The organism is Mycobacterium sp. 1465703.0 (genome assembly GCF_001672975.1).
In the GTDB taxonomy this organism is placed as follows: Bacteria; Actinomycetota; Actinomycetes; order Mycobacteriales; family Mycobacteriaceae; genus Mycobacterium.
The window spans coordinates 1-55,772 of the sequence record NZ_LZKU01000027.1 but is presented as its reverse complement, the minus strand read 5'-3'; the positions used below and the strand labels follow the sequence as shown (position 1 = coordinate 55,772).

General features: G+C 64.3%; 60 protein-coding genes and 2 pseudogenes. 28 read left to right on the top strand and 34 right to left on the bottom strand.

Features of this window, described 5'->3' with window-relative positions; genetic code table 11:
* Positions 1-4 precede the first annotated feature (4 nt).
* Entirely contained in the window at positions 5-1,690 is a 1,686-nt protein-coding gene (locus tag A5625_RS02590) for an alpha-keto acid decarboxylase family protein (RefSeq protein WP_066988805.1), read from the top strand.
* A gap of 4 nt (positions 1,691-1,694) precedes the next feature.
* On the opposite strand, the gene A5625_RS28000 is transcribed toward A5625_RS02590, so the two are convergent.
* From A5625_RS28000 to A5625_RS02570, 5 genes are all read right to left on the bottom strand, one after another.
* Positions 1,695-1,880 carry a bacterioferritin-associated ferredoxin gene (locus tag A5625_RS28000; protein WP_082984234.1) on the bottom strand — a complete coding sequence of 62 codons (186 nt, stop codon included), beginning with the start codon at positions 1,878-1,880 and terminating at the stop codon, positions 1,695-1,697.
* Between the two features lie 10 nt (positions 1,881-1,890).
* Positions 1,891-2,517 carry a fatty-acid--CoA ligase gene (locus A5625_RS02585; protein WP_066988804.1) on the bottom strand — a complete coding sequence of 209 codons (627 nt, stop codon included), beginning with the start codon at positions 2,515-2,517 and terminating at the stop codon, positions 1,891-1,893.
* Complete coding sequence (locus A5625_RS02580) at positions 2,514-3,980, bottom strand: FadD3 family acyl-CoA ligase (RefSeq protein ID WP_082984236.1); 1,467 nt, start codon at positions 3,978-3,980, stop codon at positions 2,514-2,516. Before A5625_RS02580 ends, A5625_RS02585 begins: the two co-directional genes overlap by 4 nt.
* A 15-nt stretch (positions 3,981-3,995) precedes the next feature.
* Positions 3,996-5,186 carry an amidohydrolase family protein gene (locus A5625_RS02575; protein ID WP_066988803.1) on the bottom strand — a complete coding sequence of 397 codons (1,191 nt, stop codon included), beginning with the start codon at positions 5,184-5,186 and terminating at the stop codon, positions 3,996-3,998.
* A gap of 87 nt (positions 5,187-5,273) precedes the next feature.
* Positions 5,274-5,693, bottom strand: a complete 420-nt coding sequence (locus A5625_RS02570) for a lipoprotein LpqH (RefSeq protein ID WP_066988802.1) — start codon at positions 5,691-5,693, stop codon at positions 5,274-5,276.
* 110 nt (positions 5,694-5,803) lie between these two features.
* On the opposite strand from A5625_RS02570, the gene A5625_RS02565 reads away from it, so the two are divergent.
* Both A5625_RS02565 and A5625_RS27995 read left to right on the top strand, forming a co-directional pair.
* A complete protein-coding gene (locus A5625_RS02565) occupies positions 5,804-6,559 on the top strand; it encodes an enoyl-CoA hydratase/isomerase family protein (protein WP_066988801.1) in 756 nt (251 codons plus the stop codon).
* A 68-nt stretch (positions 6,560-6,627) separates the two neighbouring features.
* On the top strand, positions 6,628-6,993 hold the full coding sequence (locus A5625_RS27995) for a hypothetical protein (protein ID WP_082984235.1): 366 nt from the start codon (positions 6,628-6,630) through the stop codon (positions 6,991-6,993).
* On the opposite strand, the gene A5625_RS02560 is transcribed toward A5625_RS27995, so the two are convergent.
* Positions 6,909-7,628, bottom strand: a complete 720-nt coding sequence (locus A5625_RS02560; RefSeq protein WP_066988800.1) for a TetR/AcrR family transcriptional regulator — start codon at positions 7,626-7,628, stop codon at positions 6,909-6,911. The genes A5625_RS27995 and A5625_RS02560 overlap by 85 nt on opposite strands.
* A gap of 194 nt (positions 7,629-7,822) precedes the next feature.
* On the opposite strand from A5625_RS02560, the gene A5625_RS02555 reads away from it, so the two are divergent.
* Positions 7,823-9,118 (top strand): cytochrome P450, encoded by a 1,296-nt coding sequence (locus tag A5625_RS02555; RefSeq protein WP_066988799.1) that lies wholly within the window; start codon positions 7,823-7,825, stop codon positions 9,116-9,118.
* A gap of 20 nt (positions 9,119-9,138) precedes the next feature.
* On the opposite strand, the gene A5625_RS02550 is transcribed toward A5625_RS02555, so the two are convergent.
* The 4 genes from A5625_RS02550 to A5625_RS02535 are packed head-to-tail and all read right to left on the bottom strand — an operon-like array spanning position 9,139 to position 11,598.
* Entirely contained in the window at positions 9,139-9,426 is a 288-nt protein-coding gene (locus A5625_RS02550; protein ID WP_066988829.1) for a cytochrome C oxidase subunit IV family protein, read from the bottom strand.
* Entirely contained in the window at positions 9,426-10,004 is a 579-nt protein-coding gene (locus A5625_RS02545; protein ID WP_066988798.1) for a cytochrome c oxidase subunit 3 family protein, read from the bottom strand. The genes A5625_RS02550 and A5625_RS02545 overlap by 1 nt, the downstream gene beginning before the upstream one ends.
* Complete coding sequence (locus tag A5625_RS02540) at positions 10,001-10,816, bottom strand: hypothetical protein (RefSeq protein ID WP_066988797.1); 816 nt, start codon at positions 10,814-10,816, stop codon at positions 10,001-10,003. The genes A5625_RS02545 and A5625_RS02540 overlap by 4 nt, the downstream gene beginning before the upstream one ends.
* Positions 10,813-11,598, bottom strand: a complete 786-nt coding sequence (locus tag A5625_RS02535) for a hypothetical protein (protein ID WP_066988796.1) — start codon at positions 11,596-11,598, stop codon at positions 10,813-10,815. Before A5625_RS02535 ends, A5625_RS02540 begins: the two co-directional genes overlap by 4 nt.
* Before the next feature lie 99 nt (positions 11,599-11,697).
* Between A5625_RS02535 and A5625_RS02530 the strand changes: the two genes are divergently transcribed.
* Entirely contained in the window at positions 11,698-12,300 is a 603-nt protein-coding gene (locus tag A5625_RS02530; protein WP_066988795.1) for a TetR/AcrR family transcriptional regulator, read from the top strand.
* A gap of 3 nt (positions 12,301-12,303) precedes the next feature.
* On the opposite strand, the gene A5625_RS02525 is transcribed toward A5625_RS02530, so the two are convergent.
* Positions 12,304-12,693 carry a hypothetical protein gene (locus tag A5625_RS02525; protein ID WP_066988828.1) on the bottom strand — a complete coding sequence of 130 codons (390 nt, stop codon included), beginning with the start codon at positions 12,691-12,693 and terminating at the stop codon, positions 12,304-12,306.
* 212 nt (positions 12,694-12,905) lie between these two features.
* On the opposite strand from A5625_RS02525, the gene A5625_RS02520 reads away from it, so the two are divergent.
* From A5625_RS02520 to A5625_RS02510, 3 genes are all read left to right on the top strand, one after another.
* Positions 12,906-13,694 carry a hypothetical protein gene (locus A5625_RS02520; RefSeq protein ID WP_066988794.1) on the top strand — a complete coding sequence of 263 codons (789 nt, stop codon included), beginning with the start codon at positions 12,906-12,908 and terminating at the stop codon, positions 13,692-13,694.
* The gene (locus A5625_RS02515; protein ID WP_066988793.1) at positions 13,691-14,332 is read left to right on the top strand and encodes a hypothetical protein; all 642 of its coding nucleotides are present in this window, start codon (positions 13,691-13,693) and stop codon (positions 14,330-14,332) included. Before A5625_RS02520 ends, A5625_RS02515 begins: the two co-directional genes overlap by 4 nt.
* Before the next feature lie 132 nt (positions 14,333-14,464).
* Positions 14,465-14,986 carry a hypothetical protein gene (locus A5625_RS02510; protein ID WP_066988792.1) on the top strand — a complete coding sequence of 174 codons (522 nt, stop codon included), beginning with the start codon at positions 14,465-14,467 and terminating at the stop codon, positions 14,984-14,986.
* 56 nt (positions 14,987-15,042) lie between these two features.
* Here A5625_RS02510 and A5625_RS02505 read toward each other — a convergent pair whose 3' ends face one another.
* The 11 genes from A5625_RS02505 to A5625_RS02460 all read right to left on the bottom strand — a co-directional run bounded on the left by A5625_RS02505 (position 15,043) and on the right by A5625_RS02460 (position 27,796).
* Positions 15,043-16,872, bottom strand: coding sequence for an MCE family protein (locus tag A5625_RS02505; RefSeq protein WP_066988791.1), 1,830 nt, complete (start codon positions 16,870-16,872; stop codon positions 15,043-15,045).
* Positions 16,873-18,252: an MCE family protein gene (locus A5625_RS02500; protein ID WP_066988790.1), complete on the bottom strand. Its 1,380-nt coding sequence runs from the start codon at positions 18,250-18,252 to the stop codon at positions 16,873-16,875. It lies immediately after the preceding gene.
* Positions 18,249-19,667, bottom strand: coding sequence for an MCE family protein (locus A5625_RS02495; protein ID WP_066988789.1), 1,419 nt, complete (start codon positions 19,665-19,667; stop codon positions 18,249-18,251). Before A5625_RS02495 ends, A5625_RS02500 begins: the two co-directional genes overlap by 4 nt.
* The gene (locus A5625_RS02490; protein ID WP_066988827.1) at positions 19,664-20,782 is read right to left on the bottom strand and encodes an MCE family protein; all 1,119 of its coding nucleotides are present in this window, start codon (positions 20,780-20,782) and stop codon (positions 19,664-19,666) included. Before A5625_RS02490 ends, A5625_RS02495 begins: the two co-directional genes overlap by 4 nt.
* Positions 20,782-21,804, bottom strand: a complete 1,023-nt coding sequence (locus A5625_RS02485; RefSeq protein ID WP_066988788.1) for an MCE family protein — start codon at positions 21,802-21,804, stop codon at positions 20,782-20,784. Before A5625_RS02485 ends, A5625_RS02490 begins: the two co-directional genes overlap by 1 nt.
* Entirely contained in the window at positions 21,801-23,063 is a 1,263-nt protein-coding gene (locus A5625_RS02480; protein WP_066988787.1) for an MCE family protein, read from the bottom strand. The genes A5625_RS02485 and A5625_RS02480 overlap by 4 nt, the downstream gene beginning before the upstream one ends.
* A gap of 19 nt (positions 23,064-23,082) precedes the next feature.
* Complete coding sequence (locus tag A5625_RS02475) at positions 23,083-23,928, bottom strand: ABC transporter permease (RefSeq protein ID WP_066988786.1); 846 nt, start codon at positions 23,926-23,928, stop codon at positions 23,083-23,085.
* 7 nt (positions 23,929-23,935) lie between these two features.
* Positions 23,936-24,754, bottom strand: a complete 819-nt coding sequence (locus A5625_RS02470; protein WP_066988785.1) for an ABC transporter permease — start codon at positions 24,752-24,754, stop codon at positions 23,936-23,938.
* Positions 24,744-24,926 carry a hypothetical protein gene (locus A5625_RS28915; RefSeq protein WP_156747870.1) on the bottom strand — a complete coding sequence of 61 codons (183 nt, stop codon included), beginning with the start codon at positions 24,924-24,926 and terminating at the stop codon, positions 24,744-24,746. The genes A5625_RS02470 and A5625_RS28915 overlap by 11 nt, the downstream gene beginning before the upstream one ends.
* Before the next feature lie 222 nt (positions 24,927-25,148).
* The gene (locus A5625_RS02465; RefSeq protein ID WP_066988784.1) at positions 25,149-26,354 is read right to left on the bottom strand and encodes a CaiB/BaiF CoA-transferase family protein; all 1,206 of its coding nucleotides are present in this window, start codon (positions 26,352-26,354) and stop codon (positions 25,149-25,151) included.
* Positions 26,351-27,796, bottom strand: coding sequence for an aldehyde dehydrogenase family protein (locus A5625_RS02460; RefSeq protein ID WP_197515941.1), 1,446 nt, complete (start codon positions 27,794-27,796; stop codon positions 26,351-26,353). The genes A5625_RS02465 and A5625_RS02460 overlap by 4 nt, the downstream gene beginning before the upstream one ends.
* Positions 27,797-28,165: 369 nt before the next feature.
* On the opposite strand from A5625_RS02460, the gene A5625_RS02455 reads away from it, so the two are divergent.
* The 6 genes from A5625_RS02455 (at position 28,166) to A5625_RS02430 (ending at position 32,553) form a co-directional block, all read left to right on the top strand.
* The gene (locus tag A5625_RS02455; protein WP_066988782.1) at positions 28,166-28,867 is read left to right on the top strand and encodes an SDR family NAD(P)-dependent oxidoreductase; all 702 of its coding nucleotides are present in this window, start codon (positions 28,166-28,168) and stop codon (positions 28,865-28,867) included.
* 48 nt (positions 28,868-28,915) lie between these two features.
* Positions 28,916-29,116, top strand: coding sequence for a ferredoxin (locus A5625_RS02450; protein ID WP_066988781.1), 201 nt, complete (start codon positions 28,916-28,918; stop codon positions 29,114-29,116).
* Positions 29,117-29,161: 45 nt separating this feature from the next.
* Positions 29,162-30,526: a cytochrome P450 gene (locus tag A5625_RS02445; protein ID WP_066988780.1), complete on the top strand. Its 1,365-nt coding sequence runs from the start codon at positions 29,162-29,164 to the stop codon at positions 30,524-30,526.
* A gap of 73 nt (positions 30,527-30,599) precedes the next feature.
* Positions 30,600-31,043 (top strand): hypothetical protein, encoded by a 444-nt coding sequence (locus A5625_RS02440; RefSeq protein WP_197515940.1) that lies wholly within the window; start codon positions 30,600-30,602, stop codon positions 31,041-31,043.
* A 56-nt stretch (positions 31,044-31,099) separates the two neighbouring features.
* Entirely contained in the window at positions 31,100-31,984 is an 885-nt protein-coding gene (locus A5625_RS02435) for a hypothetical protein (RefSeq protein WP_066988779.1), read from the top strand.
* A complete protein-coding gene (locus A5625_RS02430) occupies positions 31,981-32,553 on the top strand; it encodes a hypothetical protein (RefSeq protein WP_066988778.1) in 573 nt (190 codons plus the stop codon). The genes A5625_RS02435 and A5625_RS02430 overlap by 4 nt, the downstream gene beginning before the upstream one ends.
* A gap of 342 nt (positions 32,554-32,895) precedes the next feature.
* Here the strand turns inward: A5625_RS02430 and A5625_RS02425 are convergent, their stop codons facing one another.
* From A5625_RS02425 to A5625_RS02415, 3 genes are all read right to left on the bottom strand, one after another.
* Positions 32,896-33,462, bottom strand: a complete 567-nt coding sequence (locus A5625_RS02425; protein WP_066988777.1) for a TetR family transcriptional regulator — start codon at positions 33,460-33,462, stop codon at positions 32,896-32,898.
* A 97-nt stretch (positions 33,463-33,559) separates the two neighbouring features.
* Entirely contained in the window at positions 33,560-34,750 is a 1,191-nt protein-coding gene (locus A5625_RS02420; protein WP_066988776.1) for a cytochrome P450, read from the bottom strand.
* Between the two features lie 4 nt (positions 34,751-34,754).
* Positions 34,755-35,672, bottom strand: coding sequence for a dihydrodipicolinate reductase (locus A5625_RS02415; protein WP_066988825.1), 918 nt, complete (start codon positions 35,670-35,672; stop codon positions 34,755-34,757).
* 309 nt (positions 35,673-35,981) lie between these two features.
* On the opposite strand from A5625_RS02415, the gene A5625_RS02410 reads away from it, so the two are divergent.
* Positions 35,982-36,815 carry an SDR family NAD(P)-dependent oxidoreductase gene (locus tag A5625_RS02410; RefSeq protein ID WP_066988824.1) on the top strand — a complete coding sequence of 278 codons (834 nt, stop codon included), beginning with the start codon at positions 35,982-35,984 and terminating at the stop codon, positions 36,813-36,815.
* A 22-nt stretch (positions 36,816-36,837) separates the two neighbouring features.
* On the opposite strand, the gene A5625_RS02405 is transcribed toward A5625_RS02410, so the two are convergent.
* Complete coding sequence (locus A5625_RS02405; RefSeq protein ID WP_066988775.1) at positions 36,838-37,017, bottom strand: hypothetical protein; 180 nt, start codon at positions 37,015-37,017, stop codon at positions 36,838-36,840.
* A 231-nt stretch (positions 37,018-37,248) separates the two neighbouring features.
* Between A5625_RS02405 and A5625_RS02400 the strand changes: the two genes are divergently transcribed.
* Positions 37,249-38,643 (top strand): alpha/beta hydrolase family protein, encoded by a 1,395-nt coding sequence (locus A5625_RS02400; RefSeq protein WP_066988774.1) that lies wholly within the window; start codon positions 37,249-37,251, stop codon positions 38,641-38,643.
* Positions 38,644-38,648: 5 nt separating this feature from the next.
* On the opposite strand, the gene A5625_RS02395 is transcribed toward A5625_RS02400, so the two are convergent.
* Both A5625_RS02395 and A5625_RS02390 read right to left on the bottom strand, forming a co-directional pair.
* Positions 38,649-39,824, bottom strand: coding sequence for an acyl-CoA dehydrogenase family protein (locus A5625_RS02395; RefSeq protein ID WP_066988773.1), 1,176 nt, complete (start codon positions 39,822-39,824; stop codon positions 38,649-38,651).
* Entirely contained in the window at positions 39,808-40,806 is a 999-nt protein-coding gene (locus tag A5625_RS02390) for an acyl-CoA dehydrogenase family protein (RefSeq protein ID WP_066988823.1), read from the bottom strand. The genes A5625_RS02395 and A5625_RS02390 overlap by 17 nt, the downstream gene beginning before the upstream one ends.
* A gap of 470 nt (positions 40,807-41,276) precedes the next feature.
* Here A5625_RS02390 and A5625_RS02385 point away from each other — a divergent pair, with 470 nt between their 5' ends.
* From A5625_RS02385 to A5625_RS02360, 6 genes are all read left to right on the top strand, one after another.
* Entirely contained in the window at positions 41,277-41,669 is a 393-nt protein-coding gene (locus A5625_RS02385; protein WP_066988772.1) for a carboxymuconolactone decarboxylase family protein, read from the top strand.
* Between the two features lie 52 nt (positions 41,670-41,721).
* A complete protein-coding gene (locus tag A5625_RS02380; protein WP_066988771.1) occupies positions 41,722-42,615 on the top strand; it encodes an NAD(P)-dependent oxidoreductase in 894 nt (297 codons plus the stop codon).
* A 228-nt stretch (positions 42,616-42,843) separates the two neighbouring features.
* Positions 42,844-43,935: an amidohydrolase family protein gene (locus tag A5625_RS02375; RefSeq protein WP_066988770.1), complete on the top strand. Its 1,092-nt coding sequence runs from the start codon at positions 42,844-42,846 to the stop codon at positions 43,933-43,935.
* A gap of 29 nt (positions 43,936-43,964) precedes the next feature.
* The gene (locus A5625_RS02370; RefSeq protein WP_066988822.1) at positions 43,965-45,110 is read left to right on the top strand and encodes an amidohydrolase family protein; all 1,146 of its coding nucleotides are present in this window, start codon (positions 43,965-43,967) and stop codon (positions 45,108-45,110) included.
* Position 45,111: 1 nt separating this feature from the next.
* On the top strand, positions 45,112-45,510 hold the full coding sequence (locus A5625_RS02365; RefSeq protein ID WP_064951195.1) for a Rieske (2Fe-2S) protein: 399 nt from the start codon (positions 45,112-45,114) through the stop codon (positions 45,508-45,510).
* Positions 45,511-45,525: 15 nt separating this feature from the next.
* Positions 45,526-46,392: an alpha/beta fold hydrolase gene (locus tag A5625_RS02360; RefSeq protein ID WP_066988769.1), complete on the top strand. Its 867-nt coding sequence runs from the start codon at positions 45,526-45,528 to the stop codon at positions 46,390-46,392.
* Positions 46,393-46,418: 26 nt separating this feature from the next.
* On the opposite strand, the gene A5625_RS02355 is transcribed toward A5625_RS02360, so the two are convergent.
* Positions 46,419-46,892: a hypothetical protein gene (locus A5625_RS02355; RefSeq protein WP_066988768.1), complete on the bottom strand. Its 474-nt coding sequence runs from the start codon at positions 46,890-46,892 to the stop codon at positions 46,419-46,421.
* A 33-nt stretch (positions 46,893-46,925) separates the two neighbouring features.
* On the opposite strand from A5625_RS02355, the gene A5625_RS02350 reads away from it, so the two are divergent.
* From A5625_RS02350 to A5625_RS02340, 3 genes are read left to right on the top strand one after another with little or no spacing between them, the layout of a single operon-like run.
* On the top strand, positions 46,926-48,239 hold the full coding sequence (locus tag A5625_RS02350) for an NADH-ubiquinone oxidoreductase-F iron-sulfur binding region domain-containing protein (protein WP_066988767.1): 1,314 nt from the start codon (positions 46,926-46,928) through the stop codon (positions 48,237-48,239).
* Positions 48,236-48,532 (top strand): ferredoxin, encoded by a 297-nt coding sequence (locus tag A5625_RS02345; protein ID WP_066988766.1) that lies wholly within the window; start codon positions 48,236-48,238, stop codon positions 48,530-48,532. Before A5625_RS02350 ends, A5625_RS02345 begins: the two co-directional genes overlap by 4 nt.
* Positions 48,533-48,551: 19 nt before the next feature.
* Complete coding sequence (locus A5625_RS02340) at positions 48,552-49,727, top strand: acyl-CoA dehydrogenase family protein (protein WP_066988765.1); 1,176 nt, start codon at positions 48,552-48,554, stop codon at positions 49,725-49,727.
* Here A5625_RS02340 and A5625_RS02335 read toward each other — a convergent pair whose 3' ends face one another.
* From A5625_RS02335 to A5625_RS02325, 3 genes are read right to left on the bottom strand one after another with little or no spacing between them, the layout of a single operon-like run.
* On the bottom strand, positions 49,728-50,684 hold the full coding sequence (locus tag A5625_RS02335; RefSeq protein WP_066988764.1) for an LLM class F420-dependent oxidoreductase: 957 nt from the start codon (positions 50,682-50,684) through the stop codon (positions 49,728-49,730).
* Positions 50,685-50,696: 12 nt separating this feature from the next.
* On the bottom strand, positions 50,697-51,440 hold the full coding sequence (locus A5625_RS02330) for a hypothetical protein (protein WP_066988763.1): 744 nt from the start codon (positions 51,438-51,440) through the stop codon (positions 50,697-50,699).
* Positions 51,437-52,375 (bottom strand): NAD(P)-dependent oxidoreductase, encoded by a 939-nt coding sequence (locus A5625_RS02325; protein ID WP_066988762.1) that lies wholly within the window; start codon positions 52,373-52,375, stop codon positions 51,437-51,439. Before A5625_RS02325 ends, A5625_RS02330 begins: the two co-directional genes overlap by 4 nt.
* A gap of 183 nt (positions 52,376-52,558) precedes the next feature.
* On the opposite strand from A5625_RS02325, the gene A5625_RS02320 reads away from it, so the two are divergent.
* The 3 genes and pseudogenes from A5625_RS02320 to A5625_RS02310 all read left to right on the top strand — a co-directional run.
* Positions 52,559-52,882, top strand: a complete 324-nt coding sequence (locus tag A5625_RS02320) for a hypothetical protein (protein ID WP_066988761.1) — start codon at positions 52,559-52,561, stop codon at positions 52,880-52,882.
* Positions 52,883-53,018: 136 nt separating this feature from the next.
* A complete protein-coding gene (locus tag A5625_RS02315; RefSeq protein ID WP_066988760.1) occupies positions 53,019-54,686 on the top strand; it encodes an OB-fold domain-containing protein in 1,668 nt (555 codons plus the stop codon).
* 44 nt (positions 54,687-54,730) lie between these two features.
* Positions 54,731-55,429, top strand: a pseudogene (locus A5625_RS02310) (alpha/beta hydrolase); the annotation flags it as partial.
* Here A5625_RS02310 and A5625_RS30645 read toward each other — a convergent pair.
* Together A5625_RS30645 and A5625_RS02305 are read right to left on the bottom strand one after the other, a co-directional pair.
* Positions 55,341-55,550: an NAD(P)-binding domain-containing protein gene (locus A5625_RS30645; protein ID WP_369829971.1), complete on the bottom strand. Its 210-nt coding sequence runs from the start codon at positions 55,548-55,550 to the stop codon at positions 55,341-55,343. The pseudogene A5625_RS02310 and the gene A5625_RS30645 overlap by 89 nt on opposite strands.
* Positions 55,550-55,772, bottom strand: a pseudogene (locus A5625_RS02305) (alpha/beta hydrolase); the annotation flags it as partial. The pseudogene A5625_RS02305 and the gene A5625_RS30645, both read right to left, overlap by 1 nt.

The window sequence follows — 55,772 nt, the reverse complement described above, 5'->3', positions numbered from 1 at the left end:
GCCTGTGACTGCTGCTGCGACCGATTCCGCATACACCGTCGGTGATTATCTATTGGACCGTCTCGCCGAACTCGGCGTCTCGGAGATCTTCGGCGTTCCCGGCGATTACAACTTGGAATTCCTCGACCACATCATCGCCCACCCCCGCATTCGCTGGGTCGGCAATGCCAACGAGCTCAATGCCGGTTACGCCGCCGACGGCTATGGGCGGCTGCGCGGAATGTCGGCATTGGTAACGACATTCGGGGTCGGTGAGCTCTCCGCCGCCAATGCCGTCGCGGGCAGTTACGCCGAGCAGGTACCCGTGGTACACATCGTCGGCGGCCCGTCCAAGGATGCTCAGGCCACCAGGCGGGCGCTGCACCATTCGCTCGGTGACGGCGACTTCGAGCACTTCTTCCGGGTCAGCCGCGAGATCACTTGCGCCCAAGCCAATCTCATGCCCGCGACGGCCCGCCGCGAGATTGACCGGGTGTTGTCAGAGGTCCGTGAGCAGAAGCGGCCCGGCTACATTTTGCTGTCCACCGACGTGGCCCGCTTCCCCACCGAGCCGCCGGAGGCACCGTTGCCCCGCTACAGCGGTGGCACCAGTCCCCGCGCGCTGGCGATGTTCGTCGAGGCCGCGACCGACCTCATCGGCGACCACCAACTGACCGTGCTCGCCGACTTGCTGGTGCACCGGCTGCAGGCGATCAAGGAACTCGAAGCGTTGCTGGCCGCCGACGTGGTGCCGCACGCCACGTTGATGTGGGGCAAGAGTCTGCTGGACGAGACTTCGCCCAACTTCCTGGGCATCTATGCCGGGTCTGCCAGCGCGCCGGCGGTGCGCACCGCGATCGAAGAAGCGCCCGTTCTGGTCACCGCCGGAGTGGTGTTCACCGACATGGTCAGCGGCTTCTTCAGTCAACGGGTCGATCCGGCCCGGACCATCGACGTCGGCCAGTATCAGAGCACAGTGGCCGGACAAGTCTTCGCGCCGCTGGAGATGGGTGCCGCGCTGGAGGCACTGGCCACGATCCTGGCGCACCGCGGCATCTCGTCGCCGCCGGTGCTGGTGCCGCCGGCCGAGCCACTGCCACCACCGCCACCGCGAGACCAACCGCTTACCCAGAAGATGTTGTGGGACCGCCTGTGTGTGGCCCTCACACCGGGCAACGTCGTGCTCGCCGACCAGGGCACCTCCTTCTATGGCATGGCCGATCATCGGCTACCGCACGGCGTCACCTTTATCGGTCAACCATTATGGGGCTCAATCGGTTACACGTTGCCCGCCGCACTCGGCGCGGCGGTGGCACATCCGGACCGCAGGACGGTGTTGCTCATCGGGGACGGCGCCGCGCAATTGACCGTCCAGGAGCTCGGCACGTTCTCGCGCGAGGGCCTCTCCCCCGTCATCGTGGTGGTCAACAACGACGGCTACACCGTTGAGCGCGCGATCCACGGGGAGACCGCGCCGTACAACGACATCGTCAGTTGGAAGTGGACGGACGTCCCCGGCGCGCTGGGGGTCACCGACCACCTGGCGTTCCGGGTGCAGACCTACGGGGAACTCGACGACGCCTTGACCGCGGCCGCCGAACACCAGGACCGCATCGTCTTCGTCGAGGTGGTGTTGCCGCGGCTCGAGATTCCCAATCTGCTCGTGGACCTCGTCCAACCGACGTCACCGGACGGCAGTCCGCGGCGCTGACGGTCTAGAGCGCGTTCGGCGTTCGATCCGTCGTCGACGATCGCAGCATGGCTTGCACCGTCCGCCGGCAGCGACCGCAATCGGCGCCCGCCCCGCATGCCTGGGCGACTTCCTTGGTGGTCGACGCTCCGCACGAAACCGCCTCGGCCACGGTGTGACTGGTGACTCCGTTACACAGGCAGACGAACACCGGCGAATCCTCAGTCCGCCTCGATGCGCATCATGTCGAAGAATCGGCCGACGAACACTGGCGGGTAGGCACCGATGCCCGCTCCAGACATCCACTGCGCCGCGGCATCGGGGTGGTCGATCCATTGCCGCGCGCTCTGCTCGTCGGGGAACTCCTGCAGGATCAAAACCTCGTGATCGTCGTCAAAAGCCTGAAACACCCACGTCTTTCGGATTCCGGCGGTGGTGAATCTGCCTATTGCCGCGCTGACTTCGGAGGTCAACAGGGATACGTCGTTGACGGACGCGATGGCGGCCACCACGACGCCGGGTGCAGCCGGCGCCTCGGGTGGCTGCGCGATGAACCTGTCGACGATCTCGCCGGCGAAGACCGCGGGGATGTCGTCCACGCCGGCTTCGTCGAACCAGTCGAAAAAGACCCGGGACCGCAGCAACTCGACTATCGGCTCACGGCTGTGGACTCCGATCATCACCAGGACCCGGCCGTGGTCGTGCGTCGAGGTGTACACCAACACGTGGTGCGCGCCGATATCGGCCAGCGCGGCTTTGTTGCGTTGCAGCAGCGGCCATACCCGGGTGGGATCGGGGACACGATAGTCCGACGCGATCACCATCGAATGAATATCGCCGTTGTTCATCGGAGTTGGTCCTTCATCACTTTCCCCGTCGCGTTGAGTGGGAGTGAATTGAGGAACTCTACCGTGCGCGGCACCTTGAATCCGGCCATCCGATCGCGACACCAGCCGATCAGTTCGTCGGCACTGACGTCGCCTTTGCGGACCACGAACGCTTTGCCCACCTGTCCGAGCCGCTCGTCGGGGACGCCGATGACCGCGGCCTGCGCGACGGCCGGGTGATTGAGTAGAAACCCTTCGATCTCGGCCGGGTAGGCGTTGAATCCCCCGACGATGAACATGTCCTTCTTGCGGCCGACGATGCGCAAGCGCCCGGTCTCGGTGAAGTTCCCCAGATCTCCGGTGTGCAGCCAGCCGTCGTCGTCGATCGCCTGCGCCGTGGCCACCGGGTCGTCCAGGTAACCCTGCATGACGCCGTAGCCGCGGGCGAGCACCTCGCCGTCGTCGGCGATGCGTACCTCGACCCCATCGCAAGGCACGCCCGCGGTGGTGGCGACATCCTCGAAGGAATCGCCCGGCAGCGACAGCGTGACGTTGCCCGCCTCGGTCAGGCCGTAACCGGTCATCAGCGTCTGGAACGGCAGTTCGTCATGGATGCGGCGGACCAGTTCGACGGGGATGTCGGCGGCCCCGGTGACGCCGGCCCGCAACGTCGACAGCTTGGACTTGTCGCCCACCGTCAGCAACGAGTGGTACAACGTCGGCGGCCCGGGAAGCATCGTGATGCTTTCGCGCGCAATCAGTTCCACGACCGTGTCGACGTCGAACACCGCAACCGGCAGCATCGTCGCGCCGCGCAGGAAGGACGTGATGAGTCCTGCCTTCAGGCCGAAGGTGTGGAAATACGGGTTGATCTGCAAGTAGCGGTCACCCTCGCGCAGATCCGCGAGCGTTGCCCACTCCTCATACATGCGCAGCGTTTGGCGATGATTCATCATCGCGCCCTTCGGGCGGCCGGTGGTGCCCGAGGTGAAGATGATGTCCGAGATGTCGCTGCCGCTCACCGGCCGCTCGAATGGCGAACCGCTGGAAAGGAAGTCGGACTTCATATCGATGATAGGCACCCCTGCGGGTGCGGTGTAATCCTGGTCCAGAAAGCCTTTCTGCACCAGGACGGCCTTCACCTTGCTGCGGACGATGATGTCGCCGGCCTCTTCGGTCTTGAACCGCGTGTTGACCGGGACGAGCACGCCGCCCGCGGTCAGCAATCCGAACGCCGCGATGATCCATTCGGCCGAGTTGGGCGCCCAGATCGCCACCCGGTCACCCTTTTCGATGCCGAGGTCGGCGAATGCGCCTGCCGCGCAACGAATTCGCTCGGCAACTTCGGTGAACGTCAAGCGCAGCTGACCGTCGACGACTGCTTCCGCGTCGCCGAAACGGTCCGCTGCACTCAAGACCATCTCGGGGATGGTCTCCCATATCAGATTGGCCGGCTCCTCCTCATCGCGCGCTGCGCTCTGCATCGTCACCGCCTGGCATCATGTCGTGACGAGTCGACCGAGGTTGCCGCCCATGATCTTTGCCTGGTCCTCGACGGACAGGTGCGACAGCGCGTTGACGTAGAACGTCGGCTCCGCCAGCCCTTCGGGGTGCGGCCAGTCAGAGCCGTACAGCACCTGATCCACGCCGACGAGGTTGACCAGATCGTCGATGCCGTCCTCGAAGAACGGGCTGACGTGGATCCGGTTCTTGACCATCTCGACGGGGTCGCTCGGGAAAACCTCCGGGGCCTTGCGGAAGACCTCGGCCAGGCCGTCGAGCAGCGGGGTCATCCACTTCGAACCGGCCTCGACGATCGCGACCTTCAGCTTCGGGTGCCGGTACAGCGCGCCGTGGATCACCCACGACCCCACCGCGTCCTGGATCGGCCGCCACTCGTTGAGGATGCCCATCGCGTTGGTCTGGAACGGCAGCATCTCCTGTTCGGCGCCGTCCCACTCGGAGGTGTATCGGGAGTAGCCGCTGTCGCTGGAATGCATGCCGACCAGCAGGTCGTGGTCGACAACCCGCTCCCAGAACGGGTCGAACTCGGGCGTCGCGAACGACCGCGGGCCGCGGAAGCCGGGGACCGGCGCCGGGCGGATCAGGATGCACCGCGCACCGCGCTTGACCGCCCACTCCAGCTCCTCGATCGCCTTCTCGACGATCGGCAGGGTGATGACCGGGGTGGTGAAAATCCGGTTCTGGTAGTTGAAGCCCCAGACGTCGTCGAGCCACTCGTTTAGCGCGTGGATCAGGACGTGGATGGCGACCGGGTCATCGCGCAGCCGCTCCTCGAGCAGGCTGGCCAGCGTCGGGAACATCAGCGTCCGGTCGAGACCCAGCTCGTTCATCTTCTCCAGGCGGGGGCCGGGCTCGAAGAACGCCGGGATCGCGCGCATCGGCTCGCCGAACAGCTCGCGCTTGCTCTTGCCGTCCGGGTTGCCGAACTTGAAGTACTCCTCCCAGGCGCCCGGCCGGGCGACGACCTCGAAGGTCGGGTTGGGAATGTAGTTGCTGATGTGGCCGCGGATCGCGATCTTGGTGCGCCCGTTGATCTGCACGTACTGGACGTAGTCCTTGTACGCCTTGGGCAGAAACTTGGTCAACGCCTCCGGCGGCTCGTAGAGATGGTTGTCCGCGTCAAAGATCGGAAACGGGACATCCTCCCGATGCGACAGCTGGCCCATGGAATCCTCCTTCTTGATTTGTGAGAATACTATTCTCTACAGTCGCCTAATCGCAACGTGGCCCCGCAGATCCCGGGTTCGACGTGGTCAGCACGACACGAAGATCTTGTAGGTGGCGCTGGCCGGCTCCCCGGGTTTGTCGGTCCGGTACCCGTTGGCGGTGCCGGAGACGGTGAACTTGTCGCCCGTCATGCTCATGTCCGCAGTGCCGTCACCACCCCGCGAGTACATCCCGCTGAAGCCACCCAGGTTCTGGATATGTACGGACACGACTGTCGCCGGTTGCCCACTCTCGTCGACAACCAGTTTGGCTCCGGCGAAATCGCCGCCGATCTCGATCGTCCGAGTCCACTCCAACTGGCTGCACTTCACAATGTGGAACTTCCGGTCGTTACCGTTCACGGTGACCGATGCCGTGCTGGCGATCTGGGTGGGCGGCCGCGACGCGCACGCGCCCATCAACGCAACCGCCAGGACCGCTGCGGTGGCCACGATTGGGGTCCGCATCGAGTCACCTCCATCCTGACTGACGAAAGTTCTTTAGCCTGCAGCGATGATGTTATTCTCGCGAAAAGAGAATGCCAATATCGGGTAGTTGTCGAGGAGCGATTACACACATGGTGGACCTGGAGATTGACGACGGGTTGGCGGTGGTGACCATCGACCGCCCACACGCGCGCAACGCCATCGGTCTGGACACCATGGACCAGCTGGAGAAGGCGCTCGATGCCGCGGCGGACGCGCAGGCGCTGGTGATCAAAGGCGCCGGGGACAAGGCCTTCGTGTCGGGCGGTGACCTCAAGGAATTGAGTGCGCTGCGGACGGAGGAGGACGCCGCGGCCATGGCCCGGCGGATGCGGTCCATCTGCGATCAGCTCGCGGACTTCCCCGCCCCGGTCATCGCCGCCCTCAACGGCCACGCGTTCGGTGGCGGCGCCGAAGTCGCCGTCGCCGCCGACGTCCGGGTGGCCGCCGACGACATCAAGATCGCCTTCAACCAGGTGCAGCTGGAGATCATGCCGGCATGGGGTGGAGCCGAGCGGCTGGCCGCACTGGTCGGAAAGAGCAGGGCGCTGCTGCTGGCCGGCTCGGGAACCGCCCTCACCGCGGTTGACGCCGAGCGCATCGGCCTGGTCGATCAGGTCGTGCCCCGCGGCGTGTTCGACTCGCCTGACCGGGGGTGGCGAGCCGTCGCAAGGTCGCTGGCACGCCGCCCGGCGACCGAGATAAAGCGGGTAATCCGCGGAGTTTCTCCGGAGGAGGCGATAGCATCCTTCGCACGGTTATGGGTTGCCGACCCGCACTGGCAGGCCGCGGAACGGGTCATGAACCGCAACGCCAAGCCGCGCCCGGCAGCCGGAGGAGCGTCATGACCACGATGAAGACAACGATGGGCGTCGGCTCCGTCGTGTCGTTGGCTTGTCTATTGGCCGCAGCCGGTCTGCTGGTGGGAAGCGGACGGGCCCATGCCGATAATTCGGTCATGCATCACGTCAGATACACCGTCAGTGCGCAGAATCCGATTTATACGAGCATCTATTACCTGGACCATCAGCCGGATAAGTTTTCTGACTACAGCCACAACCCCTACTCGTTCACACCGCACGTCGACATCGACCTCGCCCCGGGCAAGCCGTGGGGCTTCGATCTGGACATGTCGGACCCCGACCATTACGCGATGGTTGTCGCGAGCACGGGCACGGAGCCCGGCACGCCGGGACTTCACTGTGATCTGGCAGTAGACGGAGCCGTCGTTGTATCCAAGGACGGTCCCAAAGGCGTGCTCTGCTCGCTGCGGAACTGGTGAACCAGCCAGGTCTCCGGTACGCCCTCGATCGGCTGCGGTTCACCTTCCAGGCGGCGCAGGTAGTTCTCGACCAACTCCACCGTCTCGGCATGGCCGGCGGACATACCGATCGCCTGCTCGAGCACCAGAAACCGTGACAGGCTACTCATCAGCACCGTCCACACCACCGGAGCGATGTGGATTTCCTGGCCTTCATCTTGAATTCTGGAGCCGTAGCGCTCGAGCGCAGTCGCCACCGCTTGGCGCTGTTCTTCGCGAAAACGCTCGGCGTAGTAAGCGATTTCGGCCCGCATGTCCTTGCGGTGATTGGCCAGGGCCATGAATTCCATGGAGATCCGCGTGAAGGCGGGATCGGTGCCGAATCGCCACAGCGCCCACAGCGGCTGTGGCAGCTTCAGCATTTGCGCGTGCGCTTCGAGCGCCTCTTCGGCCCGGCGCCGGAAGACTTCCAGGAACAGCTCTTCCATGGTGCGGAAGTAGTAGTGCACCAGCTGAGGCTTCAGCCCGGCCTTGTTCGCCAGGCGCCGCGAGGTCACCGCGGCATAACCCTCTTCGAGCATCAGCTGTTCGGCGGCATCGAGCAGCAAACCGCGATTCTTCGCGTCCGGCGCCCCGATCCTGCGGGCAGTTGTCATTCGCCTGCTCCGTACTGTGTGCCATCCCGTGCCGACCCACACGGATCGTATCGTGGCGCAGCGTTGCGACCTTGACCCTGACATTACCGCCATGCTAAGCAGGTGCTCAGCATATTTTCGATCTCGCAATTGGGCGGCGGTAGTGCTTGCCGCCGAACACCACCGGTAAACCCAGCCCAGGGGGACGCATTCCGATGAGCAATTTCGACTCGATCGACTTCTTCACCGATCCGACTCTGGTCCCGGATCCGCACCCTTACTTCGACTACCTGCGCAGCCGGAACCCGGTGTTGCGGCTTCCGCACTACGGCGTCGTCGCGGTCACCGGCTACGACGAAGCATGCGAGATCTATAAGGACCCGGACACTTTCTCCAACATCGTTGCCCTTGGCGGGCCGTTCCCGCCGCTCCCGTTCACCCCCGAAGGCGACGACATCAGCCCGCAGATCGACGCGCACCGCAGCTCCTTCCCGATGAACGAGCACATGGTCACCATGGATCCGCCCGACCACACCAAGGCCCGGTCGGTACTCGCCAAGCTGCTCACCCCGAGCCGGCTGAAGCAGAACGAGGAGTTCATGTGGCGCCTCGCTGACCGTCAGCTCGACGAGTTCCTCGACGTCGGTGAGTGCGAGTTCATCGCCGAGTACTCAAAGCCATTCGCCACCTTGGTGATCGCCGACCTGCTCGGCGTGCCGGAAGAGGACCACAAGGAGTTCCGTAAAGTCTTGGGCGCCGACCGGCCCGAGGCGCGGGTGGGGGCACTGGACCACGAGTCGGTGGGCATCAACCCGCTCGAGTGGCTCGACGACAAGTTCTGTAACTACATCGAGGATCGGCGGCGCGAGCCGCGCGGCGACGTGCTGACCCACCTGGCCGAAGCGAAGTACCCGGACGGGTCGACGCCCCCCGTGATCGAGGTGGTCCGTTCGGCGACATTCCTTTTCGCCGCCGGCCAGGAGACGACGGCCAAGCTGCTCAGCGCCGCGCTGCAGGTGCTCGGCGACCGGCCCGACATCCAGCAACAGTTGCGCGATGACCGCAGCCTGATCCCCGGGTTCATCGAGGAATCGCTGCGGATGGACAGCCCCGTCAAGAGCGACTCGCGACTAACCCGTAAGGCGACCACGATCGGCGGTGTCGATATCCCCGCGGGCACTGTGGTGATGATCCTGCCGGGCGCGGCCAACCGCGACCCGCGACGCTTCGAGAACCCGCACGAGTTCGACCTGCGCCGCAAGAACGTTCGCGAACACATGGCGTTCGCGCGGGGTGTGCACTCGTGTCCCGGCGGGCCGCTCGCGCGAGTCGAGGGGCGTGTCTCGATCGAGCGGATCCTGGATCGGATGCCGCACATCGAAATCAACGAAGCCCATCACGGGCCCGCCGCTGAGCGTCGTTACACCTACGAGCCGACGTACATCCTGCGCGGCCTGAGCGAATTGCACTTGAGCTTCACCACCGCGGACGCGATCGCACCGGTGGCTTAAAACGTTTCGCTCGCTGGGCGCTACCGGACCTGCATCCCGACGAAGTAACAGCCGAGCAAGACGGCGGCGATCAACACCACCCACGCGTCGGTGAGTCGGCACAGCAGGACCGGGGCGTCTCGCACCTCCATGAACTCGCGAAAGATGATGCGCACCTTGACCAGTGCGATGACGATGACGCTCGACGTCACCACCGCGCTGGATTTCAGCGCGCCGTCGGCGGAGTGGTCTATCCACAGATAAGCCAGCGTCAGGGCGGCCAAAATCACCCAGACAAACAGCAACCTCTTGTTGAATCTGATGCCGATCACCTCACCACGTAGAGCAACGCAAAGATCAGCACCCACAGGAAATCGACGGTGTGCCAATACGTTGCGCAGGTTTCGACGAGTTCCTGGGAGCGGCGCGCCGGACTCCGGAGTTGGTAGACGATGATGCCGAGGACGACGAAGCCGATCAGCAGGTGGACGAAGTGGATGCCGGTGAGGAAGAAGTAATACATGAAGAAGTCGTTGCGGTCTATGCCGTTTCCGGCTTGGACCAACCGGACCCACTCGAACACCTTGAAAAACAGAAACACTACGGCGAACCCTGCCGTGATGAAGACATCCCTGAGCGCCGCCCGGTACGCGCCGGCGCGGGCCGACTGGACACACCGCGCCACCGACCACGAGCTGAGTAGCAGAACCAAGGTATTCAAGACCCCGACACGAAGGTCCAGGTGGGCCTGCGAGTGTAAGAAGAGCTCGGGATTGCGCCCGCGTGAGAACAGGTAGAAGCCGAAATACCCTGTGAATATAAGGGTCTCGAACAATACGAAGGCCCACATGTCGGGTTGTCCCGGCACGGCCCTGACGCGTCCGCGCTTGTCGGCCAGGTCGGTCACTGCGCAACCACCTTCTTCCGCGGCAGGTTCGGCAGTTCCCCGGTCCCGAAGTCTTCGCGGCGGATCATCTGAAACAGCATGACGATGAACGTGACTTGGTAGATGCCGAATACGACCATGTCCAGCCACCAGGCGATTTCGCCATCCCACGCGAACACGCCACGCCGGAAGATCCAGCAGGGCGCCACGACCACCTCGGTCAGCGCGTTGCACAGGTTGAGATAGCCGAACCACTTGGGGAATACGCGATTCTTGTCCAGCAGGATCGCCACCATCCAGATCAGCGAGCCGATCAAGAACACCCCCATGGTTCCGTCGAACGACAAGAAGGCGAAGTCATAGAGCCATCCGATGATTTGGGGGTCGCGGTCCGGTCGCAGCGTGCCGACGATCAGTGCGATGTTGAGCAGCAGCATGCCGGGGACCGCGGCGAGCGAGTAGATGACGAGATACGAATAGCCGAACGCGCGGCTGACCGACATGCGCCGCATGGAATACGCGATGAGGGCGTTGTTGACCGCGGTCATACCGCTGATGGCGAAGATGACCCCGAAGCCGACGGGTATGCCGAGGTGACGTTCGGCGAACCAGTGGGCCTGCGTCGCGAGGTCCCAGGTGGGCTCCGGCGGCGGCTGTACTTGGGCCACAATGAAGAACATCGGAAAAAACAGGCCGTAGAACACCATGAGGATCCCCCACGCCAGCCACAGCTCTCGCTTGGGGTCGCGCCGCAGGTGCCAGCCGATGCGGTGATGCAGTGGGCCCGCGGGCGGCGTCGCCGGGGACGCATGCGGAGTGATCACCGCACTCATGCGGTGACCAATTCGTCTGGGCGCTCGCGGTTCTCGGCGCGCTCGCGATAAATGGCTTGGCCCAACACAACGCCCATCACGACGATCCAGACGGCGATGGCAATGTTTTTCACCCAGAACGATAGCAAGCCGTCCCAGGCCAGCGGTCCCGTCAACGACACGCCGACGAATGACGCCGGCACCAGCGCGGCCCCCACGGCAAGATTGAAGTAGGCCACCCACCGACTGAATACCGGGCGCGGCTGATCATCGAAAAAGATTGCCAGGGCCAAGATTACGCATTGCCCGATAAAAAACGGGACCAGGATGGTGAAGGTGATCCAGGCGAGATCGTTGAGCAGTTGGGTCAGCTCGGGGCTGCGCTCCGGCCGAAAGGCTGCGAGCAGCCAGCAGACATCGGCGACGAGAAACAGCGTCGGGCCGCCCGCGGCACACCCGAGCATGGCGTAGGAGAAGATCGGCGTCCGGTGCGCCATGCGGCGGATTTGCAGCACGATCAGGGCCAGGATCGGCACCAGGCACACCCCGAACCAGTTGAACAGGATCATGCTGGAACGGATCTGAGCAATATGCACCGGATCGCGGTAGAACGCGGCCACCTGCTCCGCCGGCATGGTGGGCGACATCGGCGGGTTGAATCCGGGAAACAGGAAGAAGGAGGCGATCCACAGGATGAGCGCCGCCGGCAATGTCCAGAGCAGGATCAGCTCGCCATCGGTCCGCCGCGAGACGGTTCGCGCGGATTGGCTACCACCTGCATCGTTTCCGCCCTTGTCGGCCATCGATACTCCCTCCCCGCACGAATCATCGCCGAACTCGGCTAGTGAGCGAAGCTAGCCGATCGGCTAGCTTCGGTCAATAGCGTCGTCTAGTCTCGGTTCGTGGGAACAGCACGGCAGCCGATCGCCGGTGAGCAATTCTGGCTCATCCAGCACAGCCCGGCCCGGACGCGGGTACTGGATGCCGCGCTGGATCTAATCGCCACACACGGTGTCAGCGGTACGTCGCTGCAAATGATCGCCGACGCCGTCGGGATCACGAAAGCCGCTGTCTATCACCAATTCCGGACCAAAGAGCAGATCGTCATCGCCGTGACCGAGCGCGAACTGGGCCGGCTCGAGCCGGCGCTCGAGGAAGCCGAGGCGTACGAAGACGGTCCTCAGGCACGGGATGCGCTGTTGGTACGCGTGGTCGAGATGGCCGTTCGCGATCGCCGGTTGGTCCGCACGCTGCAATTCGATCCCGTCGTGGTCCGGCTGCTGGCCGAACACAAGCCTTTTCAACTTTTCATGGACCGTCTGTACCGGGTGCTGCTGAGCGATGCGGGTCTGGACGGGCGAATCGAGGCGGCCATGTTCTCCGGCGCGCTCAGCACCGCGGTCATGCATCCGCTGGTTGCCGACATCGACGACGACACCTTGCTCGAAAGGGTTACCGATTTGAGCCGACGCCTGCTCGGCCTTCCTCGGCAAACCCGTAAGTGACTGCTAAGTGTCGGCGCGAACCCAGCTTGATATGCCGTCGTGAGCAATACAGATCAGGAACAGACCGTCGGGCGCCTGCGCGACGTAGTTCAGATAATTCTGGCAGTCGGCGTTTTCTTCCTTGACCCCCGCCATCGGCGGTGAGCGGAACCATCGAGGCTGGTATCGCCTCGGCGAGCCGCAGAACATCAGCCGTCCGGGCTCCGAGGCGAAGGAAACGTATCCGTCGGCGACACCAAAGGCGTAGTAGGTGGTGTTGTCACACGGCGCACCGAGCACCTGATGCGGCATGATGCCCGGGGTGCAGGCGGGGTAATCGCAGACAGTCGGCCCCGCAGAGGCCGACGGCGCCACCACCACACCGGCGCCGAGAAACGCAGCAACCAGAGCCACGATTGATCGCACCCGATTACTCTGCCACACCTGAAAAGAAAATTCTCCTGGTTGGAGAAGATCATCCTGGGCCGACCGGTGGTCGACGCCGGCCATCCCGAACGCCACTCCGCCCCTTTCCGGGCGGGCCGGTATTTCCGCATGTGAGGGCCACAAGGGCTGCCGTCCGACGACGGCGTTGGCCTCAGATCGGAGTGATAAGCTGCTTCTCCGTGCACGATCCGGAGGGGCCCGACGCCGCCGATTGTGGTGACCCGAGGGATGTGACCGATCCCGACGGACCACAGTCGAGCGCAGGGGGCGACAGCGGCGACATCGCGGCCGCGTCAGAAGCGGACGCAGAGGACGAAGTTGCCGAGGCTGAAGCGCGCGCCGAGGCGGCTCTGGCACGCCTTTTACGGCTGCGTGGGGCGGCCGGTGAGGACGACGACGCCCAAGGTTTCGAGCGGGGCCCCGCGAAGTGGAGCCGCAAACGGCTCCGGTTGCGCCGTCGTGGGCGACCAAGGTGGCTCCGGCGTCCGCGGCGGAGAACAGTAGTCGCCGGCGTCGGCATCGTGCTCTTCTCGGCTTCCCTGGGAGGCACCGGTTACATGCTGTGGCAGCACCACACCGCGGTGCACAATCGCCAACTCGCCGCGGAGTTCAGTGCGGCCGCCCGACAAGGGATCACAGCTTTCATGTCGATTGACCCCAATCATGCCAAGGAGGATATCCAGCGCACGATCGATGCATCCACGGGCGACCAGAAAGACCAGCTATCTGTGCTGTCGACCCTGATGGTCAAAAAGGCCGAGGAGACCAAGGTCGGCACCAAGGTCACCGTCGAAGCCGTTGCCGTCCAGTCGTTTAGCGACAACTCGGGAGTCGTACTTGTGGCGGCGAAAACCGATCCCATTGGGCCGGATAACGCCAAACCTCCACCGGCGTTGTTTCGCCTCAGCGTCAATATGAACCGCGACGGCGGCCAGCTCAAGATGTCGAAAGTTGATTTCCTGCGATGACTGCCGCACATGGCTCGTCGCTGGACGGCAGCGAAGAGACGATTGACGGTGCCCAGTCTTCACGCGCCGACGACGACGGACTGGCGCCCGCTGGCGAGGGGCCTGCACGCTTGCGCCGGCTGGCTGGGCTTCGGCGCCGGGCCCGCCAGTATGCGGCAAGGTGGCGTTCGATCGTCGCGACAACGTTGGTTATTGCCGCTGTGGGAGTCGCTGCCGGCGTGTACTTCATCCTGTACCGGCCGGATCAGCAGGTCGGCGACGCGGCGGCGCACCGGGCGATCCAGGCGGCGTCAGATGGCGCCGTGGCGGTGTTGTCGTATTCCTACGACCATTTGAACCGCGATTTCGACAACGCGAAATCACATCTCACGGGCGACCTATTGGCTTATTACAGCAAATTCAGCGACGATGTCGTCGCGCCGACGGCGCAGAAGGGACAACTGACGGCGTCCGCCAAGGTGATTCGGGCCGCAGTCTCGGAATTGCATCCCGATTCGGCCGTCGTGCTGGTTTTCGTCGACCAGACCACGAAAAGCGTGCAAAAGAAGGATCCCGAGAACACGCAGAGCAGCGTCCTGGTCACGCTGAGAAAAGTCAACGGCTCCTGGCTGATCGGGAAATTCGACCCGTCCGGATGAGCGCGGTAGATCTTGTCCTAACCGTTAACTGGCGAGCCAAAGCGGTGTAACGTCATCGCTCGAGAACACCGCAACCGACGGCGGAAAAGGTGCCACAGGCACTCTCGGATTACGCGCTTCGAGGAGCACCTGATGCGTTCAGTCAAAACACTCATTACCGCAACGCTGGTGGCTGCCACCGCATTCGGCGGTTTGAGCACTGCATCGCCAGCCCAGGCAATAACCAAGGAAGACGTGGCGCTCAACGGGACTTTCCGCGTCACGTCGATTGGAGATTGGGCCCAGCGAAACGATCAGTACTTCGGCGAACCGACCGTCTACCAAACGTGGACCATCAGTTCCACGTGCGAGACAACCCTGGATTGCCATGGCACGGTGACGAGCGATCAGGGATGGAGCGCGCCCCTCTACATGAAGGATGGGGAGATGTGGAAGGTGAGGCGCGAAGTGCCGAACTGGGAGCGGTGTGAGGACGGTTCGGCGTTTCCTGGGACACAAACCTTCTTTTTCTACCCGGTCAACGACAATGGTGGATTCCAAATCGGGTCGCGAGTCCTCTCGGGTAAGGACAAGACGGTCGGCCCGAGCGGTGCCTGCGGGCAAAACAATTGGCTTGACATCGCGATGCCGTTGCGCCTCGACCAGCTCTCCTGACCGGCGGGCCGCAGCTTCATCGCCCGGCCCTCGGGCCCCTTCCCCGCGCGGCGAATTCAGGTGGGCAGCATGTCCTTCCACGTCCTGGGCGCTTTGGGAGCAACCAGGTCAGACTGCTGGTACAACTTTCCGTCCGGACCGACATAACGACCGGTGCGCGGATCGTACTTTGCCACCACAACCGAGGGCGCGGGCTTAGATACGTTGGCTCCGAACGAGCTTGGTGCGGCCTGGGGGCCTCCGCCCCCGGGTGTGCCGGCCGGTACGGGCTCGGCCGGTGCGGGGTCGGCCGGTGCGGGGTCGGCCGGTGCGGGCCCGGCTGGTGCGGGCCCGGCTGGTGCGGGCCCGGGAGGAAGGAACTGGGCTAAAGGCAGTGCTGGCGGGGCGGCCGGCGGCGGGGGAAGTTCGCCCGCCACAGGGACGTCGAGTGGCGCGATGGGCGGCAGGTCCGCCGACATTCTCGACATGGGTAGCGACGGGCCCGACGACGACACCGGCGGAACGGCTGCTCCCAGCGTGCCCGGTGGCGGATTTTCTCCGCGCGGCCCTGAAGGGGCGCCGCGCGGCACCGCCCCAGGCGGCAGCGGCGTTCCCTCGACCGGGCCAAAGATCCTGTCATTGGTGGTGATCCGGTCATCAGGCGGAACACCTTGGGCTATCAGATTCGGATCCAGCGGATAGGGACCGAGGGTGTGCTGGCGCATGGCCAGCGGCATGTACGGCTTGTCGCTGTTGCAGATTTCGACGGTCGGTGCGCGCTTACCCGGGTGACCCATGCAGGGATAGTTTCGGGCACCGCGAACCGCGATCGGAGAATCCTGCGGGAGTTTGCAATACAACCCGTCCGGCGTGTCGATGTCGGTGAGGTCGTCCGGGGATCGCCATGTGTTGGGCGGCATGAAGCCGACCGTGCAAATAGGTGGATCGTCGACCGTGGCTGCGAAGTCGCCGTAAGCCCTACCGTCGGGATGGTTTTCACCCTGAGCGGCCTGCTCGATAGCGACCCCCGACGGCAGCAACACCAGCAGCTGCTCGATCGAGGGGTGGTAGGTGACGCCGATCTGCCCGATGGTGGTCAGGTTGGCAAGCAACACCGGCAGTGTCGGTTTGATTTGTTCGAGAAGCCGGGATGCTTCGTTCGCAGTATCAGGACCGGTCTGCAGGATGGTGCGGAAGTGAGAATCGTTGTTCACCAGCGTATCCGAGATGCCCGCGAAGCTATGCGCCCACGTTCTGATCGAATCGGTGGTGCGCGCCTGGGTGTCCAGCAGCGGCCCGGTGTCTTCGGTGAGGGCTCGGGTGCGATCGACGACGCCGTTGGCGTCGCGGGACAAAGTCTTTGAGGAGTCGATCAGTGACCCCAGGTCGTAACCGGCGCCGTTGAAGCCCTGGAAGGACTCGTCGAGCAATTGGCCGAGTTTGGTCTTGGGGATGCTTTGAACCAAGGCATTGACCTGCTCGAGCATTGGACCGACCGGCTGCGGAATTGTCGTGTCGCGCACGGTGATGACTGAGCCGTCGTGCAGGTAGGGCGGCGAATCGGTTTTGGGCCGCAGATCCACGTACTGTTCACCCACTGCGGAGACACTGAGCACATGTGCTGTCAGGTCCGCGGGGACCTTGGGTGAAGTGCTAAGCGAGAGCGTCGCTTTCGCGCCAGTCGGCGTCAAACCCACGGAGGTGACCTTGCCGAGCTGAACCCCACGATAGGTCACATTGGAAAACCGATACAGGCCACCGGTGGCCGGGAGCTCCAGCGTCACCGTCATCCGGCCGATGCCCAGCAGCGTCGGCGCCTGGATGTAGAACAGGATCATCGAGATCACACCGATGATTCCGGCAATCGTGAAGACCGCCAGCTGGATACGAACAAAGCGCGTCAGCATCTATCCACCGGCTCCTGTTCCAGGCACCTCTGCGGGCGCCGGCGTTTGACCAAGACCCGCGTCGGGGACCGCGCCCGCACCGGGCGGGGGCCCGGGCGGCGGGGCCGCGTTCGGCGGAGGCCCGGGCAGCGGGGCCACGTTCGGCGGAGGCCCGGGCAGCGGGGCCACGTTCGGCGGAGGCCCGGGCGGCGGGCCGTAAGCCGATGAAGGCCCCGGTACCGCACCCGGCGGTGGTGGTGTCAGCGGCAATGTGTTGGGATCGATCCACGGCGGCCTCAGCGGGTTGTGCAGCGGATCGAGTGTGTAATTCAAGCGATACGGATCCCCGGGTACCGGTGGTACGGGCATATCCAGCTGCCCCCAGTGGGTTCCCAGGAACAAGCCCTTCTTGAGCCGCGGAATCGTTAGGTCGAAATCGAAATGCAGGTTGAAGAAGTCGCCTCGAACCGCTCGGTCGACGAAGTTTTGGGTGAACGGGAACACGAACGCCGCCGCGATGGCCGCGCCGAAGTCCGGTCCGACGTCGGCCAGCGCTTTGATAGTCGGCTCCAGGTTTTTCAGGTTTGTGACCAGGTCGGCTTGGGCGTCGTTGATCAGCCGGGTGGCGGTGTTGCTGAACACGCGAAGGTGGTCCAGGGCAGCCGTCAAACGAGGCCGCTCCTTGATCAACACCTCGAGCGCCGGCGGTATCTTGTGCAGCGCATCGGTGAGGACGTCGCGTTGGTTGGCGAAGGTGGCCGACAGCCGATTCAGCGCCTGGATGGAGGCGACGATGTCATCCCGCTGGTCGTCCAGAGTTCCGACGAACGTGTCCAGGCGGGTAATCAGATCACGCACGGCACCCTCGTGCCCGGACAGGGCAGCCGAGAAATTGTGGATCACCTCCCCGATCTGTCCCAATCCACCGCCGTTGACGACCGCGCCCAGCGACGACAACGTCTGCTCGGTCGACGGGTAGGCCGATGACCGGCTGAGCGGGATGGTGGCGCCGGGCTGCAGCCGTCCGCTTCCCTGCTGGCCCAGCGGAGTATTGAGCTCCACGTGCATCGAGCCCAGCAGGCTGGTCTGACCGACAGTGGCAACCACGTTAGCCGGAACTACCACATCGCGCTTGACCGAGATCTCGACGTCGGCGTGCCAGCCTTGCACCCTCATCGCGCCGACACTGCCGACGACGACGTCGTTGACCATCACCGGCGAATTCGACTCCATCGTACCGACATTCGGGAGCTCGACGTGGTAGATGTTGGCCCCCGGCCCGCGTCCGACCGCACCGGGCAGGGGTAGCGAATTCAGGCCGTGGAATGAGCAACCCGTCGCCGTCACAGCCACACAACAGCCGACGGCGAACACCCGTCTTGCCGCAACCCGGGCGCTCATTGTTGTGGCCCTTCGTCTGGCAGCAGCATGCCCGACACGGTCGGCGCCGGTGGTGGCGGCACCGGTGTCGACGGTGGCGGCGGCAGCGGCATCGCCGCGCCCGGTATCCGCTCCGGCGGCACCGCCCCCGGCGGTCCCACCGGATCGCCCGGCAGGCCGGTGAAGGCCGACACTGCGGGCGGGATCTCGGGTGGTCCTGGTTTCGGTCCCTCGCCGCCGGGCGCTAGGCGCGGTTCGGTGTAGAGAACCTTCGACGGGTCAACAGACTTGGAAATGAACGGGTTGATCGGAATTGGCGAGTTGTTCCAACTGGTCTGCCGCAATCCGGGTCCGAGGAACAGGGAGCACAGCTTGCCCGATTCGACCGCGGTGATGTTCTCGATGGCGCCGATTTGCGTGCAGCCCGGAGTGGACAGCAGAACCTGACCGCCCCACGTGGGATTCGACATGTTCATCAGCCCGAACCCTCCCACGATGGTTCCGGTGTCGGCGTTGTAGTCGTTGAAGAAGTTGCCGAACGCGTTCGGTGAGGTGTGCAGGATGTTTTCCAGGGCCATGTGGTGATCGACCAGGTTCTGCGTGACATCGGCCAACCGGGCGATCTGCTCGCTGGTCTGGTTACGAGTCCCGGCGATGAATCGCCGCACCTCGCCGACCGCCGTCGACAGATCGGTCAGCGCCGCGTCCAGGTCGGATTTGCTGTCGTTGACCACGCTGGTGAGCGTGGCAAGGCGGTCGTTGAACTGTACGAGCTGGACGTTGCTGTCGCGCAGTGCGCCGACGAACGTCTGCAGGTTTTTGATGATGTCGACGATGTTGCCGCTGCCGTTGGCGAGGATCCGGCCCACGCCCGACAATTGACCGAGTGTTTGTCGCAGCTTGTCGCCGTTACCTTCGAGGGCATTGGCGGCGCTGTCGATGAACCGGCCCACCGAGGTGCCCGAAACGCCACTCTTGGGTCCCAAATCCGTTGCCAGCCGCATCAACTGGGTCTTGACCTCATCCCACTCGACCGGCACCGCGGTGCGTTCAACCGGTATGACGGCCCCGTCGTGCATCACCGGCCCGGTGTCGCGATAGGCCGGCGTGAGTTGGACGTAGCGGGAAGCCACCAGATTCGGGGCGACGATAACCGCTTTCGCATTCGCCGGAATGGGCACGCCGCGGTCGACCTTGAGGACCATCTTGGCCTGCGTGCCTTGCGGCTGAATGGATTTGATGTTGCCGACTTTGACACCCGAAACCCGCACCTCGTCATGGGGATAGATCGCGGTGGCGGTGGTGAAATAGGCGGTAATCGTCCGTGGGCCGAAGAACGTGTTACGCACGACCACGGCGGCGCCGGCAACGATCAGCCCGACCAATACAACCCCCGTCACGGCCGCCAGCCGCTTGCGCGGAATCCGGGAGGTCATTGTGATCCTCCGATCCGTCCGCCCAACGTGCAGCCAGGGCACATTGGAATGGAGTTGTACGGCCAGGGGGTAAGTGCCCGAGGTACCGGCGATGGGAACCCGGGACCCTTCGACGTGTCGAAGGTGCGGAATCCCCAGAGGTAATCGACCAATTCCTGGAAGAGTTGGGGGATAAGGAAGTTCGGGGCGAATGCCTGGTAGGCGTACATACCGGAGATTGCCTCACCGACTGTGATCTCGAATTTGGCGAGACCCGGCAGCGCTTTGCCGATGTTGTCGCGGTTCTTCTCCAAGACTCCGAGAACCCGATTCAGCCGCTCCAGGGTCGGTGCCAAAGTGCTTTCGTTGTCGTGTACCAATCCAGTCAGCTGTTTGGCCACCACCGAGGTGTTGGCCAGCAGGTCCACGATCTCTTGCCGCCGTTCCACCAGTACTTGCAGCAGAGAATCGGAGTTGAGGATGAGCTTGTTGACCTGCATGCTGCGTTCGGAAAGTATCCCGGTGACATCGCCGGCACTCTTGAACAGCTCGCCCAAATTCTTATTGCGACTGTTGAGGGTTCGCGATAACCGGGTGAGCGCATCGAAGGCCGGCCCCGTTTGTGGTGCGATCTGGTCAAGCGTCGCCGCCAGCGTGTCCAAGGACTGATTCAGCGCCGTGGTGTTGGTGCCGGCCGTGTCCGACGTCAGGTCACTGACCGCTTCGGTCAACGAATAAGGCGAAGACGTCCGCGACACGGGGATCAGAGCCATCGGATGCATCGTGCCGGTGCCGGCGGACTCCACCGTCAGCATCCGCTCGCCCAGCAACGTGCCGGTGCGGATGTGCGCGGAAGTCTCCGACCCGAGCAGGATGTTGCCCTTCATTGCGAACGTCACCAGAGCATCGCCGTGACTGAGCTTCACATCCGACACCGAGCCGACCTTTATCCCCGACACAATTACCGGGTTGCCTACCGCAATGCCGCCGGCTTCGGTAAACAGCGCCTGGTACCTGACCATCGTCGCCCATTGGGTGAACCGGTCGGGCGACAGGCCCACCAGGATGACCATCACCGCCAGGATGACGCCGATGAGTCCGGCCTTGACGAGCTGAGCTCCGCGATACTTGAGCATCAGGGTTCCGTGCACCTTCCTGCATCTGACCTGAAGATATTGGCGCGCACGGTCTTTCCGTTGAGATCCGTGCCCCGGAGCCCGAACTGGCAGATGTAGTACGGGATGGTGGCGCCGTTCACGCCGAGTCGGACCAGCTTGCGGTAGTTCTGCGGTGCCTTTTGGAGGGCGCCGTCGAGGCGGTCCTTATCGCCATCGAGTATCGGCGCCAGCCGATTCAACTGAGCTATCGTGCCGGACAGCGGTGGGCGGGCCTCGGCAAGCAGATCCGCCAGCGAGGCGGTTCCCTTGTCCAGGGCGTCAATGGCGGATCCAATTGTGTCGCGGTCGCCCGACAGGCCGCTGACAAGCTGCTCGAGGCGATCGATCGCACCGGAGAACTGTTTGCCGTCCTTGGCAACGGTGCCGATCACGATGTTGAGGTTGTCGATCAGTTGCTGCACGGTTTGGTCGTTGTCGGCCAACGCGTTTGAAAACGACGTGGTCTTGGCGAACAGCGACTCGAGAGTCCCGCCTTGCCCCTGGAAGACCTGCAACAGTCCCGAGGTCAGGGCGTTGACGTCGCGCGGATTCAGGCCCTGGGTAACGGGTTTCAGTCCACCGAGCAGCAGATCGAGGTCGAGCGCCGGCGCGGTGCGGCTGACGGGAATCTGACCGCCGGCCGGCAGCCGCTTGGGCGAGCCCGGACCATCGACGAGTTCGAGGTAGCGATCGCCCACCAGGTTGAGGTAGCGGACCGCCGCCCTGCTGCCTTCGGTGAGCACGACGTTGCGGTCGGCGTCGAATTTCACCACGACTTTCTTGTCCGGTTGCAGCGAGACGCTGTTTACCGTGCCCACCCGGATCCCGGCGACCCGTACCGACTGGCCCGGCTTGAGACGCGACACGTCGGTGAACACCGCCGAATAGTTGGTGGTCGCACCCGTCCGGTACTGCCCGAAGATGAAGAACAGGAAGGCGGTCAGCATCGCCATCACGACCGCGAAGATCGTGAACTTGATCAGCGTGGCGCGCGTTCTCATCCGGGTTGTCCGATCTGAGCGGAGTTGCGTGGCGGGCCGGCGATCGGCCCGTACAACAGCTGTTTGAGGAGATCGGAGTTGATCATCAGCTGTGGATTCCCGTATGACACCGGGTCGGCGCCGATATCGGTAATCAATTGCGGTGGGGCCGTATTGAACGGCAGCTTCGGCAGACCCACGCACTGCGGGCCGCCCGTGGCCGCAACCTTGGGCAGGTTCGTCGGGTACCGATAACGTTCGGCGCCCCACGTGAGACTCGCCGAGATGTTGATGCTCGGTTCCGACAACGGCGCCCCGTGGGTTATCTGTACGAGCCCGGCGAAGGCGCAGTTGAGGGCCGGGGCGTACTGATTGGTCAGATCGGTGGTCGGCGCCAGCAGATGCACCACATCCGTCAGCGGTTGGCGGTTCGTCGACAAGACGTCGTTGCCGATGTCGGCCAAGCCGATCGCGCTGATCAGCAAGGCATCCAGGTTGTGCTGCTCATCGACAAGTGTCTTGCTGATCCGCGTCGCGTTGGCGGCAGTCTTCACCAGGTCGGGTGCCGCGTCGGCATAGGCGTTGGAGACCACCGGTAAGACCGCAAGGTCATGCCTGAATGCGGGAAGGCTCGGCTCCAGCCTGGCGAGAAAGGAATCCAGGTCACTGAGCGACTGGCCAAGCTGTGGACCTCGCCCACTGAACGCCTGTGCCAGAGCACCCAGCGACTCGTTGAGCTTCGGCGGATCGATGTGGCTCAGCACCGACACCAATTGCTGGAATACCGTGTTGATTTCGACCATCACGTGCTGGCCCTGCAGCGTCTGGCCGCTGCGCAGCCGTTGGGCCGAGGGCCGGTCGGGTGGCACCAGCTCGACGGACTTCGCGCCGAAGACCGTCGATGACGCGATATTGACGAGCACGTTGCCGGGGATGAAGTGCAATTGAGACGGGTCCATCGCCAAGTGAATGGCCGCTTGGCCGTTGGGCAGCGGCTCGATCGAGGAGACCTTGCCCACCTGCACGCCGCGCATCTTGACCTTGGCGTCCGGGTTCATGACCAGGCCGGCTCGTTGCGAGATCACGGTCACCGGCACGGTTTTGGTGAACGAGCCCTGAAACAGACCGACCGCCACGGCGAAGATCAGACCGATGATGAGGATGGTGGCCAGTCCGAGCAAGGGCGGCAGGTAATTCCGCCCAGCCGGCGGCCGAGCCTGGCCGGTGCGCCTCGGACGGCCCGCGACCGCGCCGCGACCTGCTGGAACATTCTGCGTCATTGCTGTTTCACCTCCTCTGCTAACCGGACAGGTTGAAGTTGCCGTTCGTACCGTAGATAGAAAGCGAGACCAACAGCGTCACGGACACCACGACGATGAGCGACGTGCGCACCGCGTTGCCGGTGGCGTTGCCGACTCCGGCCGGCCCACCTGAAGCGAAATAGCCGTAGTAGGTATGGATCAGCAGGATGGTGAGCGCCATCAGGATGGCCTGCAGGAACGACCACAACAAGTCAATCGGGTTCAGGAACGTGTTGAAATAGTGCTGGTATAGACCTTGCGACTGTCCGAGCAGGAACGTCGTGGTGAACTGACTGGCCAAGAACGACAGGATCACGGCGATGGCGTACAACGGCGTGATCGCCATCATTCCCGCCATGATTCGGGTGCTCACCAAATAGGCAACCGGCCGAATGGCCATGCTCTCCAACGCATCGACTTCTTCGTTGATCCGCATGGCACCCAGCTGAGCGGTCACCCCGGCGCCGAAGGTGGCCGCCAAACCGATACCCGCGACCACCGGCGCCGCGATACGCACGTTGATGAACGCGGACAAAAAGCCCGTCAGCGCCTCGATGCCGATGTTGCCGAGCGAGGTGTATCCCTGAATGGCCAATGTGCCGCCCGCCGCCAGCGTCAGGAAGCCGACGATCACAACGGTGCCGCCGATCATCGCCAAAGTGCCCGCGCCCATGCTGATCTCGGCGATCAAACGAATGACTTCGCGCGTGTAATGGGTAGCCGCGAACGGCACCCCGGCGAGGGCCTTCCCGTAAAACAGCGTGTGGTCGCCGATCCGGCCCATCAGGGCGACCGGCCTCTCGAGTTGGCGGGTTAATCGCGGATATGCAGCCCTCAGCGCCATCGTTGCCCTACTTCGCCGTCATCTTGATGCCGATCGCGGTGACGACCACGTTGACGACGAACAGGGACATGAAGGCATACACCACGGTTTCGTTCACCGCGTTGCCGACGGCCTTGGCGCCCCCGCCCGTGATCGACAGGCCCCGATAGCAGGCGACCAAACCGGCGATGAGGCCGAAAAGCGCTGCCTTGATACAGGAAATGACCACCTCGGGCACGCCGGTCAGCAGGGTGATGCCCGCGGCGAATGCACCCGGGTTGACGTCTTGCACAAACACCGAAAACACGTAGCCGCCAAGGACGCCGATGATGACGACGAGGCTGTTGAGCAGAAAGGCCACCAATCCGGAAGCCAGCATGCGCGGTGTGACCAACCGCTGGATCGGGTTGATGCCCAAGACCTCCATCGCGTCGATCTCTTCGCGAATCGTTCGCGCCCCCAAGTCCGCACACATAGCCGTCGCACCCGCGCCCGCCACGATCAAAACCGTAACCAGCGGCCCGAGCTGGGTGACCGCACCGAACGCGGCACCCGCACCGGATAGATCCGCCGCGCCCAGTTCGCGCAAAAGGATGTTGAGCGTGAAGCTGACGAGCACGGTGAACGGGATCGCTACCAACAACGTTGGAGCCAGCGACACCCGCGCGACAAACCAGGACTGCTCGAGGAACTCCCGCCACTGGAACGGCCGGCGGAACACGAACCTGACCGCATCGGCCGACATTGCGAACAAGGCCCCGACGGCCTGCATGGGCCCGGAGAGGTCGAATTTGAGCCTTAGCGCGGGCAGTCCCGCCGACCAGTGGTCAGCTCCCTTAGTTGCCATCGGCGCCAGCCCCTTCCCAAGCTACGAGACCGACAGTCTTGTTCTGCCGCAACGGCTCCGGTAGATTCAGCAGTATTGACGGCCGTGAAGGCGTGCTGGCGAGGGCGAAATGCTCAGCGAGCAGCAATGTTCCGGCATCGATCACCGATGTGACAGCGGCTAGCTCGCTCACGCCAGACCTCCGTAGTTGTTGCGTGAGTGGGCGCTACAAAACGAGGGCTCCACGTCTTGAAGCGTCCGGCGATTATGACTCATGCCGCGCCCGGGCGGAGCGAAAAATGCATAACCGTTATCGCGCACTCCGCGATTGGCTCAATGACGCAAGGCAACTGCGTCACAAAGGAAGCGACGATCGACTCAGGCATGTCAGGGCTAGCTCCAGTCCCAGTAGTACTCAAGTGACGGCGCCGGCCGTCTTGAGTTCGATGATGCGGTCCCAGTCGAGGCCGAGCTCCATCAGGATCTCGTCGGTCTGCTCAGCAAATCCGGGGGCCGGCCCGGTCTGTGGCGCTGCGACGTCGAACTGTACCGGGTTGGCCACCAGCTCGAGTTCACCCGCCTGCACCATGTACTCGTTAGAGCGGATCTGTGCATCGTCCGCGGCTTGCAGGGTGTCCTGCACCGGTGCCCACGGCCCGGAAAGCGTAGCGAAGCGCTCGCTCCACTCGGCCAGCGTGCGCGTGCCGATGGCCTTGGTCAGGAGCTCTACCGCGTCGGCCGTATTGGCGGCGATGTTCTCAACCGTGTCGAAGCGCGGGTCGTCGGCCAACTCCGGCAGATCGACGTGGCGGCACACATCGGCCCAGAACTTGGTTGGCTGCATCATCACGAACGAGATGTAGCGGCCGTCGGAGGTGGTGTACAGCCCCACCAAGGGGTTATTAGGTGCGCCGTGCACGCCGGGCGGCGGCGACTCCAGTCGCTGGTTCAGATGCTTTGTCAGCGCGACGGTGTGGCCGAGCGACCACAGCCCGCTGCCCAGCAGCGACACGTCGACGACGGACGGCTCGCCGGTGCGTTCGCGTTTAAGCAGCGCCGCCGCGATGCCACCGGCGAGGTTGGTGCCCGAGATGGTGTCGCCATATGCCGGCCCTGGCGGCGCGATCATGCCCGGCATGCCGGCCGGAGTGATGGTGGCGGCCGTCCCGGCCCGGCACCAGAAGGCGGTCATGTCGTAGCCACCCTTGGTCGACTCTTCGCCGCGTGGGCCGAGCGCACTCCCGCGCGCGTAGACGATCTTCGGATTGATTGCCCGGATGTCGTCGACGTCGATGCCGAATTTCTGCCGGTGGTCGGGCAGGAAACTGGTCAGGAAAACGTCAGCGCGCCGGGCCAGCTCGTAGAGCACTTCCTTACCCTCGGGCACCGACATGTCCAGACCGATGCTGCGCTTGCCGCGGTTGGCGTGCTCGATGTTCGGGTTGGGATCGCCCTCGACCCGCAACATCCCGGTCTGCCGCAGCCCACGCTGCGGATCGCCGGTCACCGCGTGCTCGACCTTGACCACGTCGGCGCCCCATTCGGCGAGCACCGCACCCGCCGAGGGGACGAACCCATACATGGCGACTTCCAGGACACGGATGCCTTCGAGCGGCCTCATGCGCCGGCTCCCTTCGCTGAGACGGCGGGCACGGCATAGGTCTTGCGTTCCAGGAACTCTTCGAGTCCGGCGACCCCCATCTCGCGTCCGACGCCCGACTGCTTGAAACCCCCGAAGGGGCTGTCCGCGCCGAAGTAGTTGCCGCCATTGATCGAGAAGGACCCGGTTCGGATCCGGCGCGCCACCGCGAGCGCGCGGTCCTGATCGCGACTGAACACCGCACCTGCCAGTCCGTAAATGGAGTTGTTGGCGATGCGCACGGCATCATCGTCATCGTCGAACGCGATCACCACGAGCACCGGCCCGAAGACCTCATCCTGCGCGATCTCGCTGTCCGGATCGACATTGGTCAGCAGCGTCGGCGCATAGAAGTAGCCAGGATCCAACTTCTTACCCCCGGTGACCAGGGTGGCCCCGGCAGCCACGGCGCGCTGGACCATGCCGTCGACCTTGTCCCGCTGCTGCTCGTTGATCAGCGGGCCCATATAGGTTTTGGGGTCGGCCGGGTCGCCGTAACGCACCTTGGCGAAGTTCTGTGCGATCAGTTCGACGATCTCGTCGTGGTGCGACTTGGGCACCAGCAGCCGGGACGTGAGCGCACAACCCTGGCCCGCATGCGTGACCATGCTGAACGCCGCGAACAGGGCCGCGTTTGCGAAGTCGGCGTCGTCCAGCATGATGGCCGCCGACTTGCCGCCCAACTCCAGAAAGACGCGCTTGACGGTGTCGCTGGAGGCGGCCATGATCTTGCGCCCGACCCCGGTCGATCCGGTGAAGGTGATGACGTCGACGTCCGGGCTGGTGGTCAGCGCGACTCCGGACGCGGGATCCGACGAACTGAGCACGTTCACCACCCCGGCGGGAATGTCGGTGTGGTTGGCGATCAGCTCGCCGAGCGCCAGGGTGACCAGTGGCGTGTCCGGCGCGCCCTTGAGCACGACAGTGCATCCGGCGGCCAGCGCGGGGGCGAGCTTGGCCAGCGCGAGCTGGTTCGGATAGTTGTAGGCGATGATGGCGCCGACCACCCCGGCGGCTTCCTTTTCCACCCAGCGGTGGTGGCGCATGCCCCGCGCCTCCCTTTCGCCGAGGTCTTCGGAGAACTCATAGGTGCGCAGCAGGTCCGCGTAGAACCGGACGATGCCAATAGGTTCGTCGAGTTGAGCGCCCTGGGTCAGCGCCCGGGTGGCACCGACTTCGGCGATGGTGAGTTCACGCAACTCCTCGGCGTGGTCGAGCAGCGCCTGATGTAACTGATCCAGGCAGCGGATCCGCAACTCGACATCGGTGGGCCAACTGGTGGTGTCGAACGCGCGGCGGGCCGCCGCGATCGCCGCTTGAGCCTCAGCGCCACCGGCGTCCGGCGCGTACCCGATGACCGCACCCGTGGCGGGATTGATCGAGGGGAATGTCTTGTCCACGCTGACCAGCCGGCCATCGATCAACAGGCGGCGGTCGACGTGGGACTCAGACCCGGCATCCGCGATGGTCACGGTGGCTCCAGTCGCGGGCTCTGCCGTGTCCTGGGCGGGCATTCGTACCCCCTAGTGTGGTGGCGGTCACGATAATTTCATTCTCTTCCCCGGCGAATCTTACATTCGAGTTTCGATAATTCAAGAAAGTCTCAGGAACGGGATCGAGGTGCTGACCTGGGCCGCAACGGGCCGTACGCTGTCGGCCTGGGCCTCTCCATGCAGGCTGGGGCGTTGTTGCGCGCGTGTTGCATGCCGCTCAGCGTGGAGAGTAAGGTTCTCATAATTGTAAGGGAGATTCTTTGTGACTGAAATGGCCCCCTTCGGAGTAGAGGCCTCAACATGAAGACCGCGGTAGTCACCGGTGGTGGGTCCGGCATCGGTCTCGCAGTCGCGCAACGCCTGCGCGCCGACGGATTGAACGTCGCCTCCATCGACCTGCGGCCGTCGGACGCCGATCTCGCATTCACCGCCGACGTCACCGACCGGTCGCAAGTTGATGCCGCGCTATCGGCCATCCGCGGCCAACTCGGGCCGATCACGGTTCTGGTCAACGCCGCCGGCCTCGACGGGTTCAAGAAGTTCAACAACATCAGCTTCGAGGACTGGCATCGGGTGATCGACGTCAACCTCAACGGCGTTTTCCATACCGTCCAGGCGGTGCTGCCCGACATGGTCGAGGCGGGGTGGGGACGCATCGTCAACATCTCGTCGTCGAGCACGCATTCCGGTGCGCCCTACATGAGTCATTACGTGGCGGCCAAGTCGGCGGTCAACGGCCTGACGAAGTCGCTCGCGCTGGAGTACGGGCCCAAGGGCATCACGGTCAACGCGGTACCGCCGGGCTTCATCGACACCCCGATGCTGCGCGCGGCCGAGAAGAACGGATTCCTCGGCGACATCGACGAGACCATCGCCCGGACCCCGGTGCGCCGGATGGGCACACCCCAGGACATTGCGGCGGCGTGCGCGTTTTTGGTGTCCGAGGAAGCCGGCTACATCACCGGTCAGATCTTGGGCGTCAATGGCGGTCGAAACACGTGAGCGTTGGCGATTCGTCTGCGGTGCCCGGCAAATGAAAGGAGAAAGCCCGTGAAGGTCTGGGTGGATTCAGAACGGTGCCAAGGCCACACCCTGTGCGCGATGATCGCTCCCGAATCGTTCCAGCTCAGCGACATCGACGGCAGTTCGTCGGCGATCGACGAGGTGGTGCCGGCCGACCGCGAGGACCAGGTGCGTGAAGCCGCACACTCCTGCCCGGAGCAGGCCATCATGATCTCCGACGACGCCTGAGCCGGTACCGGTCCTTAGCCAGCGAAACACGTAGGGAGACAGAGCTTGAGTGTCGACGACGTCGTCAATGACAGCGACCGCAAGAAAAACCGGTACCACTTCGATCGTCATTCTTCCGAGTACCGGTCGAAATTCAAGGCGATCACCGAAGAGATGCACGCCAAGTGCCCCATGGCCTGGACCGAAACCTATGGCGGGCACTGGGTTGCGGCCGGGAGCCATGAGGTCTTCGAGCTGGCCCGCTGCCCCGCAGTCTCCAACGATCACGACATCCACGGCGAACGCCGCGGTTACAAAGGCATCTCGATCCCCACGGCCAGCCGGGTCAGTGCGGTGCGCGGCGGGATTCTGGAGATGGACGACCCGGAGCACCGCACCTACCGCACGGTGCTCAACCCGTATCTGTCACCAGCGGCGGTGAAGCGCTGGGAACCGTTCATCGACGACGTGACGCGCGCGTGCCTCGACGAGAAGATCGAGAGTGGCCGCATCGACTTCGTCGACGACCTGGCCAACATCGTGCCCGCAGTTCTGACACTGGCGATGCTGGGCATTCCGCTGAAGAAGTGGAACATGTACAGCGAGCCGGTGCACGCCGCGGTCTACACGCCCGAGCACTCCCCCGACATCGAGAAGGTCACCGCGATGCACCGGGAGATGGGCCTCGACATGGTCAACAACATGCTGGAGGTCCGCGAGAACCCACGGCCGGGAATCATTAATGGCCTGCTGCAGATGCGCATCGACGGCGAGCCCGCTCCGGATCTGGAAATCCTCGGCAACCTGGGCCTGGTGATCGGCGGCGGCTTCGATACCACGACCGCACTGACCGCTCATTCGCTGGAATGGCTTTCGGAGCACCCCGAGCAGCGACAGCTGCTCAGCAATGAGCGCAAAACCCTGCTCGACCCGGCAACCGAGGAGTTCCTGCGCTACTTCACCCCGGCCCCCGGCGACGGCAGGACCTTCTCCGACGACACCGAACTCGACGGCACCCGGTTCAAAGAGGGTGAGCGGCTGTGGATTTCGTGGGCGATGGCCAACCGCGACCCCTCAGTCTTCCACGACCCGGACAAGATCGTCCTCGACCGTAAGGGCAACCGGCATTTCAGCTTCGGGCTGGGCGTCCACCGGTGCATCGGATCGAACGTGGCTCGCACGGTATTCAAATCCATGCTCACCGCGGTGCTCGACCGGATGCCCGACTACCAGTGCGACCCCGAAGGCACCGTCCACTACGAGACCATCGGTGTCATCCAGGGCATGCGCAAGCTGCCCGCCACCTTCACACCCGGCCGCAAGGTCGGAGCCGGCCTGGACGAGACGCTGGAGAAGCTGCAACGGATCTGCGACGAGCAAGAGCTCGCCAGGCCGATCACCGAACGCAAGGAAGCCGCGGTCATCGACTGAGCGCTCACAATTTCTACGAGTGGGCCTGTTCAGCGTGACAGCGCCCTATATTGGGGCAATCGCGCGAGCACAGATGGGAGACGCAACGGTGAAGACTTTCGCAATGAGCCTTGCGCTTGCCATGGCCGCGCTGACTGTCACGCCGAGCGCCCACGCGGACATGCTGTTTGCCAACTACGCGGTAAACACCAACCGGGATCCCGGCCACTTCTGGCTTTGGTCGATCAATCCGTGCGTCCAGGCAACACCGGGATGCTTGCAGGTGTACGCAACTCCGCAGCCCAACGGGCAAGCGGCGCCGTGGAGAGGAGAGGCCCACCTGGCCGACGGCCGCTACACCATGGCCGCTGACGATCCCTTCGGTGTGCGCTGCGTGGTCCAGTTCTTTCCCTCGCATGACGTCTACTCGTGGGATGCGGTGACGCTGGCGGGTCAGGTCGACTCGACGTTTGACACGGGCTGCGGTGGCGGACCGGGGGGCAGCAACAGTTACCCGTTCTCGCTCGTGCGATTCTAGCCGCGTGAGACGTATCGGAGTCAGTCGATCATTGAAAGTGACAGGCAGTGAGCACGATGGCTGACGCAAAAAAGCCGCAAGATTCGGCCACTTCGAAAGCCGATGCGATGGCTTTGATCGAAGAAGCCGAAGCGGAAGCCGCCGAAGCCGAAGCACTTGCCGCCGCGGCGCGTGCCCGCGCTCGTGCCGCCCGACTGCGGCGCGAAGCGCTGGCCCAAGCTGAGGCGGAGGCCGACGAACCGCCCGAGAAGGCGGCCGAAACATCGGATGAAGAATCTCCGGACGCCGACGAGGACGCGGCTCACACGGACGAGGCGACGGCGGACGACGACGTCACCGACACCGCCGAAGCAACCGACGCCGACGAAGCAGAGACCGAGGAAGAACTCTCCGACGAAACCCCCGAAGACGCAGAATCGGAATCCGAGCCGGCCCGCTCTCGGCGACGTCTCCGGCTGCCCTCGTGGTCGGTGGCATGGAAAGCGGCTGTCATCGTCCTCATCTGTGCCTTCGTCGCGGCCAGCGGATACATGATGTGGCAGCGTCATGAAACCGTCGAGCGCAACCAACGCGCCGCGAACTTCATCGCGGGAGCCAGACAAGGCGTCGTCAATCTGACTTCCATGGACTTCAACAAAGCCAAGGAGGACGTCCAGCGGGTGATCGACAGCTCGACTGGCCAGTTCCGGGACGACTTCCAGGCGCGTGCAAAAGATTTCACGACCGTCGTTGAGCAGTCCAAAGTGGTCACCCAGGGAACCGTGAATGCGGCGGCCGTGCAATCCATAAACGGCGATTTCGGGTTGGTTCTCGTCGCGGCGACATCGCACATCACCAACGCCGCAGGCGCCAAAGACGAACCACGCAATTGGCGGCTCAAGGTGACCGTCAAAAACGACGGTGGGCAATACAAGATGTCGAACGTGGAGTTCATCCCATGAGTGAGGACGAGCCCACCATCGACACCGCCGACGAGACCGCCGAACAAACCGAGCGCACCGAAACCAGTGCCCCGCGTGCGCGGCGCACGGTGAAAGTCGTTCCCGTGATTCTGATTGTGCTGCTGCTGCTTTCCGGTGGCGCGGCGACCTGGCTGTACTTCAAGCAGTACCGGCCGGATAAGCAGACCGATCCCGGCGTCGCGAGCGCGGTCGCCAAGGCGGCGTCCGAGGGAACGGTCGCGTTGCTGTCCTACTCGCCCGACTCACTCGACAAAGACTTCGCCGCTGCCAAGAGCCACCTGTCCGGCGACTTCTTGTCGTACTACAACCAGTTCACCGAACAGATCGTGGCTCCGGCGGCCAAACAGAAGTCACTGAAAACCAACGCACGGGTGCTGGGGGCCGCGGTTCAGGAGTTACATCCGAATTCGGCCGTCGTGCTGGTGCTCGTCGACCAGAGCACCACGAGTAAAGACAATCCCGACCCCGCGATGGCTTCCAGTAGCGTGCTAGTGAGTTTGACCCGAGTCAACGGCAAGTGGCTGATCACCAAATTCGATCCGGTCTAGGCCGTTTCGGCTGTTCGACCATTGAGTGTGAACCCACGGCTTTCACTGTGAGCTGAGGGCGACGACACGCCGAGGGCGGCCGCCGTGGCTGCACGCTCGAGGCCGCGGATTTGGCGAGTCCCCGATAGCGAGTCCACCCGGAGTTAGAGCCGCGCCGTTGTAATTCTGCTGATATCTCGCAGGCCACGGCTAGCGGGTGCGGCTGTCTCGGTCAGCGCACACGGTGGTGTTCGGTAACCCAGGCCGGCTGCTTGTTGGTGCCCGTGGCCTCTTGCGGAGTCCTCTGGCGCCCAGGGAACTACATCGCTTTTGAACCGGGAACGCAGCGACTAAACCTGCGAGTCACGGCGCGGCGCTGGCGAGCAGTGAGGTCAGAAGAAGTTCGAATGCTCGATCGTCGGGCGGTACTGGGGCGCTGGTAAATCCGTCCTCGTCGGCGGACTCCCTCTGCTGTGCTGCGTTGTGCTTTTGTGCCAATCTCGCGAGAAGAATTGACCCTCGAACGAGTTCCGACACCGCGGAGTACGTGTCGTGGGCTGTCTGCTCGTCGAGACCGGAATCGATCATGTTGGCGATCGCTTTCTGCGTCTCCTGTTCACCGAGCCGTCGTGCCAGCGGGCTCAGTGCGCCCCGAATGAGGATCAGGTCCGTCAACACCGGATCGCTGAGGAAGGTCCGGCGCACGCCGCGTGCGTGCGCCTTCAACGACTCGCGCCAATCGTCCGACTCGGTGAACGCCGGTAATCCGCTGCGGCGCAACGCGCGGTCGGTCATGGCGTCGAGAAGCTCTGATTTGTTGCGTACGTGCCAGTAGATGCTGGTTACGCCGACGTCCAGCGATTTGGCGACCAGCGGAATGCTGAGCTCCTCGATTGAGGACTCCGCTGCTATCGCGAAGGCTGTCTCCACGATCGCATCTTCAGTCAGCGAGCCTCGCGCTCGTCGGACGGATTGTTGCTGCGGCTTCGAAGCTTGCACCCTCACCTCCTTGCCCGCGGTGTGACGCTCATCGTGTCATGATCGGCAGCTTGGACCACCCCCGCACGCTGGCGGTATGGGCCTTGCTCGCACGCGCGTAATCGACGTCCCACTGCGGCCACCGCTTAAGGATCTCTTCCAGCACGACCCTGGCCTGCATGCGTGCCAGCGAGGAACCGAGGCAGAAGTGCAGACCCTGCCCGAAGCTGAGGTGCCCACCTCGACGGTGAATGTCGAACTGCTCGCCGTTCGGGAAGTGCGCTTCGTCGCGGTTGGCGGATCCGTTGATTAGCAACATGATTGAGCCCTCTGCGATCAGCTGGCCGAGGCATTCCGCATCGTGGGCGACGTATCGCGCCTGCACCGGCGACGGCGCCTCGTAGCGCAGCACCTCCTCGATGGCACCCGGGATCAGTGCGGGGTCGGCCACAAGCTCGCGGCGCTGGGCCGGGTGATCGGCCAGCAGCTGGCACGCGAAACCGATGAGCCGGGTAGTGGTTTCGTTGCCGGCACCGGCGATCATGCTGGTGTAGGTGAGCACCTCGGTGCGCGTCAGCTTGCGTACTCGACCATCGTCTTCCAGTTCAGCGTTGAGCAGCTGCGTCATCAGGTCGTCGGATGGATGGTCGGCCCGCCAGTCGATGTACTCAGAGAACAACAGATACGACTCCTCGAACGCTTTGTCGCCGACCGCGAACTGACCCTCCTTCAGGTCGATAGCATTGTTCGTGGTGTCGCGGATCAGCTGCTGGCCGTGTTCGGGAATACCGAGCAGATAACCTATGGTGCGCATCGGAATGATGGCGCCGAGGTCGGCGACGACGTCGAAACCGTTCCGCCCCATCAACGAATCGAGAGCCCGCACACAGAACTCGCGCGTCAACGGTTCGATGGCAGCCATCCGGCGCGGGGTGAACACCTTCGACAGCAATCGCCGATGCAGATCGTGTTGCGGTGGGTCCTCGAACAGGATCACCCCCGGAGGAACCTCGATGCCACTTTTGATGACATCCATGACGGTGCCGCGCCCCGACCGGTAGGTTTGCCAGTTCGGCAGCTCACGAGCGACATCATCCCATCGGCTCAGCGCGTAGAAGTCGTGACGCTCGTTGTAGTACAGCGGCACTTCCTCGCGCATCCGCCGCCACACCGAATATGGATCCTCGTCGATGTCGAAGTCAAACGGGTCGTAATACAGGTCAACGATTTCCTGGTTCATCGTGTCAGCGCCGGATCTGACGGGTCACTATCGACGGGCCGGCCAGTGGCGCGCCTAGCAGTCCGGGCGCGGCGTCGATGACCGCGGGGATGGCGTTGATCGCCGCCATCGCCGTCGCGGCGACGCCGGGATTGGTGGAGTCGCCCGGTGCGGGGTCCAGATGTAGGTCGAGGGTCATGTTCGGGTTTCCTTCGATGCGGAACACCATGCCTCCCTTGCCGGGTTGCGCTGGGCGCGGCCAAGAGTCGGGCCACGGAGTCGGGGTCACCGCGGCGAAGTACTGAACCGAGACGACGGGACGCTCGTCGTGCATCGCGGCGAGTTGCCAGCGGTGGCCGCAGATGGTGTCTTTCGGGATCACCCCGAGTGCGGTATCCAGATCGTGCGGAGCCAGGATCGTGTCCCAGTCCAGTGCCACTCGTTGGACGTCCATGCCGAGTGTGTCAGCGATGTAGCGCACGACGGGTTCCCAGTCGTTGTTCACCTTGCCGACAGCGATGCGAATCGGGACGTGGCCGTTGGGCTTTCCGAAGCCCATCGACTCATGCAGCACCTCCCAGATCGGATAGGCCAAGTCGAGGTCGAGGGCGTACTCGTCCATGCGGTAGGTGTCGATCACCCCTGCACCCGCCAGCAGGGCGGTGGGCAGATTGAGACTGACGAAGCCGGGTTCGCACCCGGTGGCGTAGAAGGTCGAGCTACCTTGACGCGCGGCGTTTTCAAGCGGTTCGCGCCAATTGGCCGGTGCCGCCTTCGGATACACCATCGGAATGGCGGAGATGGTGACCACGTTGATGCCGGCTTCCAGATAGCCGACGATGTCGGCGATCACCTCGTCTTCACGTCGGACGGCGGTCGCGCAGTAGGCGATGCAATCGGGCTTGGTGTCGAGGACTGCCGCCCGATCGTCGGTGGCCGCGATGCCGACATCGGGACGGCCGCACAACGCGCCGGCATCCGTGCCTACCTTCGCCGGCGAGGACACCTTGACCCCGATCAGGTCCAGTGCTGGGTCGTCGATGATTGCGCGCAGCGCAACGCTGCCTGTCATGCCGGTGCCGACGTGAACGACGCGACGCTTCGCGGTGTCAGGAGATGAAGTCACGGGTCTTGCCTCTCAGGGCGCTAGGAGCGGTTGCCAATTCGACAGTTCACAACTTACTGTAGGTGACACCAGTATGTCTTACCAGTAACCGTTGCAGTAACGGTGCCGACGAGGGGTATGGCACACGTGTCGGAGCGGACCATCGTCATCACTGGGTCCAGCGACGGCGTCGGTGCAGCAGCAGCCCGGCGGTTGGCGGCGGCCGGCGACAACGTCGTCGTCATCGGTCGCTCCGTGTCGAAGACGAAGGCGCTTGCCGACGAACTCGGAACCGACTATCTCTGTTCGGATTTCTCCGACCTCGCCCAGGTGCGTACCTTGGCCGGGGATCTGCGGCAGCGATATCGGCGAATCGACGTGCTGGCCAACAATGCCGGAAGTGTCTTTGCGGCGGACGGCCTCACCGTTGACGGGTTCGACAGCGTGCTTCAGGTGAACTACCTTGCGGCGTTCCTACTTACCACCTTGTTGATGGACGTGTTGGTCGCCTCCAAGGCGCGGATCATCTGCACGTCGAGCTCGTCGCAACGATTGGTGCGTCCAGGTGTGTCGGTGGACGACCTGCTCTGCGTGATGCCGGTGCGCCCGACGGTTGCTTACGGGCGGTCCAAGATCGCGCTCGTTATGTTCACTCGCGAATTGCACCGTCGCTACGGCGGGCTCGGTGTTTCCGCCGCGTCGTTTCACCCCGGCTTCGTCAACAGCAACTTCGGCCCGGCATCGGGTTCACGCGTTCTGAAGGTCATGGAGCGAGCGCACTCCGAACGGCTCGTCGGTATCACCCCGGAGGCAGCGTGTGATCAACTGGTGTGGCTGGCTGCGGACGAGAGTCAAGACTTCGAGCCCGCCGGCGATTACTTCGTGAAACGGCGCGTCGGTCGCGCGCACCGGATCACTTACGACCCTCGCCACTGCGACGAATTGTGGCAGCGGACGGCCACCCTGGTAAACCGATCCTAGGAGTTCCCGCAGATGGTCGACCTCAGGCGGCAGTAGCTTCGCGGCAGTCCGGATCTCGCGAATCGTCATGGCCCAACGGGTGTATGGCGAGAACAAGCGCAATGCGTTCGTCGGCGTCGAGAACCGGTGCGGAGATGGTGGCGACCGGGTGCGCGCCGCGGGTGCTGTCGTCCGGCAGCGGGTCCGCAGAGGCGAACTCCACCGCACTGGTTGATGACGGACCTCAGGTTGGGGGAATCGCGTCTATACCGGGCTTCAGGACTCTAGAACTGGTTGGACTCATTCACTGGAACACGCCAGATTCGCACCCGAGGCTGTACCCCCGCGCTGCACGCCGGACCGCGCCCAAGAATCCACCAAGGATTCGCCGAGGTCGGCATTCGATCCTTTTTTCACGCAGCTGGATCGCTGGCAGCTGAGAGGAGGAATCGCCATGTCGCTTCTGGGCAACCACATATCTCTGATCCACGGTTGGGTGCCGATCACGGCGCAGATCGTCACGCCGATCATGCTGGGGCTCGCCGCCGGGTGGCGCTCGCGTCGTTGGCGTCTGGTGTGGCTGCCGGTCGCCGTCGTCGCCGGAGTCATGACGGCCCTCGGGGCGCATTCCTGCATCGCCGACGGAGCCAGCAAGTCGGCGCCGCACGCGCTATACGTGTGGATCGCGCTGCTCGGCATGGCCACCGCGGTCCTGATCCTGGGCTGGCGCGGCGCGCATTGGTGGCGGCGTGCACTATCAATCCTGGCGGTGCCGCTGTGCCTGCTCTGCTCGCTGCTCGTGCTCAACCAATGGGTCGGCTACTTCCAAACCGTGCAGAGCGCGTGGGAGCAGATCACCTCCACTCGGCTGCCCAACCAGACCGACAAGGCCGCCGTGATCGTGTTGGCGGCGAAGGGAGCCAAGCCGCCGCACGGCAGCCTGGTGTCGGTGCAGACGCCCGACGACGCGTCGCATTTCAAGCACCGCGAGGAACTCGTCTACCTGCCGCCGGCGTGGTTCGCGAGTTCCCCGCCGCCGCAGCTGCCGACGGTGATGATGATCGGCGGCATGGTCAACACGCCCGCCGACTGGGTGCGCGCCGGCAATGCCGTACAGACTGTCGACGCCTTTGCCGCCGCGCACGACGGCAATGCACCGGTGCTGGTGTTCGTGGACCCGAGCGGGGCGTTCGACAACGACACCGAAGGCGTCAACGGAACCCGCGGCAATGCCGCCGACCATCTGACTAAAGACGTTGTGCCCTATATGGTCTCGAACTTCGGCGTCAGCCCCGACCCGTCCCACTGGGGCGTCGTCGGCTGGTCAATGGGCGGGACGACCGCAGTGGATCTCACCGTCATGCACCCCGACATGTTCAGCTCGTTCGTCGACATCGAGGGCGACCTGACCCCCAACACCGGAACCAAGGAACAAACCATCGCCAACCTTTTCGACGGCGACGCCGACGCGTGGGCGAAATTCGACCCGACCACGGTGATCAACCGGCACGGTCGCTACACCGGGGTATCCGGCTGGTTCGCCATCACCTCTGGTGGTTCGCCGGCGCCGCATCGCAACATCACGATCGTCGATAGCGCCGCGCTGTCTGTCGCAAGCCGGAGTGCGGCCTCTGACCCGGGCAACCAGGCCGCGGCCGCGGCGTCGCTGTGCTCCGTGGGCCGGGTGAACGGCATCGACTGCGCGGTGGTCGCCCAACCTGGAAAGCACGACTGGCCGACCGCTGGCACCGCCTTCGCCACCGCGTTGCCGTGGCTGGCCGGCCAGCTGGGCACTCCGGCAGCGGCCCGGATTCCGTTGCCCAGCAACGCCGCCGAGCAAGCCCTGTGAGCGCGCTAGCCGCGTGGGAGGCCGAGAACTCGCTGGGCGATGATGTTGCGCTGGATCTCGGAGGTGCCGCCGGCGATAGTCCCGGAGAAGCTACGGGCGTACCGCTCGAACCAGCTGGCGAAGTAGTGGTCGAGGTTCATATGCGCGTACGGCCCGGTCTGGCCCGGGTGGATGAGTCCGTCGGATCCGGCCGAGGTCAGCGCAAGCTCCATGCCACGCAGCTCCGCTTCGGAGCCCAGTAGCTTGAGCACCGAGATCGCGGCCACGTCATCTTCGCCGCGCGAAGCACGGGCCAACGCCGCCGATCCCAGCAGGCGCAGCGCCTGTCGGTCCATGATCGTACTGGCGTATTGGTCGCGTTCGACTTCGGTGCTGGGATGGAAATCGTCGATCATGTTCTCCATGCGATCGGCGAAACCCAACCACATCATGGTGCGTTCGTGCCCGAGCGATCCGTTGGCCACCCGCCATCCCTGGTCGAGCTCGCCGACCAGGTTCTCCGCGGGCACCCGCACGTCGGTGAAGAACACCTCGTTGAAATCCAGATCGTCAACACCGCAGATCGACGGGAACGGCCGGCGGACCAGTCCCGGCGAATCGGTGGGGATGACGAGCGCGCTGATTCCCTTGTGCTTCGGCGCATCTGGATTGGTACGGACGAACGTCAGCAGGATGTCGGCATCGTGGGCCCCCGAGGTCCACACCTTCTGGCCATTGACGACGAAGTGATCGCCATCGAGCACGGCGCGCGTGCGGAGCGACGCAAGGTCGGAGCCCGCGCTGGGTTCGCTCATCCCGAGTGAAGCGGTGATCTCGGCGCGCAGGATCGGGACCGCCCACCGCCGCTTCTGTTCGTCGCTGCCGAACGACAATAGCGAGGCCCCAACGATATTCACGCCCTGCGGATTGAAGCTGTGGTAGATCCGGCGGCGGCTCAGTTCCTCGAGATAGACGAACTGCTGAATGACCGTCGCGTTGCGCCCACCGAATTCCGGTGGCTGACTGGGCAGCAGCCAGCCGTTGTCGAACAGCAGCCGCTGCCAGTCGCGTGCCCACTGCGGCATGTGCGAGACAGACCGGGGACGCTCGAGCGTTTCGCTTGCGGGAGGCAGGTTTTCGTCGAGGAAGGCCGAGAACTCCGCCCGGAATTCTTCGACGTCGGAATCAAAAGTCAGCTGCACGGTATTCCTCCGCGATTCGCGCCCGGTGCTCGGCAGCGCCGCCGAGCATCAGCTCGCCGGCTTTGGCCCGCTTGAGCGCGAACTGCAAGTCGTTCTCCCAAGTGAAGCCCATCGCGCCGTGCAGCTGTAAGCCGTGCCGGAACACCAGCGACTGGCACTCCCCCGCTGAGGCCTTGGCCATCGCGGCCGCCAGTCGGCGGCGCGGGTCATCGGCGGCGATCGTCAACGCGGCGAAGTAAGCAAGCGCGCGAGCACGTTCCACCGCGACGTGCATGTCGGCGGCCTTGTGCTGTACCGCTTGAAAAGAACCGATCGCCACACCGAATTGCTGACGGTTTTTGACGTGCTCGAGCACCAGGTCGAGGATGCGTTGGCAGGCGCCGACCATGGTGATGGCCATGCCGGTCAGCGCAAGATGATGAGCGCGTTCCGCATCTACGGACAGCCGCTCGGTGTCGGGCACCCGGACCTCCGCGAAGGACAGGTCGGCGACGTGCAGTACCGGGTCGAACACCGCCGCGCGCCGGGCTGACACGTGATTGGACGCGACCAGGAACACCCCGGCATCGGTCACCACCGCCAGCCGATCGGCGCGATCGCCGTCCAGCACGTGGCGGGCGGTGCCCTCCAGCACCCAGCCCTCGGCGTCACGGTGCGCCGCGACGCCGCCGTACACCGCGGTGCCCGACTGGTGCGGGTCGAACCGGTCGGCCGCGAGCGGCGCGAACTGGCTCATGGTGGCCAGAAAGGGGGTGGGATCCGTTGCGCGGCCGAGCTCTTCGAGCACGATGGCCAGCTCGACGGCGCTCTCCGATTCATTGAGCTCGGTCCAGCCCTGGTCTACATACGATTTCCACAGCGGGCTCGGGTCGACGCCCTCTTCGGCCACGCTGCGCACCAGCGAAGGCGGGCACTGCTTGGCGACGGCGTCGCGCACGGTGTCCTGCCACAGTCGCTGGTCAGCATCGAACTCCAACAGCATCCGCGCCGCCTCTCGTCGTGACTGTCACGGCGAGAATACCATTCTCCGTTGTGCAAGTAATAATCTCTGAATCCGGGCATGGAGTCACCGAAAACGCCGTGATGAGCGGAATTGGTGCTGCGAACTAGGCGCTGGTCACGAGGCCGTCCACCGTCTCGTCAGTGAAGCCGAATCGTTCGGTCGACATCACGTATCAGACGTCGGCGCTTGCTCAGGTCATTACCGCTCCTCACCGAGTCGCCCGAAACCCGCACCACAATCCCTCGAAGTCTCCACTGCCACTGCAGGATTGGACGGTAACGACATTCCAGCCGTCGCCAATCAAGTACGAGGACGCACGCGGGCAAGTCCATGTGAAGGTCGACTGGAGACCGCGCGCGTCGGCCACGGTGCAAGACTGCGCTCAGGCAGTCGGAACTCGGCGGCACCTACGGCAAACCACCCGGGGGCCGCGGTGAAGGGAGCATTGGATGGATCGCGAGACCTATCAGCGGGGGCTGCAAATCCGCTCCGACGTGCTGGGCGAGCAGTACGTCAACAAAGCGCTCGCCGACGCGGATGACTTCACCGGGCCCCTGCAGGATCTGGTCACCGAGTACTGCTGGGGCGCCATCTGGGGCCGTGACCAGTTGCCGCGCAAGACGCGCAGCATGCTCAACTTGGCGATGATCTCGGTGCTCAATCGTCCCAACGAACTGCGGACACACGTCAAGGCGGCGCTGACCAACGGTGTCACCCGTGAAGAAATCCGTGAGGTCTTTTTGCAGGTGGCCATTTACGCGGGCGTGCCAGCTGCCGTGGACAGCTTTCGCATCGCACGAGAAGCCTTTGCCGAACTGGACCGGGACCGTGGCGATCGCTAGCGCGGCGAAGCCGGGCGCACTGGGTCGCCACCATCAGGGATAGGGGCTCATCATGGAAGTCGGCTTCATTGGGCTGGGGAATATGGGCTTTCCCATGGCATGCCGCCTGATTCAGGAAAAGCACGAGGTTATCGCCTTCGACACGCGCGGCGAAGCCCTCGAGCGCGTCGTCGCCCTGGGGGCACGCCCGGCGTCATCACCCAAAGAGGTCGCCGATGGCGCCGACACGGTGATGGCCAGCCTGCCCACACCGGACGCGTCACTCGCGGTGGCAACCGGTGCCGCGGGCGTGATCGCTGGCGCACGGGTGAAGCGCTATGTCGACTTGTCCACTGTCGGTAGCCAAATGGCAGTGCAGATTCATGAGCTGTTGGCCCAGCACAACATCGTGGCGATCGACAGCCCGGTCAGCGGCGGCGTCGGCGGGGCCCAGAAGGGGACGCTGGCGCTCATGGTGTCCGGTCCGCGCGACGAATTCGACGTCGTACGAACCGCACTCGAAGCCCTGGGCCGACCGCTGTATGTCGGCGACAAACCCGGTTCGGCGCAGACGATGAAGCTGGCCAACAACATCTTGGCGGCAAACGTCTTGGCCGCCACCGCCGAAGTCGTCGTCATGGGAGTCAAAGCCGGCCTGGATCCCGATGTGATGATCGAAGTGCTCAACGCGGGATCCGGCGCGACGAGCGCAAGCCGCGACAAGTTCCCCCGAGCGATCCTCCCGCGCACCTTCGACTACGGGTTTGCCACCGGGCTGATGGTCAAAGATGTGCGTCTTTACCTCGACGAAGCGAGAGCGCTTGGCGTGCCCGCCGAGGTAGCCGAGACCACCGGGCGAGTGTGGGAAGCCGTCGCCCGCGATGAGGGCGCCGATTCCGATTTCACCTCGGTGATCAAGCCGTTCGAGCGAGCCGCCGACGTCACGGTCGGCCGGTCCGCCCGCTAGCCGCGTAGCGCCGGCGGATCGTATCCGTCCGAATGCCGGAGAATGGTATTATCCTGATTGAAGAACGTTACTTGCCCAAAGGCTCGCAAAACGCCTACGACCTGCACTAATGATTAAACGAAATGCTTACCGGAAACCCATTGATTGACCGCTGAAGAGAATGTTAGGTTGGCTATCATATGACCTCGCACGGCCTGCTTTGGCTGGCGGAGCCGAAGGGTGGCTCTCGTGATCGAACACGCTGACGGGACGAGCACGCCGCTGATCGACGCGAGTGTGCACATCTTCTTCCCGTCCAACAAAGCGTTGCGGCAGACCCTGCGCGAGCCGTTCAAGAGCCGCGGCTTCCCGGACTACGAGATGGACTGGTACGGCGCCCCCGGCGGTGAGTACGCGCCCAACACCGAGGGCCCGGACCGTCAGTACCCGGGTTCGGATCCGGATTTCGTTGCCAATGAACTGTTTTCGAAGCGCGGCGTCGATGTGGCGGTGCTGCATCCAATGGCACGCGGCATCATGCCCGACCGGCACTTGGGCAGCGCGTTGCATGCCGCGCACAACGAGATGATGGTGTCGAACTGGCTGGAGTCCAGCGAGTTCGGCGAGCGGTTTCGCGGCACCATCCGGGTCAACCCAGACGACATCCCCGGCGCGCTGCGCGAGATCGAGAAATGGCGTGCGCATCCGCGCGTCGTCCAGATCGGTGTCCCACTGCAATCCCGCGAGCTTTACGGCAAACCGCAGTTCTGGCCGATCTGGGAAGCGGCGGTCGACGCCGGCCTGCCCGTTGCCGCGCACATCGAAGTCGGCTCGGGTATTGCTTTTGCGCCGACACCGAACGGGAACACCCGGACCTACGAGCAGTACGTCAGCTTTATGGCGCTGAACTACCTGTACCACCTGATGAACATGATCGCCGAGGGCGTGTTCGAGCGCTTCGACGGGCTCAAGTTCGTCTGGGGCGACGGCGCCGCGGACTTCATCACGCCCTTCATCTGGCGGATGGACACGTTCGGCCGGCCGCACCTGGAGCAGACGCCCTGGGCTCCGCGGATCCCCAGCGATTACCTGCCCGGTCACGTGTATTTCGTGCAGGGCAGCCTGGACGGCCCCGGTGACGCGGAGTTCGCCGGCGAATGGTTCGGCTTCACCGGCAAGGACGACATGGTGATGTTCGGCTCCAGCTATCCACACTGGCAGTGCGGTGATGTCAAGAAGCTGCCCGGCGCGTTATCCGCCGAACAGCGCGAAAAGCTGTGCTGGCGCAACGCGGCGCAGCTCTACGGCATAGACATTCCCGCCGGGGTGAGCGCACAGTAGAAGTAGTACGAAAGACTGAGGTGATCCAGATGACGTTGACCCATTCGCAGGAGCGGCTTCCCGCTGCCGAGCGCATAGCCGTTCGATGCGTCGACTCGGATGTCCACCCGGCCCCCAAGCGCGGAGAGCTTCTCCCGTACATCCCCGAGCCCTGGCGGAGCAAGTACTTCCTCACTCGCTCGGTGGGTGAGCAGATCTACTACGACGCCCCGGACTACGCGCACTCGTACGCGATGCGGGTGGACTCATTCCCAGCCAATGGCGAATTCCCCTGCAGCGACCCGGACTTGGCGTTCCGCCAACTGATCATGGAGGCCGGCTCCGACATCGCCATCCTGGAACCGGCGGCCTACCCGGCGCGCATTCCTGAAGCGCAGCACGCGATGTCGGCCGCATTGAACGACTGGCAGGACAATCACTGGCTCGACAGCCACAACAACTGGCACGAGCGGTGGCGCGGTTCGATTTGTATCGCGATCGAGGAGCCGGAAGCGTCGGTGCGCGAGATCGAGCGCTGGGCCGGGCATCCGTACATGGCGCAGATTCTGATCAAGGCCGAGCCGCGGCCATCCTGGGGCCATCCCAAGTACGACCCGATCTGGGCGGCCGCCTCCAAGCACGACATCCCGGTGAGCTGTCACCTGTCGCGCAGCCACTTCGACGAGCTGCCGATGCCGCCGGTGGGATACCCCAGCTACAACCACGACTTCATGGTGACCTACTCGCTGCTGGCCGCCAACCAGGTGATGAGCCTGATCTTCGACGGTGTCTTCGACCGATTCCCGACGTTGCGGATCGTGTTCGTCGAGCACGCATTCAGTTGGATCCTGCCGCTGATGTGGCGGATGGACTCGATCTATGAGGCGCGCAAGTCCTGGGTGGACATCAAGCGCAAGCCGTCGGAGTACGTCAAGGAACACATCAAGTTCACCACCCAGCCGCTGGACTACCCCGAAGACAAGACCGAGTTGACCCGCGCGCTGGAATGGATGGAGTGCGAGAAGATCCTGCTCTTCTCCTCGGACTACCCGCACTGGACGTTCGACGATCCACGTTGGTTGGTCAAGCACCTGCCCAAGGCGGCCCGCGACGCGGTGATGTACAAGAACGGGATCGCCACCTATCACCTGCCCGAGACCGTTCCGGTGCTCGAGGGTCAAGTCCGGGTGCTCTGAATTGACGGAAGAAACCAAACGGCCCGAGCCCCGTCTCGCCCAGGGCCGCGAGCATGTTGTCGCCACCGTAGACGAAATTCCGCCGGGCACTCACAAGCTGGTGCCCATCGGGCGGCACGGCGTTGGCGTGTACAACGTCAACGGCACCTTCTATGCCATCGCGAATTACTGTCCCCACCAAGGCGGACCGCTGTGTTCCGGACGCGCCCGCGGCCGCACGATCGTCGACGAGAGCGCACCGGGTGACTCGGTCATGGTGCGCGACCTGGAATACATCTACTGCCCTTGGCACCAATGGGGTTTCGAGCTGGCGACCGGCACCACTGCGGTCAAGCCCGAATGGAGTATCCGTACCTATCCGGTGCGCGTCGTGGGAAACGACGTTCTGGTTCAGGCCTAACTACAGGAGATTCGGGTGCCTTCTATTGAGATCAACGGGGGAAATGTCGTTTACGAAATCCTCGGTGACTCAGGGGATCTCATAGCGCTGACGCCAGGTGGCCGGTTCAGCAAGGAGATCCCCGGCCTGCGCCCGCTGGCCGAGGCCCTGGCCGCCGGTGGCTACCGGGTGCTGCTATGGGACCGCCCCAATTGCGGCGCCTCCGATGTCCAGTTCTATGGGCAGAGCGAGTCGCACATGCGCGCCGAGACGCTGCACAAGCTGGTGACGGGCCTGGGCTTCGAGCGATGCATCTTGGCCGGGGGTTCCGGTGGGGCAAGGGATTCCATGCTCACCACGATGCTCTACCCCGAGATGGTGACCAAGCTTGTGGTGTGGAACATCGTCGGCGGCACCTACGGCACCTTCGTGCTCGGTTCCTTCTACATCATCCCCAGCATTCTGGCGGTGCGTGGCACCGGAATGGACGGCGTGATGAAGGTCCAGGAATGGCGCGAGCGCATCGAGGAAAACCCCAACAACAAGCAGCGATTCCTCGACTTCGACAAAGACGAGTTCCTCAAGCTCATGCTGCGCTGGCTGAACGCGTTCGTTTCCAAGCCCGGTCAGACGATTCCGGGTGTCGAGGACGAGATGTTCGACCGAATCACGGTGCCCACATTGATCATTCGTGGTGGCGAGAACGACATGGACCACCCAAAGCGGACATCGCTGGAAGTCAGTTGCCTGATCAAGGGATCGAAGCTCATCGACCCGCCGTGGCCCGAGGACGCCTGGGAGCGTGCGTCCGAAGATCGCGCCGCGGGCAGGGTGCAGCACTTCAACATGTTCGACACCTGGGTGCAGGCGGCACCCGCGATCCTCGGGTTCCTGGGCTCGTGATGGCGCTGCGTCGTCTTTTGAGAGTCCTACCGGGTGCGGATATGGACCTCACAGTTGAGCGACGCCTCCAGCGCCGTGTGCACCCGGCTTTCCGGAATTCGTTCGAGGTCGGACTCCCGCAGCGTCACGTTCACGATATCGAACCCGTCCTCGCCCGGGACCCGTTCGATTTCACCGGTGAGCCCGAACGCGGACAACACCCCGTGCGCGTCATAATCGGTTCCCCGGCTGACAAAGGTGACCACACCCGGAACGGGCGTTGCGCCGAACACTTTGGTGCACAACCCGATTGCGGTTTCTTTGGCCGAATCGCCGCTTTCGGCATCGATGAGCAATTCGACCTCGCGGCGGCTCACCGGCATGGCAGCGAGATCGTTTTCGACCATGCCCGCGCCCGTCTGGGCCGCCAGCTCGAGGAGTGCCGCCATGCCGTCACGTAGTTGGGCGGGCGTGAGCACGCCTTGTGGGTCAACGTTGACGCGCACTACCGCAGTTCGCATGTGCGCAAGCCTAACTAAGACGACAGGCCAGCCGTGAACACCACCGAATCCGCCAACATCACGACCGTCACCGCGCCAGGGTGTAAGCCCCGGTTGCTCGGCGAACAGCCCGGTCACGGGCGTGAAGACCTCGCCGCCTACCGCGGGCTGGGGGGCTATCGCCCACTTGCCGACGCCGACGAACTGTTGAGCGAAGTTGAATCCAGCGGGCTGGTCGGCCGCGGGGGTGCGGCGTTTCCGCTGGCGGTCAAGTTACGCGCGGTGCGCGACAACGGCCGCCTGGTGGCGGCCACTGGTGGCGCCGTCGTCGTCGCGAATGGTGAAGAGGGAGAACCGGCTTCGGTCAAGGACCGCTGGCTGCTACGGAATCGTCCGCACCTGATCTTGGACGGATTGCGGTTGGCCGCGGCGATCGTGGCCACCGATCGCGCCTACATCTATGTATCCGACCCGGAGTCGGCGCACAGCGTCGAAACCGCGCTTGGGGAGCTGGATCCCGACACGCTCGGCGTCACGATCCGGATGTTCACCGTGCCAGCCGGCTACGTGGCCGGTGAGGAGACCGCCGCCGTCCGTGCTATCAACGGCGGGCCCGCCAAACCAACGGACAAGCCGCCGCGTCCCTTCGAAGGCGGCATCGACGACCGGCCCACGTTGGTGAGCAATGTCGAGACACTGGCCAACCTGCCCTACCTGCAGTGCCAGGGCGCGGCAGCGTTTCGTTCTGAAGGCACGACGCTGTCCCCGGGTACCTTCCTGGCCACCATCACCGGGGCCGGCCGGCCGCCGGTGCTCTATGAACTTCCACACGGTCTGTCGTTCACCGAACTTCTTGCCCTGCATGATGTTTCGCCGGACCGCGTGCGTGGGGCACTGATGGGCGGCTATTTCGCCGGTCTGCTCAACCGCTCGGTGTTGGAGACCACCCTGGACCACGAGACGATGCGGCGTGTGGGCAGCGGTCTGGGCTGCGGCGCGATCTCGATCATCACCGACGACTGCCCGGTCGCGGTGGCGGCGTCGGTCTTGGCCTACTTCGACCGCGAAAACGCCGGGCAGTGCGGATCATGTTTCAACGGAACGGCAGCCATGGCCGCGGTCGGCGGCGCGCTGCGCGACGGCGTCGCGACGACAGAGGATGTCGAACGGTTGCGCCGCTGGTCGGTGCTGCTGCGCGGGCGCGGAGCGTGCGCAACGCTGGATGCCGCCACCAACGTGGCCGCCAGCCTGCTCGATCAGTTCCCCGACGAAGTCAGTGCACATCTCGACGGCAGGTGCTCCGATTGCACCCGCGGCGCATTCCGCGCCGACCGTCCCTACGAGGCGGAGGCTGTGAGGCAGACATGAAAATCCGTCTGGACCGCACCATTTGCGACGGCTTCGGGTTCTGCGCCAAACACGCACCGGGCTACTTCTCGCTCGACGACTGGGGGTACGCCTCCCTCATTGGAGACGGCACGGTTGCCGAGTCAGATCGCGATGCGGTGATGCGGGCGTTGCTCGACTGCCCGGTGCACGCCATCACCGAAATCGGTCAGCGCACCGCCCGCGTTGCTCAGGCGCCACTCGCCGAAACCGAGGACCCGGCCGAGCATCTCAAAACCGAAGAGAACGAAGCCGAGTGGGGCTTTACCCGTTGAGCCGAGCCAGGACCGGACCGTGCAACTCACCTTCGACGCCGAGGTAGAAGCCTTTCGCGCGGAGTTCGTCAGTTTTCTCACCGAACATCTGCCGGCACAGGCGCAGGCCGCCGAGCGGCCCTCGTCAACGTCGCATGTGCCCGAATGGTCACGCCGGTGGCAGCGGCTCCAGTTCGACCACGGCTGGCTACTGCCCGGCAATCCACCGGAATTCGGCGGCCGCAACGCAACTATCTTGCAGCAGTTCGTGCACCGCGAAGAGCTGTCCAGGCGCCGGATCTATCACTGCTTCAACCCGCAAGGCGTCGGCATCATCGCGGCGTCACTGTTGTCCTTCGGCACCGAGGAGCAGAAGCGGCGCTGGGCGATTCCTATTCTGCGAGCCGAGAAGACGGCGTCACTGGGGATGAGCGAGCCCGGAGCCGGTTCGGATTTGGCAGGGCTGCGGACGAGGGCCGAGTTGATCGGTGATCAGTTCGTGGTCAACGGGCAGAAGGTGTGGACCTCGGGCGCCCATGACGCCGACGTCATCCTGACGTTCGTTCGAACCGACCCGAATGCCCCTAAGCACAAGGGAATCAGCGCGCTACTCATCCCGACCGACACCCCCGGGCTGGTGCGTCGCCCCTTCCCGTCGGTCTATGACCGAGACGACTTGGACTTCAACGAGGTGTTCTTCAACGACGTCCGGGTGCCCGCGGATAACCTGATCGGCCCGCTCAATGGCGGATGGCGGGTCGCCAACGGCTCACTGGGCCACGAACGCACCTTGATGTGGATGGCCTTCGCGAACCGCCTCGAGCAACTGCTCGAGGACTACCGGCCGACGGACGAGGTGAACGCGGACCACTACGCCACCATCGTGATGGACTACTACGCGCTGCGGCTGCTGGGTTCGGCCGCGCTGGGCCGAGCGGCCCGCGGCCAGGTTGACGTCGCAGCTCTGTCCGTACTGAAGGTCTTCGGTTCCGAGGCCGAACAGAGCGCGCTACGGCACGCGCTGGACGGGTCGGGCCTCGATGGCCTATGCGACAAAGCGCTGACGGCTCGGTACAATCCTTATGCCCCTGACCTTTTCACCGCTAGCTGGTTCGGCCGCTACATCAGCAGTTACGCGGGCACCATCGCGGGCGGCACCTCGGAGATACAGCGAAACATCATCGCGCAGCGCGTCCTTAGCCTGCCATCGAGGTGATCACAACGTCGGACACAGCGACGACAGGAACTCCTGAGTACGGCGCCGCGATTTCGCTCGCTCGCCAACATCGTTGCCCAACGGCACAATTCGCACCGCCACATCGGTGACACCCGCGTCGCGATACCGGCGCAGCCGATCGAGGACGGCCGACTCGTCGCCGGCCGCCATGGTGTCGCCGACGTCTTCGGCGTCGCCATGCTCCAGCAAGCGCACATAGTTCGGCGAGAAATCCGCGTGACCGAGCACCTCGCTGGCATAGGCGCGCGCGTCGTCCGTCTCGCTGTTCGAACAGAGCGCGACGGGTACACCGGCGACGATCCGTGGCGTGGTGCGCCCGGCCCGGTCGGCGGCCGCGGTGATGCGCGGGACAACATGATTTCCGATGGCGCGCTCGTCGGCCATCCACAACACCGTGCCACCGGCCCGTTCACCCGCGAGTTGCAACATCGTCGGCCCGAGCGCGGACAACAGCACTGGGACCTCGAAGGCATCCGTGACATCGACCGGCGAATGCACGCAATAGTTTTCGTTGTCGACATCGACGCTTCCCGGTCCGGCGAAGGCCGCATCGAGCACATCGAGGTAGTCACCCATCAAGCGTGCCGGGCGATTGTAGGGCAACCCCAGTTGGGACTTGACGATCCAATGATGGGAGGGCCCGATGCCCAGTGTGAACCGCCCGCCGCAGGCAGCCTGAGTGGTCAACGCCTGTTGCGCCATGATCATCGGATGACGAGTCTGAATCGGAACCACCGCGGTTCCGATCTCGATGCCAGCGGTGGCCTGTCCGATCAGGGCAACGGCGGTCATCGCGTCGAGATAACCCGGAACCTGCGGCATCCAAAACGCGGTGAAACCGTCGCTTTCGGCCGCGACGCCGTCGTCTATCAGTCCGGCAAGCCGATCGGCACGCGAACGCTCCTTGTCGGAGCCAACCATCAAACCGATACGCATACCCGCGCCTTCCTACGGCACATATCGATCCCATTCGTACGGAACGATCGTGAAAAATGGTGCGGCGAAAAGAGGCTCGATTCTTGACTCGGCCCAACGGGCCGTCAGCACCGGTCGCAGCCGGTCCGCCGTGGCGACCGGATCGTCGTCGAGGAAGCAGTACGTGATCGACTGATTTTCTCGAGCGCTGGCCAAGCTGGCATCGACCCGGCGCGACAGGGCCGACCAGACACCGGCGACACCGTCGACTTCGACCAGCGGCTTCAGCGCTGCCGATCCCCGCTCGACCAACACGAACGCGCCCCGCACGGGTAGCCAGGGCAGCACGTCGGAGCCGACCTTGACCCCGGGTGCTGACATCCTGTCTTGGACGTCGTACACGCCGCGTTCCACCGGCGGCAGCAGCGGGAGTTTACGGCCGGCGTTACCGAGAGCCGTTGACAATTCGTTGAAATCGTGCAATCCGGCCGTGCCGGTGAAGAAGTAGGTCATCACATGGTCGACCGCGTCCAAGGGCCCGTCGCCGACCACGCGCGCGGACCGGCAGGCCGGCGTGGACACCAGACGCAGCGAGGCGCGCACCGCGGCCAGTCGGTGTTGCTCCGGCCGGTGGTCGAGGGTGTGCCAACGCAGATACTCGGCGTCCTTGCCGTCGGGGTGGCGGGTCGCCATCGAAACGAACAGCGTGGAGATCTCACCATTCCCGGTGGCGAGGATGTCGGCGACATCGTCGGATGGTGCGCCAGGAAGATTCATCGCGTACTTCCGCACGGTCCCGTCGAATCATGCGGGGACAGAACGAGTTCCGGGTGGCGGGCGGCGACCATGCGCCGGAACCCCTCACGCCAGGGCACCTTCGTTCTACCGAGTACCTCATGCATACGGGTGACGTCCGGCCACAATGGCGTGTGCGCCTGCGGCGTGTAGTCGAAGACCGGCTCGACGCCGGCCAGCTCACCCATGAACGTGCAGTACTCCTCGATACTGACCGTTTCGCTGCCGGCCCAATTCACCACGACCGGGGGTACCGCCGCGACTTCCATGGCACGGACGCCGAGCTCGACGTAGTCGTCTTCGTAGATCGGGTTGTAGTTGTTCGGCTTGTCCGGATGCAGCCGAATCGGCTTGCCCGCCAACATCGCATCGAGACGGTCGGCGGGGGCACCGCCTTGCGGGCCGTACGTCGAACAGATCCGGATGATGGTGAGCGGAATCTGGTAGTGCCGGGCGATCCAGGTGCACACCGCTTCCGCGGCAACCTTGGATAAGCTGTAGTTCGCCCGTAACGGTGCCCCTGGCGGATCGGTCTCCGTCAGCGGCCGCTGTCCCTGGTACGCATAGATCGAGCCGGTCGAGCAGAAGACGAAGCCCTTGGCGGCGCGGCAGTGGTACAGCAATTCTCCCGAATTCTGCGCGTTCGTTTCCACGCAGCGATTCCAATCGTCCGTGCCTGGGTCCACGGCAGCATGGAAGACGTAGCCGAAATCGTCCGGGAGAGCTGAGAACTCGCCAGCGCTGACATCCAGCGCCACGGGCCTGATCCCGGCGTCCACGAGTTTCTGCCGGGCCGCGGGATCTTTCAGGCGCGCGGCGCCCCATACCTCGTTTCCCGCCGCCGCCAGGGCCCGCGCGATGGGAAACGCGATCTTGCCCGTCGCTCCGGTGATCAGGATCTTCTCTGCGTCGAGCAAACCAGCCCTCCGAATGTTAAGTACTTGATACCGCGCTGCGAGCATAACTCCCGGCAGGCACGAAACGCCATGACGACCGGGTTCGCCGCCTGTCGCTCCGGGATGTTTCTTCTGGTCGCGGCGGTAGCAACGGCATAAGCTGGCATGAGCCAAGGTCGGGATGGCCCAAACGGGAGGCCCACCATGAGGTGGTTTATTCGTCGTATGACCGCTGTCATTGCGGTCGCCTTCATGGCGATGGCTGTCGCGGTGATCGCGACGCCGGGAATCAGCTGGGCGCAGTGCGATCCCAACATGTCGTGGAATGTGGCGACCTGGGAGTGCAAACCGCAGCCACCGATGCCGGCTTGGTATACCCTCCCGCCGGCGTACGCGCCGCCGTTTGCGGCCCAGGATGTACCGCCGCCGCCCCCGCCGCGGCCATGGTGGTCGCCGAACGAACCGATGTGGAATGCCGGCTTTCACCAATGGGGTACGTATTTCACCGGCACCTGGGTGCCGTACTGACGGCGGCCGCACACCGACCTGCATCACGAGCGCTACCAGCGCGTCTGGATCGCGCCTGGCTAAAGTGATAACGTAATTCTCCGATTTGCATAACGGGCCTACCGATTTGTCCGGCCGCCCGACTCCCGGAGGTGACGTGTCAGCAGCACCGGGCCGCCCCCTGCCCCTGGTCACGGAAGAGAACGAATTTTTCTGGATCTCCGGCGCCGACGGAAAGCTACGGCTGCAGGAATGCCAGGCCTGCGAATCGCTGATCCATCCGCCCGCGCCGGTGTGCCGGTACTGCCGGTCGCGCGATGTGGGGGTGCGGGCGGTCTCCGGCAGGGCGACGATCGCCGGATTCACCATCAACGAGCGGTTCAGTCTGCCCGGGCTGGCGGCGCCCTACGTGATCGCACAGGTGGCGATCGCCGAGGACCCGCGCGTGCGATTGACCACCAACATCGTGCAGTGCGATCCCGATCAGCTCGAGCTCGGCCGACAAGTCGAGGTCGTTTTCGAGCAGGTCGAGGACGTGTGGTTTCCGCTGTTTCGGCCTCTGCGGGACGGAGAGGCCGATGCCGAGCCCGCTCCCCTGCCGGTCGATGAGATCGCACCGGAACGCTTCGGCGAACATGTCCGGCCGATGCTCACCGCCGAGAAATTCGAAGACAAGGTTGCGCTGACCGGGATCGGCATGTCGCCGATCGGACGCCGGTTGATGCAGCTGCCACTGGCGCTGACGGTCCAGGCATGCGAGGCCGCCATCGCCGACGCCGGGCTGACGTACGCGGACATCGACGGCCTGTCCACCTACCCCGGCGCGATCAATGTCGGTGGCTTCGGCGAGGGTGGCGTCACCGCTCTCGAGGCCGCGTTGGGCATTCGGCCAACATGGCACAACGGCGCCATGGAGACGTTCGGCCCGGGTGGCTCAGTGATCGCCGCGATGCTTGCGGTCGCCTGCGGGTTGGCACGTCACGTGCTGTGCTTCCGGACGCTGTGGGAGGCCACCAACGGCGAGCTGATGAAGCAGGGCAAGATCGCCCCGTCGATGGGCCGGATGTCGGGCTGGCAGATGCCATTTGGCGCAACTTCTGCCGCACACACCTTGGCGATGAACGCGCAGCGGCACTTTCACCGGTACGGCACCACCAAAGAGACGCTGGGCTGGATCGCGCTGAACCAGCGCGCCAACGCCGAACTCAACCCGACCGCCATCTATCGGTCACCGATGTCAATGGACGACTATTTGGGCGCGCGGGCCATCACCACGCCGTTCGGTCTGTACGACTGCGACGTGCCCTGCGACGGCGCGATCGCCGTCATCGTCTCGGCCGTCGACGCCGCCCGCGACCTGGCCAAGCCTCCGGTGCTGGTGGAAGCGGTGGGAACCCAGATCGTCGAGCGAATCGACTGGGACCAAAGCACTCTCACCCACGAGCCGCAGGTGCTGGGCCAGGCGGCGCACGTGTGGACGCGCACCTCGCTACGGCCGTCGGATGTCGATGTCGCCGAGCTGTACGACGGATTCACCATGAACTGCCTGTCCTGGATCGAGGCGCTGGGATTCTGCGGAATCGGCGAGGCGAAGGAGTTCCTGGACGGCGGCAAAAACATTGCGCGCGACGGCCAACTGCCGCTCAATACGCATGGCGGTCAGCTGTCGCACGGCCGCACCCACGGCATGGGTCTGCTGCACGAGGCCGTCACACAACTGCGCGGCGAGGCCGGTGACCGCCAAGTCTCCGACGCCCGCGTCGGGGTCGTCAGCAGCGGCGGCCTAACACCCAGCGGCGTGATTCTTTTGCGGGCCGACCGGTGAGCGCAGCCCCCCGCCCCCGGCTCGTCATCGTGGACGGCGTACCGATGTCGGCGTTAGTCGCTGAAGCCGACGAACCGAAGGCCGTGATCGTGGCCATCCATGGCGGAGGCACCACCGCCGTATATTTCGACTGCCCGGGCCGCCCATCGTTCTCGTTGCTACGCACCGGCGCCGCAGCCGGATTCACCGTGGTGGCCCTCGACCGGCCTGGCTATGGCAGCTCCGCCCCCTACCCGGAAGCGATGGTCTCCGGGGAGCAGCGCGTCAACCTGGCTTACGGTGCTGTCGATCGCATCCTCGGCGAAAGACCGCGTGGCGCAGGCATATTCGTGTGGGGCCATTCGGGCGGTTGCGAGCTGACGATACGATTGGCCGCCGACGCTCGCGGTGCCGACCTGCTTGGCATCGAGCTCGCGGGCACCGGCCGGCACTACCACCCCGCAGCCAAGAAAATACTGAAAACGGCCACCCGCGAACGCCGGCCGTCGGGCATGCGCGAATTGCTGTGGAGCCCAGAGGAGCTCTATCCGCCGGAGGTCCTCGGCGGCGCCACGGTTTCGCCGTCGGCTCCGTCTTACGAGGACCAGATGGTGTCGGATTGGGCGCGACAGACTTTTCCGGAGCTTGCGCCCGCAGTGCGCGTCCCGGTGCACTTCAGTATCGCCGAGCACGAAAAGGTCTGGCAGACCGACGATGCGGCGGTGACCGAGATCGGCACACTGTTCGCCGGGGCGCCGCGGTATCGGCGAACGGCTCAAGGGCTTCCGGCCGGCGCGCCCACAATGTGGTGGGGTAGCCTTCCTCGACGATCCGACGTGCCATGGGCCCGCCCTGACTGCCCAACCCGATGAACCCGACGTGCATCAACCGGCCTCCAGATCGGATTCGGTGTTCGTCACACGTTCAGGCACGCATTCCCGCACGAAATCAAGAACTTTCGAGTGGTAGTCGGGGGCGGCGTGGCTGAGGCTGATGTTGTGCGCGGCGTCCGGTTGTCGATGGACGCTGAACCGCGGCGCCCCGGCGAACAGTGTGCCGATCTCGGTCACCGCCGCATCGTCGGTCTGCCAGACCTTTTCGTGCTCG

Excerpts from the sequence above, each read along its gene's own strand:
- A5625_RS02320 (WP_066988761.1), top strand. The coding sequence starts at position 52,559 with ATGAGGTGGTTTATTCGTCGTATGACCGCTGTCATTGCGGTCGCCTTC.
- A5625_RS02580 (WP_082984236.1), bottom strand. The coding sequence starts at position 3,980 with ATGCAGAGCGCAGCGCGCGATGAGGAGGAGCCGGCCAATCTGATATGG.
- A5625_RS02355 (WP_066988768.1), bottom strand. The coding sequence starts at position 46,892 with ATGCGAACTGCGGTAGTGCGCGTCAACGTTGACCCACAAGGCGTGCTC.
- A5625_RS02335 (WP_066988764.1), bottom strand. The coding sequence starts at position 50,684 with ATGCGTATCGGTTTGATGGTTGGCTCCGACAAGGAGCGTTCGCGTGCC.
- A5625_RS02510 (WP_066988792.1), top strand. The coding sequence starts at position 14,465 with ATGCGTTCAGTCAAAACACTCATTACCGCAACGCTGGTGGCTGCCACC.
- A5625_RS02565 (WP_066988801.1), top strand. The coding sequence starts at position 5,804 with ATGGTGGACCTGGAGATTGACGACGGGTTGGCGGTGGTGACCATCGAC.
- A5625_RS02495 (WP_066988789.1), bottom strand. The coding sequence starts at position 19,667 with ATGACCTCCCGGATTCCGCGCAAGCGGCTGGCGGCCGTGACGGGGGTT.
- A5625_RS02385 (WP_066988772.1), top strand. The coding sequence starts at position 41,277 with ATGGATCGCGAGACCTATCAGCGGGGGCTGCAAATCCGCTCCGACGTG.
- A5625_RS02475 (WP_066988786.1), bottom strand. The coding sequence starts at position 23,928 with ATGGCGCTGAGGGCTGCATATCCGCGATTAACCCGCCAACTCGAGAGG.
- A5625_RS02370 (WP_066988822.1), top strand. The coding sequence starts at position 43,965 with ATGACGTTGACCCATTCGCAGGAGCGGCTTCCCGCTGCCGAGCGCATA.
- A5625_RS02465 (WP_066988784.1), bottom strand. The coding sequence starts at position 26,354 with ATGAGGCCGCTCGAAGGCATCCGTGTCCTGGAAGTCGCCATGTATGGG.
- A5625_RS02485 (WP_066988788.1), bottom strand. The coding sequence starts at position 21,804 with ATGAGAACGCGCGCCACGCTGATCAAGTTCACGATCTTCGCGGTCGTG.
- A5625_RS02400 (WP_066988774.1), top strand. The coding sequence starts at position 37,249 with ATGTCGCTTCTGGGCAACCACATATCTCTGATCCACGGTTGGGTGCCG.
- A5625_RS02570 (WP_066988802.1), bottom strand. The coding sequence starts at position 5,693 with ATGCGGACCCCAATCGTGGCCACCGCAGCGGTCCTGGCGGTTGCGTTG.
- A5625_RS30645 (WP_369829971.1), bottom strand. The coding sequence starts at position 55,550 with ATGCACGTCGGGTTCATCGGGTTGGGCAGTCAGGGCGGGCCCATGGCA.
- A5625_RS02560 (WP_066988800.1), bottom strand. The coding sequence starts at position 7,628 with ATGACAACTGCCCGCAGGATCGGGGCGCCGGACGCGAAGAATCGCGGT.
- A5625_RS02470 (WP_066988785.1), bottom strand. The coding sequence starts at position 24,754 with ATGGCAACTAAGGGAGCTGACCACTGGTCGGCGGGACTGCCCGCGCTA.
- A5625_RS02480 (WP_066988787.1), bottom strand. The coding sequence starts at position 23,063 with ATGACGCAGAATGTTCCAGCAGGTCGCGGCGCGGTCGCGGGCCGTCCG.
- A5625_RS02505 (WP_066988791.1), bottom strand. The coding sequence starts at position 16,872 with ATGCTGACGCGCTTTGTTCGTATCCAGCTGGCGGTCTTCACGATTGCC.
- A5625_RS02345 (WP_066988766.1), top strand. The coding sequence starts at position 48,236 with ATGAAAATCCGTCTGGACCGCACCATTTGCGACGGCTTCGGGTTCTGC.
- A5625_RS02440 (WP_197515940.1), top strand. The coding sequence starts at position 30,600 with ATGGGAGACGCAACGGTGAAGACTTTCGCAATGAGCCTTGCGCTTGCC.
- A5625_RS02500 (WP_066988790.1), bottom strand. The coding sequence starts at position 18,252 with ATGAGCGCCCGGGTTGCGGCAAGACGGGTGTTCGCCGTCGGCTGTTGT.
- A5625_RS02540 (WP_066988797.1), bottom strand. The coding sequence starts at position 10,816 with ATGAGTGCGGTGATCACTCCGCATGCGTCCCCGGCGACGCCGCCCGCG.
- A5625_RS02585 (WP_066988804.1), bottom strand. The coding sequence starts at position 2,517 with ATGAACAACGGCGATATTCATTCGATGGTGATCGCGTCGGACTATCGT.
- A5625_RS02455 (WP_066988782.1), top strand. The coding sequence starts at position 28,166 with ATGAAGACCGCGGTAGTCACCGGTGGTGGGTCCGGCATCGGTCTCGCA.
- A5625_RS02380 (WP_066988771.1), top strand. The coding sequence starts at position 41,722 with ATGGAAGTCGGCTTCATTGGGCTGGGGAATATGGGCTTTCCCATGGCA.
- A5625_RS02490 (WP_066988827.1), bottom strand. The coding sequence starts at position 20,782 with ATGCTCAAGTATCGCGGAGCTCAGCTCGTCAAGGCCGGACTCATCGGC.
- A5625_RS02555 (WP_066988799.1), top strand. The coding sequence starts at position 7,823 with ATGAGCAATTTCGACTCGATCGACTTCTTCACCGATCCGACTCTGGTC.
- A5625_RS02330 (WP_066988763.1), bottom strand. The coding sequence starts at position 51,440 with ATGAATCTTCCTGGCGCACCATCCGACGATGTCGCCGACATCCTCGCC.
- A5625_RS02390 (WP_066988823.1), bottom strand. The coding sequence starts at position 40,806 with ATGCTGTTGGAGTTCGATGCTGACCAGCGACTGTGGCAGGACACCGTG.
- A5625_RS02515 (WP_066988793.1), top strand. The coding sequence starts at position 13,691 with ATGACTGCCGCACATGGCTCGTCGCTGGACGGCAGCGAAGAGACGATT.
- A5625_RS02430 (WP_066988778.1), top strand. The coding sequence starts at position 31,981 with ATGAGTGAGGACGAGCCCACCATCGACACCGCCGACGAGACCGCCGAA.
- A5625_RS02420 (WP_066988776.1), bottom strand. The coding sequence starts at position 34,750 with ATGAACCAGGAAATCGTTGACCTGTATTACGACCCGTTTGACTTCGAC.
- A5625_RS02435 (WP_066988779.1), top strand. The coding sequence starts at position 31,100 with ATGGCTGACGCAAAAAAGCCGCAAGATTCGGCCACTTCGAAAGCCGAT.
- A5625_RS02575 (WP_066988803.1), bottom strand. The coding sequence starts at position 5,186 with ATGGGCCAGCTGTCGCATCGGGAGGATGTCCCGTTTCCGATCTTTGAC.
- A5625_RS02535 (WP_066988796.1), bottom strand. The coding sequence starts at position 11,598 with ATGGCCGACAAGGGCGGAAACGATGCAGGTGGTAGCCAATCCGCGCGA.